Origin of the sequence: Natrinema salinisoli (assembly GCF_020405205.1) — an archaeon.
Taxonomy (GTDB): Archaea; Halobacteriota; Halobacteria; order Halobacteriales; family Natrialbaceae; genus Natrinema; species Natrinema salinisoli.
In genome coordinates this window covers 1,129,020-1,184,766 of sequence record NZ_CP084469.1, presented here as the reverse complement: position 1 = coordinate 1,184,766, position 55,747 = coordinate 1,129,020, and the positions used below count along the sequence as shown (strand labels likewise).

The following is a 55,747-nucleotide window of genomic DNA, read 5'->3' as shown; positions in this document are numbered from 1 at the left end:
TCGTCTCAGTGCGAGAAACCCAAAACGGGTTTCCCGAGGGTCGGCCGGGTGCCGTAACCGGACGGCTTCACATGTACACACACTATCCGCTCACATTTTTTCATTCTGTAACAATATAGTCGATATATTCAAAAATAAATCACCACAAGTTCGATAAGAGTTTACTAATTTCAGGCAGTGATGACTGTCGTCCTATGACACAGAACAGTCCGCCGGACGACGTTGCCGGCCGTACGCACGACCGCCGATCGATCCTGACCGGTGTCGGGTCGGTCGCTCTCGGCGGGGCGATCGGCGCGTCCGGTGTCACGAGCGCAACGCCCGATCGTGACCCGGGACCGAAAGACGACGAGATCATCGTCGGCATCGCGCCGTCGGCCTCGGACGTGGCCGGCGAGGCGCGCGCCGCCGTCCCCGGGAACGCCGACGTGGTTCACACGAACGAGACGATTCGCTATGCAGTCGTTTCGTTCCCGTCGGATGCGCCCGCCGCCGCTCGCGACGAGTTCATCGATGCCATCACCAGCTCGCCCGCCGTCGAGTACGCGGAACCGAACGTCTCCGTTCAGTCGTTCCTCGAGCCCGACGACCCCTACTACGACTATCAGCACGCTCCCCAGCAGATCGACTGCGAGACCGCCTGGGAAACCACGCGCGGGAGCGAGGACGTCGTCATTGCCGTCGTCGATCAGGGCATTCAGTACGACCATCCCGCACTCGAGGGCATCGTCGACGATCGGGTCGGCGAGGATTTCGTCGACCGTGACGGCGACCCGTATCCGGCCGCCGGTGCAGATCACGGCACGCACGTCGGTGGAATCGCCGCCGGCGGGACGAACGACGGGACGGGCCACGCGGGTATCAGCGACTGCTCGCTCCTCTCGGTCCGTGCGCTCGACGAAGACGGCGTGGGATCGCTCTCCGATATCGCCGACGCGATTCAGTGGTCGGCCGACGCCGGCGCGGACATTATCAACCTCTCTCTGGGTGTCGACGGCTCCTACGAAACGCTGACCGCCGCCTGCGAGTACGCGGCCGATCGAGAAGCGTTGCTCGTCGGTGCAGCCGGCAACGACGGGAACGGCCGCGTCTACTCTCCGGCGGCCGAGGACACCGTCATCGCCGTCTCGGCCGTCGAGGACGACGACTCGATCGCCTCCTTCTCCAACACCGGACCGGAGATCGAACTCGCGGCACCGGGTGCCCGGCTCGTCTCGACCGTCACCGGAGACGACTACGCCCGAATGTCGGGGACCTCGATGGCAGCACCGGTGGTGTCCGGCGTGGCCGGGCTCGCACTCTCGGCCGATCCCGACCTCTCCCGAACCGAGCTCCGGGACCTCCTTCGAGAAACGGCGGTCGACGTCGGACTGTCGAGCGACGAACAGGGGTACGGCCGAGTCGACGCGGCTCGAGCGGTCGAGACCGGATCGTCGCCCGACGACAGCGAAAGCGGGACCGACGACGAGGAATCGACCGGCGAGTGCGGTGACGAAACGGTCACCGCGAGCGCGAGCGGGACGCTCGACGGCAGCGGCTGGTGGGGCGAGACTGATAACTACAGCTACTCGTTGAACACCGACGATCCCTGTTCGATCACGATCTCGCTCGAGGGACCGGACGGAGGCGACTTCGACCTCTACGTGACCACTGACGGCAGTTCGCCCGACCGGTGGAGCTACGACGAATCGTCGACGGGGTCCGGCACGAGCGAGTCGATCACGCTCTCGCTCGAGGGCGACGAGGAGTTCGGTCTGCAGGTACACGCCAACAGCGGGAGCGGCGAGTACACGTTGCGCCTCGAGGAACGGGGACGATAACGGAATCGAGTCGAGCACAACGGGCGTGAATCCGCCCATCGTAGGCCCCGTTCGTGATCGTCCGTGTTACTCGAAAACGAAGTAGTCCCGCTCCTCGCCCTGGACGGATATCCACTTGGGTTCGGTGAGCTCCTGAACGATCCACTCGCCGTGATACCGACCGAGGCCGGACTGCTTGACGCCGCCGAAGGGCGCGTTGTGGTCCTCGTTGATCGGCTGGTCGTTGATGTGGACCATCCCTGCCTCGATCCGATCGGCGAGGGCTCGAGCACGCTCGGCGTCCTCGCAGAAGACCGAGGCCGAGAGGCCGTACTCGGTGTCGTTGGCCAGCTCGATGGCTTCCTCGTCGTCCGCGAACGGAATTACCGGCGCGACGGGGCCGAAGTGTTCGTTACACGCCGTCGGCATGTCGTTGGTGCAGTCCGAGATGACGGTCGGGTCGACGAACAGGCCGTCGGCCTCGCCGCCCGTTTCGATCGTCGCGCCCGCCTCGCGGGTTTCCTCGATGAATTCGAGCAGATCGTCGCGCTGGGTCTCGTTCTGTACCGGGCCGAACGTCACGTCCTCGTTCTCGGAGGGATCGCCGACGACGAGCGATTCGGCGTGGTCGACCAGCAGGTCGACGTACTCGTCGTAGACGTCCTCGTGGACCAGATGCCGGTTGATCGAGATACAGACCTGGCCCTGATGGAAGAAGGAACCGAACGCACCGGCGCGGGCGGCCCGCTCGATGTCGGCCTCGTCGGTGACGACGAACGGGGCGTTCCCGCCGAGCTCGAGGGCCGGCAGCGCGAGGCTTCCGGCGGCGTTTTCGGCGACGCGCTTGCCGACGGCCGTCGAGCCGGTAAAGGAGATCACGCGCGGGATCGGATGGGTCGACATCCGGTCGCCGATGTCCGAGCCGCGGCCGGTGACGACGTTGACGACGCCGTCGGGGACGCCGGCCGCCTCGCAGAGCGTCGCGACGAGCAGCCCGCCCGTGATCGGCGTGTCCGTCGCGGGCTTCAGGACGACGGTGTTGCCCAGCGCGATCGCGGGGGCGACCGCTCGCAGCGTGAGGTGCAGCGGGAAGTTCCACGGCGAGATGACGCCGACGACGCCTACCGGCTCGTAGACGACGTGGTTGTCCTTGTCCTCGATCGAAGACGAGGGTCGGACCTCCTCCTCGGGGGGCTCGAGCTCCAGCGCCATCTCCACGTCGCCGGTCGCGGTCGCGAACTCGCCCATCGCGCGGTAGGCCGGCGCGCCGGCTTCGGTCGCGAGTAGGCCCGCGATCTCCTCGAAGCTGTCGTTGAGTTCGTCCAGCAGGTTCTCGACGATCTCGTTGCGTTCTTCGCGGGGAGTCTCCTCCCACGCCGGCTGTGCGGCCTCGGCCGCCTCGTAGGCAGCGTCGACGTCGTCTTCGGTCGCGGCCGGGACCTCCGTAAACACTTCCTGTTTCGCCGGGTTCTCCACCGGGATCGTGTCGCCGCTCGCGGCGTCGCGCCACTCGCCGTCGATGTACAATCGGTTCCAGTCGGCGTCGGGTTCGAGTTCCGGGACGCTCATCGTCTATCTCGGGTACGGCAGGTTCAGTCATATGTTTTGGTCAACCGGATACAAATAGGTTACAAGTTTGTAACCGAGATTATTTAACGCTCGAGTGGCGGCGTGGATTCGATCGCGTGCGGTCCGCCTCGAGCGAGGGTTCCACTCGACTCGATTTCGATAGATTAGAAGTAGATATAAGTGATAACACATCAAACTGAAAATCGGAAGCCGGTCTCCGACGACAGGGGGCTGTATCGAAATGCCCCGGGTGGAACCAACACCCGAGACGTGGCTTCCAAACCCGCGTAAGGATTCGGACGCCATGATTCCGTTCATTCTACCGGGATATAAACGTCCCGCACGACGACAGAATCGCACGACGAAACGAGTCTCGAGGCTACTGCGGATCGCGAGGTGTGCTCGCGATGAGCCGTGACGACCACGAAGAGGGCGGCGGAGACGGGACGGAGATGCCACGCCTCTCCTGTCCCTGTTACGGCCAGCCGATTACGGGGCTCACGTCGACCGGTCCCCACACCGGGGCCGTCGAGCCCTGCGGCTGCTCGATCGCGCCCGGACTGATCCACAGGGAGAGCGTCCACGGGGCTGAGGAAGAAGACGGCGAGTAACTGGGGTCGGCGCTCGAGCCCCGGCGAGCAGCCGATCGGTCGGCGTCGCGAGTCGGACACGACCACACCACCATCGTCGACACCACCCATTAGCACTATCGACGGAATCGGCACGATCGTCTGGCCGGCCGGCTCGGAAACGGGACTCGAGTCCGTTCGTCTCTTGCTACCGCACCAGAGTACTCTCGAAATCGTCCGTGAAACGCGCGACCAGCAACTCTGTGAGTAGACCGATCCGTTATGAGTGTGGAACTAGCGCCAGGAAGTGTTCTGCTATCGTGGCAACACGTGATTGCCACGCCCTCCCCAACCGATTCGCTCGGTCGCTGCGCTTCCTCGCTCATCCCTCGCGCAGTGTTATCGGCCGTCCTCACTCGCCGTTCGGCCGACCCGCTCACGGATCGCTACGCTCTCCGTTCGCTTCCGAGGCGCTTCCGATGGTCGCGCCTCGCGGACAGCGCGCCACAGCACGCCGACGATTAATATTGAGATCGCTGGCCGACGAAAAGACATTACTACTCCGCGAATGACGGTCTGGGTATGCCGCTTCAGACGCCGCCGTTACGTGGGATTCACGACGACCGTGGTGCGAAGTTCACGGAGTTTGGCGGCTGGGACATGCCGGTCGAGTTCGATTCGATCCAGACGGAGCACGCCGCCGTCCGCGAGGACGCCGGGATCTTCGACGTCTCGCACATGGGTCAGATCCACGTCACTGGCCCGGACGCGACGGAACTGATGCAGCGCCTGACGTCGAACGATGTCACCCGACTCGAGGTGGGCGACTCCCAGTACGCGACCATCACCGACGAGGACGGGATCATCATCGACGACACCGTCGTCTATCGGCTGCCCGACGAAGACGATCACGCGACCTACCTGTTCGTTCCCAACGCCGGCACCGACGAGGCGACCCACGAACGGTGGATCGACTACCGCAACGAGTGGGAGCTCGATGCGACCGTGGACAACCAGACCGACGAGTACGCGATGTTCGCCGTGCAGGGGCCCAACGCCGCCGATCTCCTCGAGGACGCGACCGACGACTCGGTCACCGATCTCGATCGGTTCCAGGCCCGATACGCGACGATCGAGAGCGTCGACTGCTGGACCGCCCGGACGGGCTACACCGGCGAGGACGGCTTCGAACTGATCGTCCCCTGGGACGCGGCGACCGAGATCTGGACCGAGTTCGACTGCCAGCCCTGCGGGCTCGGGGCGCGCGACACGCTCCGCATCGAGGCCGGCCTACTGCTTGCCGGCCAGGACTTCGACGCGGAGGACGACCCGCGAACCCCCTACGAGGCGGGGATCGGCTTTACGGTCGCCCTCGAGACGGAGTTCGTCGGCCGGGACGCCCTCGCGGCGGTCGCGGAGGCGGGCGTCGACGAAGCGCTCGTCGGCTTCCAGCTGATCGATCGCGGTATCCCGCGGCACGGCTACGACATCACGACCACCGAGAGTCGGGTCATCGGCACCGTCACCAGCGGCACGATGAGCCCGACCCTCGAGCAACCGATCGGGCTCGGCTACGTCCCGGTCGAGTACGCGGAGCCGGGGACCACCCTGCAGGTCATCGTCCGCGGTCAATCGAAGAAAGCAAGAGTTGAAACCACACCCTTCATCGACACAGTATAATGAGCTTCGACGTTCCCGACGATAGACGGTACGTGGAATCGCACGAGTGGGCACTCGAAACCGACGGCGTCGTCCGCGTGGGCATCTCGGACTTCGCACAGGACGAGCTCGGCGACGTGGTCTTCGTCGAACTCCCCGACGTTGGCGACGAACTCGAGGCCGAAACCGAGTTCGGCGTCGTCGAATCGATCAAGGCCGTCTCCGACCTCTACGCGCCCGTCGGCGGCGAGGTCGTCGCGATCAACGACGACCTGTTCGACGCGCCCGAACTCGTCAACGAGGACCCCTTCGGCGAGGGCTGGATGCTCGAGATCGAGGCCGACGACCTCAACGACCTCGAGGACCTCCTGACCGCTGACGAGTACGAAAACCAGATCGCCTAATCGGAGTACGCCCTTCTCTCGAGAGTGCTACCAGAGCCGGCAGCGAGCGGTCCGCGAGCCCTTAGAAAACGAACCGTTCGACGATCCGTCCGACGAGGCCCGGCTGGCGCGACTCGTGTGCGTGGACGCCGAGCGCCGGCGAGTCCGTGGCGTCGATGAGCCGGTCGGAGAGATCGTTTCCGACGAGGGTTCGGAGTCGGCCACCTTCGCGTCCGATGACGAGGAACTCCGCAGTTTGGGCCACGGCGATCAGCTCCTCGGTCGAGCCGTCCGTTTCGACGATCTCGGTCGTCACGGGGGCGGAACAGAGCTCGACGAGCTCGTCCTGATAGTCCTCGATCGTTCGCCTGAGATCCGCCGAGGCCGACGAGTCGAGGGCGTAGACGAGCCGGACCGTCGCGTCCAACTCGGTCGCGAGCGCGTCAGCGATCGTGACCTTCGACGGATCGAACGGGCTCTGATCGGTGAGCACCGTCACCTCCGAGACGGTATCGAAGTTCCGATCCTCGACCAGGACGACGTCGCAGGGGGCATGTCGCAGGATCCACTCGATCGGGCTCCCCACGAGCTGGTGTCGAAGCCCGCCGGGCTGGCGTTCCATCAGGAGCACGTCGGCGTCCTCGTGGACGGCGAAATTGACGATCGCGTGTTTCGTGTCGTGGCTGACGATCTCGCCGTAGGAGATCGGCACGTCGAACTCCCGGGAGAGCTGTCCCGTCTGTTCCTCGAACTGTAAATCGGCCGGCGACTGCGTCTCCGAGGCGAAGTCCAGCGAGACCTGATCCGGCACCTCGTCGAACTGAATGACCGTGACGCCACCGCCGCGCTTGCGGGCGACGTCCGCGGCGATCCGAATCAGTTGCCGCTCGCGCGCCTCACTGGTCCCCTCCGTCAGCGCGACGAGCACGTCCGACGTCGGCGACTCGAGGGCGTCCTCCGTCCGATCGACGGCGGAGCGACCGGTCGTTCGGCGGACCGTGTCGACCGCGATACCCGCGCGATCGATCCGCGGGCGGGCGTAGACCCAGTACCAGCCGACGCTCCCCGCGGTGATGACGGCCGCACCGACCAGGGCGACGGTTCCCATCTGCGTGAGCAAGACGAGGCCGCTCGCGACCCCGAACAGTTGCATCCCCGGATACAGCGGGGACTCGAAGCTCGGCTCGTAGTCCTCGAGATCGGCGTGTCGAAAGGCGATCACGGCGACGTTGATGAGGATGAACACGAGGATCTGGAACGCGCTGGCGAGCTTGGCGATCTGGAGGATGGGAACGAACGCGATCAGGACGAGCATGACCCCGCCGGTGAGGGTAATAGCGGTCGTCGGCGTGCCGAAGCGATCGTGGACGGTCGCGAACGTCGGCGGTGCGAGATCGTCGCGACTCATCGCGAACGGATAGCGAGACGACGAGAGGATGCCGGCGTTGGCGGTACTGACGAGCGCGAGGATCGCCGCGAGGACGACGGCGATGACGCCCGTTCGAGCGAGCGTTCCCTCGGCGGCGATCGCCATCGGCACCTCGGAGTCCGCGAGCGCATCGAGCGGCGACGTCCCGACCATCACCGCGACGATGAGGACGTAGAGGATCGTCGTGAACGTCAGCGAGCCGAGGATCCCCAGCGGAATGTTTCGACCGGGGTCTTCGATCTCCTCGGCGACGCTCGCGACCTTCGTCACGCCCGCGTAGGAGACGAAGACGAGGCCGGTCGCGGCGAGGAGGCCGCCGAGACCGTCGTCGAGCGAGCCGTCGAACTGTCCGGGATCGACCGTCGGCACCCCGCCGCCGACGAACCAGGCGAGCGCGGCGAGCATGACGACGACGATCGCGATTTGCAGTTGGCCAGTCTGTTTCGCCCCGAGGACGTTGACGGCGATGAGGACGACAGCCAGCGTCAGGGCGACAGGTTTCACGGGCAGATCGAACAGGAGGACGAGGTAGGGAACGCCGCCGACGAGGGCCAGCGCGCCTTTGAACGCGAGCGAGAACCAGGTTCCGACGCCCGCGACGGTCCCCAGTATCGGCCCCATCCCGCGCTCGATGAAGATGTACGTCCCGCCGGCTTCGGGCATCGCAGTCGCCATTTCGGACTTGCTCAACGCGGCCGGAACCACGAGCAAACCGGCGACCAAATAGGCAATAACGACGCCGGGACCGGCGATTTCGATCGCCAGTGCCGGCAGAATGAAGATGCCGCTCCCGATCATCGCTCCGATACTGATCGCCATTACCGCCGGCAGTCCGAGATCTCGTTCGAGGTCTTTTGTCATGGGAAGTAACTGGTAATCACGTCTCGAGCGGCGGCCTCCGAACGCGAGATATGCTGATCGAACGGAGCCAGACGCGGGAGCGACGCGAGATGGTATCCAGAAACCGGATACCCGCTTGTGAGAGGGTCATAACGGGAACTAAATAAATCTCACGGATTCCCTCCGCGTGTGTCATATACACACATCAATAATGCGTATAAAACTGCTATTTCTCCAGAAATTTCTCCGAATCATGCACGGTCATAAAGAAAAATCGCTCCAGGCGGTGCTGGCGGTCGAGACTACCGATCGCGCGGGCTCACTCGAGGCTGACGAGGTACTCGAGCATCTCGTCGAGCGGCGCGTTCGTGACGGCGAGCGAGTAGCCGTCGATTCTCGCGAGATCGGCCGCGTGATCCCAGAGGTCGGCCTCGTCGATTCCGTGCAGGATGACGGCGTTGGGCGTCGGATTGACGACGCGCAGCGCGACGAGCGGGGATTCGCCGCGCGTGACGCCCGTAAAGACGAGGACGCGGTTCGTGCTCTGTCCGTAGAGGCGGAAGAACTCCTCGCTCGAGAGCCGCGTGATCGCCTCGATGCTGTCGATGACCGTGTGGCCGCTGACGCTGTCGGTCCCGCTTTCGGCCACTTCGGTCGCCTCGAGATCGTCGTACAGCGTCGTGAGCGGGATCGACGTCGCGTACTCCCGGAGGTCGTAGACGACGTCGCTGTCGAACCCCGCCGAGAGGACGCGGCCGTACTGTCTGATTCGCTCGCCGCCGCGTCGCTCGTCGATCGCGAGCAGTCCCTCGACGAGTCTGCCCACGACGCCGATGCCGGGGCTCTCCCGCCGCCCACTCTCGTAATCGGAGATGACCGACGACGAAACCTCGAGTTCGGCAGCGAGATCAGTCTGCGAGACGTCGAAATCGGTGCGCCACTTGCGCAGCGTGGCACCGGGGTCGTCACTGAGCGTGATTTCCCCGGCGATCTTCTCGGCGAGTTCCCGTTTCGGTCCGCGTCCACCCATACACGACGGTTACTCGGTCGGGGCAAGTAGCTACCGGAGACGGATCGGTATCGCGGGCCGTAGATCGGCGGTATCGTCGACTCGACCGTGTATCGCATAGAACAGGTTGTTTCCCCCAACAGTCAAGCCCACGCAGTTCGAGTCGTCGGGTGATGCCGTCGACCGTCGTCCACGTCGCGTTCGCGGGACTGATCGGAGTCGCGTTGCTGGGCGAGCGGTTCGACACCCGATCGATTCTGGTCGTGATGGGGTGTAGCGCCCTCCTCGATCTGGATACGGTGATCGGAATCGTCGTTCCCGGGACCCACCGCGCGGCGTTACACAACGTCTGGATCGTCCTCCTCCCGGCCGGGTTCCTCCTGTGGGACGCGGTGATCCGCGAGGAGTCGATCGTTCGCGCGCGGTGGGGAGACGCCGCCCCGCGCGTCGCGTGGGCTACCCTTGCGGGACTCCTGTTCGCACACGTGCTGTTCGACGCCTTCTTCAACGGCGTCAACCTCTTCTGGCCGCTTCACGACCGGTTTTACGACCTCTCGGGAACCCTACTCGTAACCGATCAGCGCGGCCTCGTCCAGACGTTCGTCGAACTTGACGGCGGAACCGTCGCCGACTCGACGACGCGCGGGACGACCGAAAACACCCACTACAGGACGGGGTTCGATCCCACACGAGACGAACCCGCGACGGGCGTCGAGCGGATCTTCCCCATCGCTGCGACCGGCGAGCGGTTCGTGCTCACCCTCGCCGGGTATACGGTAGTCGTCGCGCGGATCGTGGAGGATCGGCGATCCGCGTGAGACGCGGGTCCGTCGATGCAGTGCCGCGATGTCGCTGCGGTCGACGTATCGAGATCCAGAGCGATAATTACAGCGGCGTCGCTGGCGCGATCCGTTTGCTACGCTCGAATATCGGCCCAGTTCGTTACTCGGCCGCGTCCGTTTCGGTCGGCGGGTCAGTCGTCTCGACGTGGTCGCGCAGCCACTCGATCGCCGCGTCGACCGTCTCCGGATCGGTACTCGAGACGCGGAGCCGGCCGGGTCGGTTCTCGCTTCGCGGATAACTCCCGACGGAGACGTCGAACCGATCGGTGACGCCCTCGAGCGCGTCGTACAGCGATCCCTCCGGGGCCGGCGTGTACAGCGTTCGGGCGACTGCCTCGCCCTGAAACTCGTCACCGACCGCCTCGAACATCGCCCGCATCTCGTCGGGGATGCCGGCGAAGACGTAGACGTTCTCGACGATACAGCCCGGGGCCCACCCCTCGTCGACGACGATCGGCGTCGCGCCTTCGGGGATCGACGCCGCGGCGTCGATGTCGAGCTGGAGGTCGTACTCCTCGACCATGTCCGGGTTTTCGTCCCGGAACGCGGCCGCCTTTTCGACCAGCCGGTCTCGAATCTCGCCGTGGACGACGAACTCGCGCTCGAGGCCGTCGGCGACGGCTTCGACGGTTACGTCGTCGGGAGTGCCCCCGATCCCGCCGGTGACGATCACGGCGTCGAACTCGTCGCTCCAGCGGGCGACGTAGTCGGCGATGAGCTCGCGCTCGTCGGGAATCGTCAGAATGCGAGCGACGGTACTGCCGCGTTCGGTGATCCGCTGGGCGAGCCACGACGCGTTGGTGTTGGTCGTCGACCCTGCGAGAATTTCGTCGCCGACGGTGACGATCGCGACGTTCATAGCCCGCCTTGGGGGGCCGGGCAGTTATTCGCTCCGGGATCCTGTCGGCAATCGACGGCGGACGGACCCGTTCGAGCGAGCGCCAGCGCCACGGTTTTGTGAGCCGTGTGCGAACTACTCGTATGGTCGTTGACACAGGCGATGGCGACATCGCAGTCGTCCCGTCGCCGAGCGATACGGGCCGTCCCATCGATTCGGACGCGGTGGACGATCGAATCCACCGTGGAACAGTGAGTGAGTCCTCCCGAGAACCACCGCTATCGGATTGCCCACACCAGTCACGGAGGCAACGATGGTAGCGGTTGATCTCGCCTTTTCGTTCGGGCGGCTCCTTTTCGCCTTCTTCCTGGTCTTCCTGAACGGGTTCTTCGTCGCCGCGGAGTTCGCGTACGTTCGGATCCGACCGACGCAGATTCAGACGCTCGTCGACGAAGGCCGGTCGTCGGCGAAACTCGTCCAGGAGGCCGAGGAGAACTTGGACGACTACCTCGCGACGACCCAGCTGGGTATCACGATCGCATCGCTGGGGCTGGGGTGGGTCGGCGAACCGGCTATCGCCTCGCTACTCGAGCCCGTGCTCGGGCCAGTGCTTCCAGCAGGAACGCTTCATCTGGTATCCATCGCGATCGGGTTCAGTATCATCACCTTCCTGCACGTCGTCTTCGGGGAGCTCGCGCCGAAGACCCTCGCCATCGCGGACGCCGAGCGGATCGCGCTGCTCGTCGCCGCGCCGATGAAGTTCTTCTACTACATCTTCCTCCCAGGGATCATCGTCTTCAACGGGACGGCGAACTTTTTCACTCGGCTCATCGGCGTCGCACCGCCATCCGAGCGCGACGAGAGCCACAGTCAAGAGGAGATTCTGCGTATCGTCTCACAGTCGGGCCAACAGGGCGCGGTCGACATGGACGAAGTCGAGATGATCGAGGCGATTTTCGATCTCGGCGACACGGTCGCTCGCGAAGTCATGATCCCGCGCCCGGACGTCATCACCGTCAGAGCGGGAATGCCCCTCTCCGAACTCCGCGGCGTTGCTGCCAACGGGAACTACACGCGATTCCCCGTCGTCGACGAGGAGTCCGACGACCCCGTCGTCGGCTTCGTTCACGCGAAGGACATCCTCCAGGCGATCGAAGCTGCAGACGGTGACGACACGACCGACGAGGAACGAGCGGCCGAACCGACCGCACGCGACCTCGCTCGAGACGTCCTCATCGTTCCCGAGACGCGCCGGATCGACGAGATCCTCGCCGAGTTCCGGCGACAAAACGTCCAGATGGCGGTCGTCATCGACGAGTGGGGGGCCTTCGAAGGGATCCTGACGATCGAGGACGTCATCGAGGTGGTCGTCGGCGAGATTCAAGACGAGTTCGACGTCGCCGACATGGAGCCGACCGTCGACGAACTCCCCGACGGTCGGTACGGCGTAGACGGCGGCGTCCCGCTGGCGGACGTCAACGACGCCCTCGGGACGACGTTCGAAGCCGACGCGTACGACACAATCGCGGGTCTCGTGTTGAGCCGCCTCGGCCGTGCGCCCGAAGTCGGCGACTCGATCGAGGCCGACGGCTACGAGCTCACCGTCGACGACGTGGACGGAACGCGCATCTCGAGCGTGATCGTCAGCGAGAGCGTTACGGAGGCCGAGGAGTCGTCCGGTTGAAAACTGAGACCAGCCATATTCGGTTCCTCTCGAGCCGAGACAGTGACTATTACGTGCGGATGTGAACGTCGAACTGCGTCGTCGTCAAGGTCCCTTCCGGCCTGGTCTGCAGAAACAGTCGATACCGTCCCGGGGTCGGAAACGTCGCCCCGAATTCGACACGTCCGCTGTCGGGTGCAGTCGCCTCGGGATGGACGTGGAGATACGCGAGGTCCCCCTCACGGACCGCGACGAGGTGGCCGAGCGCTCCGAGATACTGTCCCAATTCCGAAACGGGATCGTCGTCACGGCGGACTTCGAAGATCAATCGGCTTCCTTCCCGAGCGACAATCTCGTTCGTGAGCAGTTCGATTTCGTACTCGCCTGCCGTCGCTCGGCGCGACGAGTTCGGCCGCGCTTCGATCGTTCCGGGTTCCGAAGCGAACAGATCGAACCCGAGCGTCGTCGAGTGTCCATCGAGGACGACATCCACGAACGCCCGATATACGCCCGGATCCGGTAACGTCAGCCCCTCGACGGACCACGTCCCGTCTGACGCCAGTTCCGGGTGGAGATGCCGGAATCGAGTGAGGTCCCGCCGAACGACGATGAGGTGACCGCGCTGCCCGTGCGCTTCCTCGAAATCGGTCACCGCTTTCCCGTCCTCGTCGACGATTCGGAACGTCCAGTCGGTGGCCACCTCGGGTTCGAATCGCGTCTCCGAGGGCTCGAGCCGGACTCCGTTCGCGGCCAGTGCCAATCCCCCAGGCGCAGCGTGTCCCACGGGTGCATATCCCCGCGTCGTCTCGTCTGCTCCGTCACCGTGGCTCGATTGATCCTCCATACCGGCCATCTCGCTGTCGAACGGCTTACTGTTTGGCACCGCCTGTGCCGGTGTCCGATCGGGCCACTGGAGACACGCCCGCCCCGTTCGACGAGCGGTCGCCGATCGGTGGTCGCCGAGTTCAGGACCACCGCGTGATCGGCTCCTCGCTCGTCGCTCGAGCGATGTACTCGCTTTGCATCTCGCGGACGGCTTCGTCAAACTCTTTGCCAGCGTCGAGGTGATCGGTGACGCGAGCGAGTTTCCACCGACTCGGTGTCGTCCGGTCGGTCCAGCGCGCCTCGAGCGGTCCGAGGAACTCCTCGATAGTGTCCGACGAAACGCCTTGCCCGCGGAGCCCCCGTCGTGCGTACTCGAAGAGTTCCTCGTAGATCACGCTCGAGTCGGTCGTCCGGTCACCGTCGGCCGTGATCCACGCGAGGTCGGCGTCGAGCCCGTCTTCGACCGCGCTGTAGAAGCTCCGTTCGGCGGCGTCTCGGTCGAGGGTCTCGAGCGGATGATCGGCGACACACAGTCCGCGGACGAGCCCGGCGACCAGACACTGGAGTCCGATGTTTTCCCGGATAGTCGGTTGCGTGGGGAGCGGCCGGTATTCGATGCGAATCGACCAGCGGTCGCCCCGATCGACCGGCTGGCCGCCGATGACGGCACGAAGCCACCGCCAGTAGGTCCCCCGCTTGTGATCGAGTTCCCAGAACTGCTCCGCGAAGGTCTCACGCTCATCGTCTCGCAGCCACTCGCGGAGGAACGGCGCACACGTCGGATCGGCGACCAGACGGTCGATGGTATCAGCCGCGCTCCCGATCTCGTCGGGAAACCGGACTTTCTCCCAGGCCCGATTGATGGACTGCTCGAACACCGGAATTCGGAGTTCGTGGGAAGTCTCCTCGAGCACGTCGTACGGATCGTCGGTCGCGTACAGGTCGGGCGGGAGCAACGGCGAGTTCGTCGCCAGCGCGAGGACTGGGCCGAGCGTTCCCAAGGCGGTGTTGTAGTAGCGCGGAAACGCCTCGGCGTCGGGGACCTGGAGGTGTGGCTGTATCGAACTCGCGAGGGATTCGAACAGGAGCGACGGAAACTGCTGGTCGACGCCCGGAACCGAGAGGGGAATCGAACCCCCAGTCCGCCCCAATACGTCGTTGTCGATCGCACAGTAGCGCGGTGACGACGTCATGTTCTCGGCGATCGACAGCCCCTCACACTCGCGAACGGCTCCCAGGTAGTCGCCACTGCCCTCCCGCGGCGGAATCGTCCACATCGAATCGAGAACGATCTCGAGTCCGTTCTGCGCTGCCGCTCGCTGTGCGGTCCGATAATCCTGACGGAGCGATGCCGCCTGTGCGGCGATCCCCTCGTCGTCGAACGGCGTCGGATCGGTGTGGAGCTCGACGTTATGTTCCCCCAGCTCCCTGTCACAGTGCTCGTCGAACACGCTGTCGGGCACTCGAGCAAGCCGGTTCTCCTCGTCGACCGCGTAGGCCTCGAGTTCGATGCCGAGCCCGAATCCGGGGTTGTCGAGTCGTCCAGTCCGGAGAGCGTCGGTGAGACGGGCGGCTTGCTCGTCGACGCGGCGGTCGAACTCGCTGCGCGTCTCCTCGCGGAGCGAGCGCGCGACGAGGTCGATGAACTCCGCCATTAGTGAACCAAGGCGATCCAGCCGCTTAGAAGTGCGGTGCAACAGTGTCGTCCAGAGGTATCGTTCCTGAGTAGCCAGTCAACCCGACGGCAGTGAGTGGATGACTGATCGAACATGGGGTACGTTCGTATCCGTGGCCATCGTACCGTCGCGCATGCCGGATACGACACTGGACGATCGTGGTCGCCTGACGCTTCCGAAAGGGCTCCGAGAGCGATACGGCGATCACTACCATATCGTCGATCTTCACGATGGCATCAAGCTGATTCCAGTCGCAGACGACCCCCTCGAGGCGCTCAGAGAAGAGTTCGCGGACGGCGAGGAAAGGACAGCCGAACTCCGTGCGGAGGCGCGTGAAGCGGCGTCCGACGAAGCCGGACGCTAAACGTACGCGGAAACGGGTTTTCTCCTCGTGCTCATCGAAACAGTTACCGAGGAGTGATGCTCCGCAACCACTAAACGCGACTCGCACCAACCAGTGTCCAATGACCGACTGGACGGAGACGTACCGCCCGACGACGCTGTCGGAGGTACGCGGCAACAACAAGGCCCGCGACCAACTCGAGGAGTGGGCCCAGAGCTGGGACGACCACCGGAAGTCGGTGATCGTCCACGGCAGCCCGGGCGTCGGGAAGACTTCCGCCGCCCACGCGCTGGCGAACGACATGGGATGGCCGGTGATGGAACTCAACGCCAGCGACAGCCGGGGGGCCGACGTCATCGAGAAGATCGCCGGCGAAGCGGCGAAGAGCGGAACGCTCACCGCCGGCGAAGCGGGTCGCCGGCTCGTCATCCTCGACGAAGCGGACAACTTCCACGGCAACGCAGACTACGGCGGCTCGCGGGAGGTCACGCGCGTCGTCAAGGACGCGAACCAGCCGATCGTCCTCGTGGCAAACGAGTTCTACGACATGAGCCAGTCGCTTCGCAACGCCTGCGAGACCATCGAATTCCGGGACGTCTCGAAGCGGTCGATCGTTCCCGTGCTGCGCGATATCTGCCGACGCGAGGGAATCGAGTTCGAGGACGAGGCGCTCGAGAAGATCGCCGAGTCGACGAGCGGCGACCTGCGCTCGGCGGTCAACGACCTGCAGGCGGTCGCGGAGGAAGCCGAGCGATTGACCGTCGACGACGTCGTGACGAGCGAGCGCGACACCACCGAGGGGATCTTCGACTTCCTCGACGCGCTCATCAAGGAGGAAGACGCCGAGGGCGCGTTGCGAGCCTCCTACGACGTCGACGAGACGCCGGACGACCTGCTCAACTGGATCGAGGACAACGTTCCGAAGGATTACGAGGGTGCGGAGCTGGCCGACGCGTACGAGTTCCTCTCGAACGCCGATCGCTGGCTGGGCCGCGTCCGGGCCACGCAGGACTACTCCTACTGGCGGTACGCGACGGACAACATGACCGCCGGGGTCGCCGCCTCGCGGCGGGGCGACAAGGGCGGGTGGACGCGATACGGCCCGCCGAGCTACTGGTCGAAACTCGGCCGGACCAAGGGGACGCGAAATACCCGTGATTCGATCGCCGAGCGCATCGCCGAACGGGAGGGGGCGAGCGTCGCCACGGCCCGCCGGGAGATTCTCCCCTTCCTCTCGGCGATGACCCACCACTGCAAGAATCGTGATCTCACCGTCCGCATGGCCGCGGCGTACGATCTCGACGAGTCTGAAGTCTCCTTCGTCACCGGCAGCGGGAAGGATACCAACAAGGTCCAGTCCATCGTCGAGGACGCCGAAGAGCGCAAAGCCGAACGAGCGGTCGAACACTCGGGTAACGCCTTCTTCGAGGCCGACCGCTCGAGCACGGACGGCGACGAAGGGAGTGCCGATACTGACGAGGGCGACGACGGCGATCGAGACTCGAGCGGTCAACGGACGCTCGCTTCCACGGACGCCGACGGCGAAAGCGCCTCGGAGGCCGAATCGGACGACGCATCGGCGGCTGACGAACCGGACGACGATCAGTCAGGGCTGAACGACTTCTTCTGAGCGGCTACTCGTCGCCGCTCGATCGGTACAGTCGCAGTCCGAACGAACAGCGAATCCGGTCGAGCGTCGATGACCTGGTTTTATTCGTCGGTGATATGTCATACATAAATTGACCGACACTATTACGTCGATGAGCGGTGAGAGTATCACACGGTGATCGGCCGAATGACAGACGCCCACAGCTGCCCGCTCTGCACGGAACCGTACGACGACCGCAACGCGCTCTGCGTCCACCTCGAGGTGGAACACCGGAAGTCGGAAGTGGTCTCTTACCTCATCGACCTCGACGCGGCGGTACCCGAACTCGATATCACGTCCGGCCGCGAGACGACGGCCGAGGACGAACGAACGGCCCCGTCGGCCTGAGTAATTACGCGGCGCTACCGAGACAGTTCCATCGGCAGCCGGTCGCGAAACGCCGGCGACAGTGCATCGACGACTCCGGCAGCGAGTTCTGGCGGATCGTTCTCCCCCTCACGATCGTCGAGCGGCGGGACCGTCTCGACCCCGTGACCCGTCATGCGCTCGAGTTCGTCGGGATTGGTCCGTTCGGCCACCGTCTCGCCCGCGTACTCGTTGACGACGATCCCGCAGACGTCGATGCCGCGAGCCGCGAGCGCGTCGACCGTCAGCGCGGTGTGGTTGAGCGTCCCCAGTCCAGCCCGCGTGACGACCACCGCCACGGCCTCGAGGTCCGCGACGAGGTCGATCACTTCGCGGTCACCGGCCAGCGGCACTCGAAGTCCGCCGATCCCCTCGACGATCGGGACCGGCGTCGACTCGATCTCGCGTTCGCAGGCCGCACGGATCGCCTCGTACTCGATTGTCTCGTCCGCGACCTCGGCCGCGACCCGCGGTGCCAGCGCCGGCTCGAGATAGCGCGGACAGGTCGCGGCGTCGGGGTCCTCGCAGGCCGCGGCGACGAATCCGGCGTCGTCGTCCGGCGGATGGCCGGTCTGCGCCGGCTTGATCGCCCGTGCATCGTGACCGGCCTCGCGGAGCAGGCGCGTGAGCCCGGCCGTGATGACCGTCTTTCCGACGCCCGTGCCGGTGCCGACGACGGCGAGCGGTCGCCGTGCGCTCACAGCAGTCCCACCTCCTCGCCGGCCGCCCTGAACGCCTCGAGACAGGTGATAATGTCGTCCCGGTCGTGCGTCGCCATCGGGGCGACGCGGATGCGGCTGGTTCCCTCCGGAACGGTCGGCGGTCGGATCGCCGGTGCGACGACGTCGCGCTCCCGGATGCCCTCGGCGAGGTCGATCGCGTCCGTTCGGTCACCCACGAGTACGGGCAAGATCTGGGACTCGCCTAACACCTCGAATCCCATCGACTCGAGCCCGTCGCGGAGGTGGGCGACGTTCTCCCAGAGGTGGTCTCGAGCACCGCTGTGGCGGGCGACGTGGAGCGCCTCGCTCGCGGCCGCGGCGGCCGGCGGCGCGAGGCCGGTCGAGAAGACGAACGAGCGCGCATCGTTGACCAGGCACTCGATCAGGTCCGCGCTCCCGGCGACGTATCCGCCCTGACTGGCCAGCGCCTTCGACAGCGTTCCCATCTGTATCTGGATCCGGTCTTCGAGCCCCTCGGCTTGTACGACGCCGCCGCCGTTCGCGTACAGTCCGGTCGCGTGGGCCTCGTCGACCATCACCCACGCGCCGAACGCCTCGGCGGCGTCACAGATCGCTTCCAGCGGTGCGACGGTGCCGTCCATACTGAACACCGAATCGGTGACGATCAACCACGATTCGTCGGCCGGATCCCGACCGTCTCGCGTAGCCGTTCGGGCGCGCTCCTCGAGTTTCGATCGCAGACTCGCGGCGTCGCAGTGGTCGTAGACGACCGTTTCGGCACCCGCGAGCCGACAGCCGTCGATGATGCTCGCGTGGTTCAGTTCGTCGGAGAAGATGACGTCCGGCTCGAGCGCTGCGATCGTCCCGACGTTCGCGGCGTAGCCCGAGGAGAACGCCAGCGCCCGCTCGGTTCCCTTGACCTCGGCGAGTACTCGTTCCAGGTCCCGATGGACCATCGTATCGCCGGTGACGAGTCGACTCGCTCCCGCACCCGTGCCGACCGTCGCAGCGGCCTGTCGGGCCGCATCCTGTACTCGCTGGTCGTCGGTCAGCCCCAGATAGTTGTTCGAGGCGAACACCAGCGCCTCGGCTGTCTCGAGAACCGGCAGATCGCCGCCCGAGGGCTCGCCGAAGTAGCCGCGCTCGGCAACCCGATCGACCGGCGACAGTGCGCGTTTCAGGTCGGTTTCCTCGAGCGTCTCGAGTCGGTCTTCGAGATCGAACCCGCGGTCGGCCATTCGGCTAAACGGACTCAACGCCACGGTTTGATTCTCACGATTCCGGTCGCTCGGCTGGTTCGGCTCGCTCGCCGCTCGAGCCGGTCGATTCGCCACGGTCTCGGGTGTGGTGGTGTTTCTCCCATCGAAAACGGATCTGGACGTACAGTGCGTAACTCAGAAGCCGGGCATCAGATCGGCCGGTCCGAAGACGCCGTATTCGCCGGCCCGGTTCCGTCGGACGCCGGCCTTCAGGTAGCCCAGTGCGGGGCCGTTGACGTTGGCTTCCATGCTGGTCTCGTCGCCGAGCCGGAAGGTGTTCGTCGCCGTCTCGCCGTCGAAGGTCCGCCCGGTCACGCGAACCGTGGTCGTCGTCGGCTTCTCGTCGTTGCGCACGTCGAGGATGCCACCCACCTCGACGTCCTCGGCGTCGCAGACGCCGGCGCGCTCGAGCAGGACGTCGTCGGCGTGTTCCATGTCCTCGAACTCGATGGCGCCGTCGTGCTCGTCGATGATCGCCTCGATCTCCGCCTCGGAGAGGTCGCGGGCGGTCTCGATGTCGTACTCCGGGAGGTGGGCGATGTCCTCCCGGACGGTCCCGCGGTTGTCCTCGTAGCCGGACTTGAGACCGACGCCCCACCAGATGTCGACGTCGGTGACCTCGACGAACGATTGGGCGGCCAGCGCCGCCGCGCCGGTGAGCAGCCCGGGCGTCGCGCCCGCCCCGCAGATGAAGGTGATACCGGCGTCCTCGAACGACTCGCTGCGATCGTCGAGCATGTCGATCACGCGCGAGCGCTTGAGCACGTCGATCATGACGCCGGAGTAGTCGCCCTCGGCGAAGCGGTCGGCGGTCCGCGGAATGAAGTCGTGCTCGTAGTTCGGTAGCGCGAGAAGCACCGCGTCGATCCGGTCGCCGTGGTCGATTATCTCCTGAATCGGATCCTCGCTGCGTCGGGCCTGGCTCGAGGCGACAACGCCTTTCGCTTCGCCGTGTTGTTTGACGCCGCCCTCGGCGGCCGCGCCACCGTCCGTGGCGACCTCGTTGTCTCGCGGCTCGTCACCGCTCGACTTATCCGAGCCGCTCCGCGGCTCGCTATCGATATTGCCTTCCGTCGCCGCGAGCAGTTCGTCGACGTCGAGGCCGTCGAAATCGACGGCGACGCCGTGGCGGTCACACGCCGCGACGGGCGTCAACGCGTCCTTGTGCTGGCTTACTTCGAGTGCTCGTCGGCCGATGCCTCCGGTTCCGAGGACCGCAAACGTGATTTCGTCCATGTGTATCGATGTGCTGAATTCGTCCGCTGGTCGTCAGTCGTCGCTCGGTTCCGCGCCCGTGGCCGCCGTTTCGGTCGACGAGTCCGATTCCGCGGCCTCGCTGTGTCGAGCCTTGACCTCCTCGGGATCGAACTCGTTGGCGTCCATGTTCGGCTCCATCCCCGCGCGCTCGACGATTTCCAGGTCGTCGCCGGGCGACTGCCCCTCGGTCGTGAGGTAGTCGCCAGTGAGGATGCCGTCCGCGCCGGCCTCGAGCGGCAGGTGCTGCTCGTCGGGCTCGAGGTTGACCTCGCGGCCGCCGGTCAGGCGGACCCGCGAGTCGGGGTGGAGCAGTTTGTACACCGCGACCGTCTTGACGATCTCCTCGGTCGTGATGTCGACGCCCGCCTCCGCCAGCGGCGTCCCCGCGACGGGGTTGAGGACGTTGACCGGCAGCGAGGAGACGCCGATGTCCTGCAGGGCGATCGCGGCCTCGACGCGGTCGGTCGGCGTCTCGCCCATGCCGAGGATGACGCCGGCACAGAGGTCCATCCCGGCTTCCTTGGCGACCTCGAGCGTCTCGACCCGGTCCGCGAAGCTGTGAGAGTTGACGATCTCGGGGAAGTAGTCCGGGGAGGTCTCGATGTTGTGATTGTAGTGATTGATCCCTTCCTCGGCGAGGATCGCGGCCTCCTCCTCGGTGAGGATACCGAGGGAGGCGTCCACCTCGAGATCGCACTCGTCGCGAACCAGTCGGATCGACTCGAGGACCTCCGCCCACTCCTCGGGACGATGTTCCTTCGAGACGCCTTTCTCGGCGACGACGATGCCGAATCGCTGGGCGCCGTCGCGTTCGGCGCGCTTCGCCGCCTCGAGGATCTTCTCAGGGCCGAGGAAGCCGTAGGTGTCGATGCCGGTATCGAAGTGGACCGACTGCGCACAGAACCCGCAGTCCTCGGCGCAGTTACCCGCCTTCGCGTTGACGATCGAGCAGGCGTCGACCGTACCGTCACCGAAGTGATCGCGCACGGTCGCGCCGGCCTCCGCGAGCGCCTCGACCGGCTGGGCCATCAGTGCCAGCCCGTGGGTCCGATCGAGCTGCTCGCCGGCCATGACCCGCTCGAGCGCGTCGTCGACCGTCTCGTTTCCAGTCTCGTAAACCACATCTCTAAAAGCAGTTAACGAGAATATAATGTTTTTGGATGGTCACGTCGATTGAAGCGTCCTCGAGGTCCGCCGGGAGCCGTCGTTCTCGTGGCCCAGCATGTGAGGGACGCATCTCGTCGGTCGCGTCCGATCGTTTTCCACGGGAAGGAAGTTCACATCGGTTCCCCAACCTTTGAATAGTGACACGCGGTATCATGCCGTATGACTGTCAGCGTTCCGGAGGATCGGTTCGAGGACGTACCGGATTTCGACTACGAGCCGCAGTACGTCGACGTCGGTGATCTGCGGATGGCGTACGTGGAAACCGGCGGCGACGGGAGTACCACCGAGGACGAGGAGACGTTCCTCTGTCTGCACGGCGAACCGACCTGGTCGTTCCTCTACCGGAAGATGATGCCAACGCTGGCCGAACGGGGCCGCGTGGTCGTACCGGACCTGATCGGCTGCGGGCGCTCAGACAGGTACGAAGACCGGGACGAGTACACCGTCGACATGCACTACGACGCCCTTCGGACGTTCGTCGAGGAACTCGAGCTGACGAACATCACCCTCGTCTGCCAGGATTGGGGTGGCCTGCTCGGACTGTCGCTCGCGGCCAACCAGCCCGAGCGGTTCGCCCGGCTCGTCCCGATGAACACCGGCCTCCCCGACGGGACTCAGGAGATGAGCGACACCTGGCACGCGTTCGCCGAGATGGTGGCGACCGCCGAGGACCTCGACATCGGCGAGCTAGTCGCGAACGGCTGTTACCGGGACCTCTCCGAGGACGTGATCGACGCTTACCGCGCGCCGTTTCCGGACGAACGGTACATGGCCGGTGCCCGTACCTTCCCGGGGCTGGTGCCGCAATCGCCCGACGACCCCGGGGCCGAGTTGTTCGCGGACGCACAGGATCGGCTCGCCGAGTGGGAGAAACCCGCGTTCGTCCTGTTCGCGAAGAACGATCCGATCACGGCCGACAACCGCGATCCGCTGCGGGGCCTCATCCCGACCGCGAGCGACCAACCCGACGTCTGGATCGACGAGGCCGCACACTTCTTGCAGGAAGATGCCGGTGAGGAGATCGCCGAGCACATCGTCGACTTCGTCGATCGGACCTGACTCGAGGATCGACCGAACGGCGCGGCTACCGCGGCGTCTCCGCGCCCCACTTCTCGAGCGCCGTCGCGAGTTCCGGATGGTCGGTGGCGTACTCTTCGAGGCTCTCGCCGGCAATCGAGGCTTCGACTGACTGTCGAAGGGCTTTCGCCCCCGCGTGCGTCCCGTCGGGGTGGCCGTGAACGCCACCGCCGGCCTGCACGATGATGTCCGTCCCGAGGGCATCGATCAACTGATCGACGACACCGGGGTGGAGGCCGCCCGAGGCGACCGGAAGGACGGGCTTCAGGCCGTGACAGTCGCCCGTGAGCCACTCGTTGATTCCCGGCGTGTCCTCGTTCGCGAGTTTGCCCAGGCCTGCGGTCCCGGTGTGGATGTGGTCGACGCCGCAGAGCCGGGCGATCTGTGCGATGACGCGCATCGAGACGCCGTGGTGCTCAAGGCGATCGAACGCGGCGTGCATCGCGCGGTGGGCGTGGATTGCCAGGCCGTGCTTCTCACAGCGGTCTCGGACGCTCTGGACGGCGGCCCACCCACAGGTAATGACGTCGACCATGACGAACCCGCCGCCGTGTTCGGCCACGCGGTCGACTCGGTCTAGCATCTCGACGGTTTCCCCGGTCACGTTCACGAGGTAATCCTTGCGCTCGCCCGTCTCCTCCTGAGCGCGGTCGCGCGCGGCGAGGCTCTCCGCGAGCCGGTCCTCGAAGGGATTGAACGCCTGATCGGTCAGGTTCTCGTCGTCTTTCAACAGATCGATGCCGCCGCGCCAGGCCTCTTCACCGATTCTGGCGTGCGCGTCGGTCGAGAGGCCGACCTTGGGTTTCGGCACCGTCGCGAGCACCGGTCGGTCGCCGGCATCGAGTTTCTCTCGTGCGACGCTCGTGCCGAACTGGGGGCCCGGGAATTCTCCGACGATCGACTCCGGCCACTGGCAGTCCTCGAGCCGGATCGAGTCGACGGCCTTCATTCCGAGGATGTTCCCCGCGATACACGAGAGGATCTGTGGCATACTGCCGGGCTCGAACAACTCGGCGGGGTAGGCGACGGTGATCCGGTCGCCGTCGATTCCGCAGGCGACCGCACCGAGGTCCGTCAGTTCGTCCTCGTCGACGTGTAGCGCGGCCCACGTTCCGTTCGAGGACTCCGACGCGACTCGGCTCGCCGCGGCCTCCACGGACATGTCCGCCGCCGGTTCGATGGTGAATTCACAGACCAACTCCGTCGCTCCGGGTTCGTACCCGAGGTCCAGGAAGTCGTCGTACTCGATCCCAGTCATGGTACCCTTTCGCATTCATCGTATCGAGTAATAGGGCTTGTGCCGCGACCCGCCGACTGAGGGAGCGGAGCCGCGGCGTCCCATTTCCCGGCTCGAGCCGCGATTTTGCCGATTGTCTTCTCCGAGAGCCGTTCGTTCCCTACTTGTCAACTTCCGACCTCGTCGGTACCGCCTAACGGCCAATACACTAATACATCACATATCTCATCAATCGTGACTGGAAAAATTCCAAAAATTAAAGACGCGTGATTATGATCTAGACGTGAACGGGTTTATGACAGATAGCAAGATCGACAATCCGGGCGACACCGCGTTCGATGCGGGCGCGAGTGTCGACGAGTTGTTCGGGGAGCTCGAGGACGGCGATTCGGGGGAGAACCGCTGGACCGAATCGACGGACGGCGACGCCGCCGAGGCGGAAGAGACCGATCCCGTCGAGGACAGGACGGCGGCCGACGTCTTCGACCAGCTCCGCGCCGACGTAACGGACGAGGGCGGCGCCGACGACGTTCTCGCGGACGACAGTCCGGACGACATCATCGCGAGCGCGGACGAGCCCGACCCCGAGCGGGAGACGGCAGTTCACGACGATTTATTGGCCGACGACGACGAACTCGAGGACCTCCTTCTCACGGGCCGAACGAAAGACCAGCAGTTCCTGTGGATCGAAACGGACGAGTCCGACGAGAGTTCCGTCTCGGAGGAACCCCAGGAGTCCGACGCAAATCCCGCATCGGACGAACCGAACGGGACTGTCGACGAGGAACCGCCAACCGCCGAGACGGACCCGGAAACATCGTCGGACGCGACCGTTCGAAACGCCGACGACGATGCCGGAGCCGTCGACGAGATTGCCGATCGGCTCGCCGAAACCGAATCCGAACCGGACGAGCGCCCGTCGTCCGACGCCGACACGGAGGAGACGGCACCCTCGAACTCGAGTATCGCCGTTTCAGCCCAGGAAAACGGGACGGATTCGACCATCGGAACTGATTCGAACGCTACCGAACCCGACGACGCGGACGACGGCGAATCCACGACGGACGACACCGAATCCGCCGGCTTCTTCGGCCGACTCTGGGCGGCCGTCACCGGATTGTTCTGACGGATACCCCCCGGATTGCATCGACCGATCCCGCGGCACTCGAGCGCGACGGTGTATCGGTTGCGACGCACGCCCCAGCCCGGATTTCGCTGACGGTCGCTGTTCGTTTTCCGACGCGGATCCCGCTATCACGGGTCGGGATGCCACCCGAGTCCCGCCCGACGGACCGTGAACGATTTCGCACCGCAGTCGGGACAGTGTGTTCCGCCCGTTTCCGAATCGTCCGGCCGGTCCGGAATCGAATGCTCCCGCCCGCACGCATCGCACTCGATGTGGACTGGCATACGACGAAACGCGACGGCTACGGCCCTAATCGTAGTGCGAGCGACTGACGGCACCTGCGGTGTCGAGACGGGTTCAGGAAACGGTTTCCGAACAGCGACTGACCGACAGTAGCCGAAACCGCAAAACGAGCGAGCGACGGGGGCCGGTCAGGCGCGGCCCGCGAGTACGCTCGAGTGAATTACGACAGGAACTCTTCGATGTGGTCGGCGACTTCCTCGGGCGTGTCGCCGACGGGGACGCCGGCGTCGTTGAGCGCCGAGATCTTGCTCTCGGCGGTTCCGGTCCCGGAGCCGGAGACGATCGCACCGGCGTGGCCCATGCGCTTGCCCGGCGGTGCCGTGCGGCCCGCGATGAAGCCGGCAACCGGCGTGTCGACGTAGTCGTCGATGAACGCGGCAGCCTCTTCCTCGTCCTCGCCGCCGATCTCGCCGCACATGACGATGGCGTCGGTGTCGGGGTCGTCCTCGAACAGCTCGAGGGCGTCGACGAAGTCCGTGCCGATGATCGGGTCGCCGCCGATACCGATTGCCGTGGTCTGTCCGATGCCACGGTTGGTCAGGCTGTCGACGACCTGGTAGGTCAGGGTCCCGGAGCGGGAGACCAGACCGACGTTCCCCTCGGCGAAGATGTTGCCGGGGAGAATGCCGAGTTTGGCCTCGCCGGGCGTGATGAGGCCGGGACAGTTCGGACCGATGAGTCGCGTGTCGGTCTCGGAGAGGCGCTTGTTGACCCGCGCCATGTCCTGCGTCGGAATGCCCTCGGTAATCGCGACCGCGAGGTCGAGATCGGAGTCGAGCGATTCGAAGACCGCGTCGCCGGCGAACGCCGGCGGGACGAAGATCACGGACGTGTCCGCGTTCTCCTCGTCGACCGCTTCGTGGACCGTGTCGTAGACGGGGACGCCGCTGACTTCCTGGCCGCCCTTGCCGGGGACCGCGCCGGCGACGACGTTGGTGCCGTACTCCATCATCTGTTCGGCGTGGAACTTCCCTTCCCCGCCGGTGATGCCCTGTACCACGACGCGCGTGTCCTCGTCGACTAGTACGCTCATTGGTCGTTCACCTCCCCAGCGTACTCGACGGCACGCTGGACCGCGTCCTCGAGGGTCTGTTCGACCGTCACGAGGTCCTCGTTGAGAATTTCCATACCTTCCTCCCAGTTCGTGCCGGCGAGTCGGACGACGACCGGCTTGGGGATCTCGTCGAACTGCTCGAGCGCCTCGTTGATCCCGCGGGCGACCTCGTCGCCGCGCGTGATCCCGCCGAAGATGTTGAAGACGACGCTATCGACGTTGTCGTCGGAGAACACCATATCGAGCGCGTTCGCGATGCGGGCGGCCTTCGCGCCGCCACCCACGTCGAGGAAGTTGGCGGGTTCGCCGCCGTAGTAGTCGACCAGGTCGAGCGTCGTCATCACGAGCCCGGCACCGTTGCCGATGATGCCGACGTTGCCGTCCAGCCGGACGTAGTCGAAGCCGTACTCGTCGGCCTTCTGCTCGAGTTCGTCGCCGCCGGCGGCCTCCTCTTCCATCTCGGCGAGTTCGGGCTGTCGGAACAGCGCGTCCTCGTCGATGTTCATCACGGCGTCGGCCGCGATGACCTCGTCGTCTGCTGTGACCATCAGCGGGTTGATCTCGGCGTCCGCGCCGTCCTTGTCGTCCCAGAGCTGGTAGAGCGTGGTGAGGACGCTCGAGACGTCGCGCGCGACCGACTGGTCGACGCCAGCGTCGTAGACGGCCTTCCGGGCCTGATAGGGATGCATCCCGAAGGAGGGATCGATGTGTTCGCGGGCGATCGCGTCGGGGTCCTCCTCAGCGACCTCCTCGATGTTGACGCCCCCTTTGGTCGAGACCATCGCGACGGGCTTGCCCTCGCCGCGGTCCATCGTGATCCCGACGTAGAGTTCGTTCACGAAGTCGACCGCTTCCTCGACGAGGACGCGATCGACGTGATAGCCCTTCAGATCCATGCCGAGGATCGACTCGGCCGCTTCTCGGGCCTCGTCCGCGTCGTCGACGAGTTTGATTCCGCCGGCCTTCCCGCGGCCGCCGACCTGTACCTGCGCTTTCACCGCTACTGGATACCCGATCTCCTCGGCCGCGGCGACGACGCCGTCGACGTCGGACGCGAGCTCCGAATCCGGCGTCGGAATCCCGGCCTCGGCGAAGACGCTCTTCGCCTGATACTCGTGCAATTTCATTCCATTCGAACGGCCGTGCCGGCCTTGCTTAAATCCTGCCAGTTTCCACTCGCCGCGGGATTCCATCGACGCGCATTAACTACACCGGGTTCGTCACCGCCGTACCGTTTTCCTTCGCCCCTTCTTTGTGTGGGTTTTCAACTGAACGTGGGTGTGACGTACCCGCACGTCCGGAGTTAGCTCCGAAATACCGCTACGAGTTGTCGATTCTCCACTGGCAGCGGAGTTCCGGAACCGTCCCAGGAACACGAGTTCCGATCGAGGTCGTGGTTCCGGAACGACTCCTGGCCGTGGCGACCGAGCCACCGGGCAAGATACCCCCGACACAGCATTCAAACGTCGGCTGTCCTAACGTCTCACACGAGGCCCACTCGTTGTGAGAACCCCCACCGCAACGCACCGAACGCCGAGTTGGGTATCATCCCTCAAGGCCGGCCTTCGGTTTCTGGTTCACAGCAACCTCTTCATTTCGCTGGCGACCGTCAGCGTCGCCCTCACGACCGCCCTCCTCGCGAACCTCCCGCTCGATCCCCTCCCCCTCTTCATCGTCTTCGCGGCGACGATGTTCGTTTACACCGTCAACCGGTTCACCGACCTCGAGGAAGACGAGCAAAACGTCCCCCAGCGCGCGGCGTTTACGAAGCGGTACGGCCGACTCTGGCTGGCGGTCGGCGTCGGGCTCTACGTCGTTGCGGTCGCGACAGCGGTCGCGCTCGACGTCTCCGGTGCGGTGTACATGCTCCTCCCGCTCGCGGTCGTGTTCCTCTACTCCGTCGGCGGAGTCAAGCGAGTCTTCCTCGTGAAGAATCTCGTCGTCGGCTTCGCCTGGGGCGCGATTCCCCTCGGCGTCGGCTACTACTACGGCCAGCTGCGCTCGCCGGAGATCCTGTTTCTCTTCGCGTACGTCACGGTCATGCTCACCATCGCCGCGGTGGTCTTCGACGTCAAAGACATCGAGGGCGACCGCGCGGCGGGGATCCCCACGGTGCCCAACCTGTTCGGGCCGCGATGGACCCGCATCCCGTCGCTGCTGGCGACCGTCGCCGTCGCTGCGGGGGTCATCGCCCTCGTCGGCAGCGGGGCGATACCGCGCCGGTTCCTCGTCGTGCTCGCGATGAACGCCTACGTCGCCGCCTACATCCCCTTCGCAACCCCCGATCGCGGCCCGCTGTACTACGGGTTCGTCGTCGACGGCGAACACGTGTTCCTCGCCGCCGTCGTAGTGGCTCTTGAGTGGGCGATCTGGTGACTGGATCGGTACGAGCCCTGCCGTGCAATGCCAGTCGATTCGTCCGATAGGCCCACGTGGATCGGGATCGTACTGTCTGCTATGAGCGAGCGAATCCCGGTTACCGTCATCGACGGGAATACTGAAACGACTATCGAGGTCGAACCCGGGACGGTCCTTCGGGACGCGCTGCTCGAGCACGACTTCCCGGTCTACGGAGCGGTGTCGCGCCACGCCAACTGTGGCGGTCGAGGGCTGTGTTCGACCTGCACCGTCGAGGTCGATCCCGCGCCAGAGCCGACCCACTGGCACGACGCCGCTGCCGTCCGGTTCGGTTACCCGCGGCTCTCCTGTTGCATCGAGGTCGAGGACCCGATGACGGTCCGGCTTCTGGACAAGTACGTCTGGGGACAGGTGCTTCCGGACCAGTTGTCTCCGGACTGACTGTCGAGCGGCGATAGGCTCGCCAGCCGCGTCAATAGATCGCTCGTGGTTCGAATCGGTGCGTTCTCCGTACTCCGTTCGCGGAATACGTCTCCACGCGATTCCCACGCTGCCGGTGCAGCCAGAGAGGGGACGCAATCGAACCGTCCGTACCCGTCCCGATTACCGCTCCGTTCCGGAAGATACCGGGGGGCATAGCTATACCGTTGGCGTGTGTACATTTATCATGATCTCGAGAGCCAACGGTTCGCCGCTCGAGGACATCGGGTTCCTCGCGCGGTCGGACCACCGCGTGGCTGCGCTCGATGCACTCACCGAGCGCCCCTGTAGCCGAACCGATCTCCAGGAGTTGACCGGCGTTTCCCAGTCGACGATTCGACGGACGCTACGTACGTTCGAAGACCGCCACTGGGTTCGGAAGGACGGCCACCAGTACGAGGCGACGCAATTAGGCGCGTTCGTTGCTGCAGGAATGCGAGACGTGATCGACCGGTTCGAAACGGAACGGAAGCTCCGCGACGTCTGGCAGTGGCTCCCGATCGAGGCGAGCGGATTTCCGATCGAGATCGGTTCCGATGCGGTCGTCACGGTCGCCGAGATCGACGATCCGTACCGCCCGGTGAATCGGTTCGTGTCGCTGCTCCGTGAGACGAACCGATTTCGATTCGTCGGATTCGATCTGGGGCTCCTCGAGCCGTGCAGGGACGAACTCTCCCGTCGAATCGTCGACGGGATGGAGACGGAGATCATCGATCCACCGCGTATTGCCAGCTACATCCTCTCGACCTACCCCGAGCACTGTTCCGGGCCTCGCGAGAGCGACAATCTCACCGTCCGATTGCACGACGATTTGCCGCCGTACGGCGTCGCCATCTTCGATCGACGCATCGCGATCAGCGGACACGATCCCGAGAGCGGGACGGTTCGAGTGGTGATCGATACCGGCGCACCGGAGGCACGCGAGTGGGCGGAATCGATGTACGAGAGCTACCGGCGCGACTCTCGGCCGCTCGTTCCCGAACTGGTCGCCGAATGACTGCGCGACGCGGTGAGCTCGGAGACGGTCGCTGACTCCGGTCACCACCCGCTTCGATGGCCACTCTCTTGGAGTACGCCGATCGCCGCGGACGCGATGATCCCATGAGCGACCGTTCGTTCGCCGCCAGCCGGAGACCGTCGCTCAGCGGCTGCACGGGCGTCAGCGAGTGCACGGACGTCACCGGCTGCCCGGACTCCACTAGATGCCTACACGATCCCCCGACTCGTACCCACTTTTGCCGGGAGGCGAAACCATGACAGACGATCTGCAATCACGAGACAGTACGACGGGCCTACAGGTAGCGTGTGACACGGCAGTTTCCGGGTGCGTGTTCCGCATGCGGACCGAGGAAGACGACAGGGAACGACTGCTCGAGATGACGCGCGAACACGTCAAAGAACGGCACGGGAAGGAGTTCACCCTCGACGAAATCGAAGCCCAACACGTGGAAACGGTCGAGGTCCCACTCGAGGAGCAGGACCGATGAGTACGAACCGAGCAACGGCCGGCGGGTACGAGACCGATCACGAACTCGAGCGGGGAACCCGAATCGGTTCGCTTTTGATGGCGTTCGCGGGCGTCGCCTTCGTCGGCTACGGGATCGTCTTCCTCGCCAGAACGTTCTTCGGTACCGGCTTCGAACTCGGCGTCGCGACGTTGAACGGGGTCACACCGGCGGACCTGGACGCGATCGATCCGGCCATCATGCACTACATCAACCACCTCCACGTCGCCACCGCGGCGTTCATCATCGCCACCGGGATCGCCATCACGGCGCTCGCGTGGTACGGCGTCCGGAGCGGACAGCTGTGGGCGTGGGCGACGGCGATCGCCGCCGCCGTTATCGGGCTCGCGATCGCGCTCCCGATGCACTACGCCGATCTCTTCGCCCACGACTGGGTGACGCACCTCGGTCCGATCTACCTCGCGACGATCGTGTTCGTGATCGGTGCCGCGCTCGCCTACAGGGGCATCCAATCCGCCCCCCAGACGGCGGAAACTGGCGAGAACGTCGAGGCGTAACCGTTCCTCTTTTCGAGAGTCGATCGAACGACCTCGTCCGTCACCCCGGAATCGCATAGCGAACCGTCGCTCGACTACCGACGGTAACCGCTCGAGAACGATGACGGGTATTTTCGGCCGACGGTACCCGTGGCGGACGCGCGATCAGTCCCGATCCGTCTCGCTCCAGTCGCACTCCTGGCACTTCCAGCCGGTGACGAGTTCGGTGACCGACGGCATGTACACCACTTTCAACACGTTTTCACCGCAGTCCGGACACGCTTCGTCTGCCTCCTCGATCGAATCGACTTCCATCACGGAGTCGCCTTCGACGAGCTCCGCGAGCTTTTCGGCCGTGACCATTCGCCCCTGAACGACGCGATTCTCGCTCACACTCGGGAGTCCGAGCGCAACGCCCTAAGCGTTTCCTGAACCGACCGCCGGTGGAGCTCGACTCGATCGTCGACCGTCGTCCGTCCGCAACCGTCGCGGGACGACCACCCGACGCTTCGCCGGGATTTCGCGGGACAAAAGAGGAAGAACTCCGAGACGATCGGTAGCAGAAATCCGCGTCGCAGGGACCGGTCGGTCGCGGCCCGTCGGTTGGCACCCCTCCCCATCCGTCGGCCGTCAGCGGCGTGCGACAGCGTGGTTACCGGCGTACCACCTACCGCATCGTACGCGTCGATTCGAAGTAGTATCAGTGTATGCCTCACAGCGTGTGTACGCCGTACAGCGTGTGCATACCATGCACACCGCTGGCTGGCCCGTCTCGATCAGCAACTCGAGGTGCAATCTCCGATTGAGACGCTCATTCCGCGACCTCGATGGGTTCTGAGCGACGCTCGAGCGTGTCGAACCGGTCGACCGCCCACTCTCTGACGCGCTCGTCGGTCGACTCGAGGAGTGCAGTCGGCACGCCGTTTTCGTCGTAGACGGCGATCTGAACGGTTTCGTCCAGGATTCCCAGATAGAAGGAGATGCCGTCCTCGGCGACCGAGACGGTCATCGAATCGGTGTCGGCGATCGCCGCGAACGAATCCGAGACGAGGGGGTCAGTCCGCACCGTCTCCGCGACCCCCTCTGTAACGACCACCTCGAACACGGCGCCCGAATCGATGGCCCTCCGGGATTGTTCGAGTTGATTGGCTCCCGTCGCCGGCAGCGCCAATCTGGCGTGTTCCACCCCAGGGAGGGCCGCTACGTGACGTTCGACCGGTCCGTACGGGTTCGCTGGGGTCGATTCGACGACCGCTGCATCGGCCAGCCGGTTCGGATCGAATCCGAGCGCGTCCGCGGGGAGTCGCTCGAGCACCGGCCGTAGCCGGACGGCAGCACCGATTCGTTCCAGCGCCGTCGACAGTCCGGCCGCGGCCAGGGACCCGGCCGACGTCAGCTCGTAGCGCTGATCCCGTTCCCGGATCAACCCTCGTTCCGCCAGCCCGATCAGGTTCCGCTGTAGCGTCGTTCGAACGACGCCGGTTTCGGCCATCAGCGATTCCCTCGAGACGGCTCCCTCGGCCGAGAGCGTCTCGAGGATTCGAACTCGGTTCTGCGATCGCGACACGTACTCGAGCGTCTCGATCGCGAGTCCGTTCCGGTCGCTCATTACATCACGTCCTCTGAGCGAGCCCACTTTACCGCACCGGCCGCGACGGGACCCGGTGGCCCTCGCGATAGCGATCCCGGTGATCCACGCGAGTGATCGCCGTCCCCGACCAACGCGTCGTAACCGGCCTGTGTCTGCGGGCACAACCGTATAGGCTGTGACGCTCGAACGACGGTGTATGGAGACGCGATGGGCGACCGTCGACGGTGTTACCCTCGAGTTACCGGCCGACAGCACGGTCTGTGAACTTCGAGACGGACTCTACAAACCCGATGACGCAGTGCTGATCGCAGTAACGGGTGACCTCGTTGCTGTCGTCCACGACGAAGACCGGCCGCTTTCGGAGCTCGTCGCCGGCTGTGCGGACACCTACTACTTCCGTCGGCCGGGCGAACCCGACCGAAACGAACTGATCGCCAGGCTCGACTTCGAGGACGCACTGGAGGGGACGGAACGCGAGCAAAACGGAGCCGAAACGACGTTCCAGCGGCCGGGAATCGATCACTGAGTCTCGACGATTTCGACCGGGTCGTCAACGCGAAGGGGAGTGCCGCGATCGCGGTCGCGAACGCGGGTGATGACCATGAGCGAGTAGTAGTGATCGAAGGCGTCCGTGTCGGCCCAGTCGGGGAAGGTTTCCTCCCGCTTTCGGACGAACTGCTCCTGAAACCCTTCGATCGGCTCCCCGGTGTCGGGATCGCGCTGTGGGACCACGCAGCGACCGCAGGGGGTGACCCCCTCGAACCGAACGTCACCGATCTCGAACGCCGGTGCGTTCTCACCGACGAACCGATCCTCCCAGAACGGATCGACGCCGTCAACCTCGATATTCGCCCGCAGTCGGCGGCGTGCGCCCTCGATCGTCATCTCGTCGAACCAGGACGCGACGGTTTCGAGCGTGGCCGTGCTGACCACCGACGGCCCCATCTCGCGGCGGTCCACGAACCCGAGCGACGCGTCCCGCTCCAGCGAGAGGTCCTCGTCGAAGAAGTCGCTGAACCAGGATTCGGCGCGTTCGCGGTCCGCGTCGAGATCGAATTTCCGCGTCTCTCCGTCTGGCGCTTCGACCAGAAGCACTGACGTCTCCGGGTCGAAATCGGTATCGAGCGCGTGAACTCGATCGGTCCGTTTCCCGTTGAGCACGTCGCCCTCTTCGTCGAACAGTGCGAACTCCCTGTCGTGGGCCACCGTTCCGCCCTCGAGGACGTCGGCCCTCTCGAGATCGATGCCGTCGAGACCCTTCACCGGATAGACGGTGAGCCGCTCGAGTCGTGCCATTGGGTGGACGTTTCAGCCGATCCCCTATCAGTGTTCGTTCGAACGAAACCGCGATCGGAACGCGATCGCGGGACGGCCCACAACGGGGTGACAGTCGGCCGTCCGATAGCCGGCCGAAACTGCGGACGAACGGCGGACCGGGAGATCGAACGACGGCTCTCCGTCAATCGATCGTCACGAGGGGGACGTCACTCCCGTCGAACTCGACTGTTACCTTATGACCCACATACCTGAAGCTGATCCGGCCGGTTCGCTCACCGCCCGACACCGTCGTCGCGAAGATCGCCGTGAGCGCGTCGGGATCGACTGCGTCGAACAGGGGCGGTAATGCCGTCGGGTCGACTCCCTCGAGCGCCGCAACCCCGGTGACGATTCGTTCGTGCACCGCGTCGGTATCGACTGCGAGGGAGTGTGTCATTGTCACGTACCCCCACATCGATCTATTAATACCTTCTGAACGTTGGGTTATTTACAAAAATCAGTATACGGTATTCATACGACATTTCGAACTGGTGGTTGACGGTCCGTCCCGTTCGATCCTGGGTGTACGGCCGGTCCGTCCGTGCTGACCGGCGACTGAGTCTCCGCAACCGACTCGAGGTCGACTACGATCTCGGCCTCACCCGCACACTCGGTCAGGTCGAAACGGGTCGATATCGGACCGGTATCGCTGCTGATCGCATCGGCAGACACCGATTACCGAACCGACAGATCCTCGCTACCGCTCGGTTCCGTGAACTCGAGTTCGATCTCCAATTCTCGCTCGCTTTGCTCGGAAAACTCGATTTCGACTTCGACCGGGTCGCTGTGGTCGAAAGGAATCTCCCACTCCGAGGCGGAGATCGTAAACGAAGACCCGGCCTCGAGTTGGTCGGCGAGGTCGTGCAGGAAGGCCGCCGTCTCCTCGCGCGAGAGATACACTTCCCGTTCGAAGAAGCCGCTCGTGATCGTCCGCCGGTCGTCGGTCCGGTCGTCCGGGAACTCCACGCGGTCGTTCATAGGGGAACCTGCCACGACGAGGCGAATAAAGCCTCGTTCACATCGGTCGATACGTCGTGGCACCGACCGGCCTCGAGCCGGGATCATATAGGCCGACCGCCGAAACCCTTCTTGTGGGCAGAGAGTGTCATTTAGTGGCATGTATTTGCTCGACGCCCTGGGAAACGGGACGCGACTCGCCATTCTCAGAAAACTCTCGCGGGGACCGATGTACGTCTCGGAGCTCGCGGACGCGACCGGAATGGACGGAAAAACCGCCGTTCATCACCTTTCGACTCTCGAAGAGGCCGGGCTGATCGCCTCCTATCGGCGTGGAAACAGGAAATACTACGAACTCGTTCGCAGCGTCGAGTTGCGGATCGCACCGCCGCCCGAGCGGAGCTTCGTTTTGCAGACCGACGACGTAGACGAAGCTGACAGTCCCACGCACGGCTAGCCGGATCCGTCCTCGATCGTCCGGCTCCGTCGCCTCTCCGTCGGATCGCCCGATATTTCGGCGATTCGCCCCGCGTGTATAGATTTCCCACGGACATTCCTCTCCGGCCTGTTAGATATATGTGAACAGGTATCGTGGAAGAGGGACATGGTCGAAGAGGTCCTCGAGGGCGTCGTCGAGTCTCAGGGAACGTGGTTCGCGTATCTGGTGCTCGCCGTCGGTGCGATCACCCTGACCTATAGCGTCGAAAAACTCATCAGTTACCTCACGCGGGCGGCGATGGGGCTCGGCGTCTCGATATTCGCGCTCGCGATCGTCTTCACGGGAATCGAGTTCGACGACACCGTCGTCGCGCTCGTGTTCGGTGCCGGCGAGCTCGAGCAGGTAGCGCTCGGGACTGCACTCGGAACTGCCCTCGCGATCACCGGTATCACGCTGGCCGTCGCGGCGATCTACAAACCGTTCCCGGTCGACGTTCCCCGCGACTACCTGGCCCTCCTCGGGATCTCTCCGCTGGTTCTGGTACCGTTCGTCTTCGTCGACCCGCTCACGCTCGGCCACGGGCTCGTCCTCGTCGTGATCTTCACCCTGCTCTTCGGCTACATCGTCTACCGGGAGGTTCAGCGCGACGTTCCCGTCTTCAGGGATTCCGAGATCGCAGAGCGAATCGAGGCCGACGGTGGCGTTCCGATCGACGAACTCGCCATCGAAGACGTCGATAGCAGCACCGTCCTCGAGGAGATTCCCGAAGATCGGTACGTCGCCGAGCGATCGTACGAAGGTGTCTTCTGGCTCGGATTCGCCGCCGTCGCGCTGCTCGGCATCGTGGCCGGGGCCATGCTCCTCGAGGCGGGATCCGAGGCGATCGTCGAATCGTGGGGGATCGAAGAGACCGTCTTCGGGGCGACAGTGCTGACGCTCGTGTTGACGATCGAGAACCTCCTGTTGACGATCGAGCCGGTCCGCCGCGGGATTCCGGAGATCGGAATCGGTCACGTCATCGGCAGTGTCATCTTCTCGGTAACGGCCAACGTCGGCGTCATCACGTTCGTCGCCGACGTGACCATTCCCCGAGACGTTCTCCTCTTTCATCTCCCGGCCGTCGTCGTTCTCACCGCCGTTTCCGCCGCGTTCATCTCGAGCGGGCGACTCCGGCACCGGCACGGCTACGTTCTCCTCGGTCTCTACGTCGTCTATTGGCTGGTCTCGCTGCTCGTCCTCGGTGGTGTCCCAATCCCCGAGGCGCTTTGATCGGAATCGGTCCACTCCGGTCGGTCGCTCGTCCGAATCCGTTGGCGTCTTCGCGTCTCGTGGTACCGAGACCCGTACATAAGTACGACAACGGTGTAGACCGACGATATGGTCGTTCCGGATTCCCCGGTCGCCCTCGTCGGCCTCTTCCTCGTCGGCGTCGTGCTGGTGATCTGGTGCGTCGAGGTCTTCATCGAGGCGGTCGCACAGAGTGCCGTTTCGCTCGGGATTTCCGGGTTCTTTCTCGCGGTCGTCCTGGCCGGCGTCGATCTCGAGAACGCCGTCCTCGGCGTGACCGCGGCATTTGTCGACCTTCCGGCGCTCGCGCTCGGGACCGTGTTCGGTGAGTCGCTGTTCGTCCTCGCCGTCGCCGTCGGACTCGCGGCGATCCTCGTCCCGTTCCGGATGGACGTTCCCCGGGCCTACCTGCTCATGCTCGTTCTCGTCCCCCTCCCCGCGTTCGCGCTGTCGATCGGCGGGACGATCGACCCGCTCGAGGGCGCGGCACTCCTCGCCCTGTTCGTCCCGTTGCTCGCCTACATTTTCTGGCACGAGAGCCGGTCCGAAACGACCTACCTGCTCTCGGAGGAAGTGACGGAGGTCGTCGATATCGAGCCTCGAGCGGCCGGAGAAGCGCCGGACGGCGGCAACGAACCGGACGGGCTGGTGCGGACGGACGTCGACCTCGATATCGACGAGTTCGTCCCGTCGTTCGAGCGTCGGAGCGGGCACTTCAATCTCGGCGTGGCCGTCCTCGCGGTCGTCGGGATGACGATCGGTTCCGGAATTACGGTGGTCAGCGCCGAGGGGATCTTCGTCGCGTTCGGCATCTCGGAGCTGGCCTTCGGCGCGACGGTGTTGAGTTTCATCGCGTCGATCGAGGAGCTGGCGCTCACCGTCGAACCGGTCCGGCAGAATCGACCGGAGCTCGCCGTCGGGAACGTCGTCGGCAGCACGGTCTTCTACATGACTGCAAACGTCGGACTCATCGCCCTTCTCCACCCAGTTGGCACGGGCGGCGACGTCCTGACGGTCCACTGGCCGTTCCTCGCCGCCAGCCTGCTCATCGTGACCGCCATGCTCGCACGCGGACGAGTCACGCGCGTCGGCGGAATCGCTCTGTTCGGCCTCTACGTCGCGTACTGGCTCGCAAATTACCTCTGAGTCACACCCGCGACGGATCCGGGAACCGCAACTGACCGCAGACGTGGCACGCGGAAAATCGCCTCGAGAAGGGGATCCAACTCCGTCCTCGTGTCCGGTCGTTTCTATCGACGTCTCGAGGACGACGGCCGGTTACTCCGTATCGAGCTCGAACTGCTCGTTTTCGGAGACCGCGTTGAGGACGATGCTCGTGTTCGACTGGTTGATGTCCGGATCGGTGATCAGCGTCTTGATCTGATCGTTCATATCGTCGGTGTCTTTGAACTTGCCGATGGCGATCACGTCGTAGTCGCCGGTGACCTCGTAGACGGAGATCATTTGACGGTGGTCTTTCAGCGTTTCCGTGATCTCGGGAAGCGCGTTCCCTTCGGCTTTGAGCTGCATAACGGCCGTGACGTCGTAGCCGACCGCATCGTAGTCGACTTTCGGCGTGTATCCTTCGATCACGCCCTCCTCCTCGAGATCGGAGAGGTGGTTCGAAACGGTCGTCACGGAGACGTCGAGTTCTTCGGCGAGGCTGCGGAGACTCGCGCGGCCGTCGTCGAGTAGCTCGTTCACCAGATCGGAATCTAAGTGTTCGTACGTCATTGTGTGTTATGAAGCTCTCCTCATATTAGGGGTTTACGAATATACAGTTCTATCCGATTCCAGTGAGTCGGTGTAGTGATGGATGCGGTTAAGTCGTGGATAGGCGTAATCGGATCGGATTGCGAGCTCGTCCAGCTCTTCGTGTACGAAGGTTGCACATACCACGGACGACGGCCGATTTACGACCGACAATTCGTTCGCCGTCTCGAAAGCGACGATATCGTCGCTGAACGGGAATCGCACGGACGGCCACTTCGGGACCGGAATCACGCGATACGCCCCTGGGCTCGTTTCTCTCATTCAAATCCCAGAGCGTACGCTTCCTCTTTCCCATTTCGTTCCTCAGAAGAGTGCTCCGTCTGGGATTTGAACCCAGGTCATCGGCTCGAAAGGCCGAAATGATTGGCCGGACTACACCAACGGAGCGTTCACGCACCGAGCCTCGACGGACTTCGTCCGTCTCGCCAACGGAGCGTACTTCGCAACTGGTTGTTGCCGAGGGCTAATGAAAAGCGTTCCGTTCCGATCCAGCAGTGGCACGATATCACGCACGCTGACCCGTTATCTCTCCGACAGCAATCTCGAACTGGCACTCGAGGACGTCAACCGACCTACCCGCGCCGAAGCGACGAGCCCTCGAACGGCATCGATAACTCCCCCTCGAGCGCGAGCAGATCCGCGATCGTCGGGGCCACGTCGATCGCGTCGACCGGATCGTTCCCCTCGAGCGCGGGTGCTGCCGGCCCCCCGAGTCCGAAACACCCGTAGGCGGACTCGTCGACGCGGCCGTGGGACCCGCTCACTTTCGACGCGTCCAGCGAGACGAGTCCGTCGTCGCCGAAGAACAGCTCGCAGGGGTCGAAGCCGGGCTTCGCGTGAATGTCCATCTCGGTCGCGTACGGCGGTGCGTTCGCGCGGTCGTCCCACCAGTAGTACTGGAACCAGGCGTTCGGCGCTGCGACGAGGACGAACTCGCCGGCGTTCGGGTGATCGATCCCGCGCTCGGCCTTGCTCGCCTCCTCGAGCACGGAATCGATCCCCTCGAGCTCCTCAAGTGCGTCGCGAGCGGCCTCGATCGCCCCCTCGTCGACGTAGACGTGTGCGATCTGGTGGTCGACCATGGCGAACGCGCCCGAGGCGGCGAGGTCGACGTCGCCATCGCCGGCCGTCTCGAGCAGGCCGGCGTCGCGGAGGGCGCGGTTGGGGAACACCGGCTGATCCACGCCGTGAAAGCCGTACTCGCTGACGAGCGCGAGGACGGTCTCGTCCCAACGGTCGGTTTCGGAGAGGAACTCGAGGAACTCATCGAGGAGGCCGTCGACGACTTCGGTTTCCTCCGCGAAGGCGTCGCTTCCGGGGCCGTCGCTCTGGCCGACGTAGTCCAGGTGGGGGACGTAGACCCAGAGGAGATCGGTATCGAACCGATCGATCGCCTCGCGGGCGGCCGACAGGATCCACCGACTCCCCGCTTCGTTCGCGCCGGGACCCCAGTAGTTGTGCAGCGGGAAGTGCCCCAGCTCCGCCCGGAGATCGTCGTAGAAGCCGTCCGGGTTCGTCCAGCAGTTCATCTCGAGGATGTCGTTGTTCTCGTCCTCGATCGGCGAGGGGGTGACCGCGACGTCGGCGCTCGTCCCGATCAGGTGCTGGAAGTTCAATACGCCGGTGGTCAGTCCGGCCTCGTCGCTGGCCGTCTCCCAAAGCCGATCGCGGTCGCCGCGATCACGCTCCCAGAACTCCGCGGCGTCGCGCTCGCGGTCGTACTCGCCGCTCGAGACGTCGCCGTGCTCGCCGGGCCCCCGTCCGGTCGCGAGCGTCGTCTGGACGGGAACCGTCACGGCGGGGAAGGGCGGTCGGAGGTCGGTCATCGATTCGGCCGGAAAGAACGACTCGAGGGTCGGCGTTCGATCGGCGTCGACGTGCTGCGGTTGGAGGCCGACGACGTCGAGAACGATCACGCGTCCGGCACTGTCAGTCGCGGCGGGAATCGTCGGTTCGGTCATGGTTTCACTGTGGGCAGATGGTGGTCGCGGTCAGCGGTACCTCTCGGCGTAGTCGTACAGGCGATTGAGCTGCAGGGAGAAGTCGTGCTCTTCGACGCCGAGCGGCGCTTTGAAGAACGACGCGAGCTGGGGCTGGAGTCCGCCGTGTCCGTGTTCGTCGGCGTGGGCGATCAGGCGCACCAGATCGAGGACGAGCGGCGCGGCCAGCGCGGAGTCGGAGCCCTCCCAGGTGAACTGCATTTTCATCTCCGTCTCGAGGAACCCCTCGAAGTGGATGTAGTCCCAGGCCGTCTTCCAGTCGGCCAGCGACGGGGTATAGTCGATCCGGACCCGGTTGTGGCCGATGTCGGGCAGGATCGAGTCGAGCACGTCGCCTTTGGTCGCCAGCTTGCCCGCGGCGTTCGCCTCGTCCTCGAGAACGAGGCCGTCCTTGTTTCCGAGGATATTGTGCCCCTCCCAGCTCATGACGTGGAGGTTGCGTCCGGCGAACATGGGGGCCAGTGCGGACTTGACGAGCGTCTCGCCGGTCTTGGCGTCGCGTCCCGTGTGGGGAACCTCGTTTTCGGCCGCGAACTCGCGGACCCCGCCGAGCGCGTTGCCCGTACTCGGCGTGAAGTTGACGAACGGATGCCCGCCGGCTATCGCGGCATAGGCGTAGAGGACGCTCGCGGGCAGGTCGCGGTCGTCCTCGTCGATAGCCCGCTCGAGGGCGTCGTGGCTGTCGTATCGCGTCGGATCGGACAGTTCCGGTTCCGTCGAGGCGACGTTGACGACCACGAGCCGCTCGAGGTCGTGGCGGTCGCGGAACGACTCGTAATCGTCACCAATCTGCTCGACGACGTCTCGAATCGCCAGCTCCTCGTCTAACTGTTCGCTCTCAGCCGAGAGGGCGGCCCCGCAGTTGATCGCCGTCCCGACCTCGATCCGCTCGTCGATTTCGGCGAGGTCGTCCCGGACTGCCTCGAGCGTGTCCGCGTCAGGGACGCCGTTCCGATCGCGTTGGCGTTCGGCCTGCGCGACGAGCGATTCCGGTTCGATGTCGTGGCCGCCGAAGACCAGGCCCTCGATCGGCGGGAGCTCGAGGCTCGAGACCGGCTCGCGTTCCGTGACCATTCCGGTCGTCCCGGTACTCCCGCCGGCGATCGCGCGGGCACCGACGATCGCCATCGTCGCGACGTTCCCGCGGGCACCGACGAGCCAGACCCCAGTTCGCTCGTCGGCCGGTCTATCCGCCCCCTGACTCATCGCGAATCCTCCCCGCTCGACGGGTAACAGTTATCGAATTGCGACCGCCCGCTGCCCCCGGGATCGATCGCGCGCCACCCGTCCACTCCGATCGCTCGTTCGGTCGGGATCATTCCCACGAACGTGAGGTCCGAACCGGTTTCGTTATGGCTTCCGTAGCGGAAGTAATTCGGCTTTGATCGGCCGTAACGCCGTATTCCAGCGGAGGAGGAGTCGATTCGTCGGGATCAACGCCGGATTTGTCGAGCGAACGATCACAGCACCAAACCGTCCGTTCGTCGGACGGCGGGTATGCGGATTATCGATCCTCACATGCACATGGTATCGCGCTCGGCCGAGGACTACCGACGGGCGCGGCGAGCGGGTATCGAGTGCTGCATCGAGCCGGCGTTCTGGAGCGGCCAGGACAAACACAACGCGGGATCGTTCTTCGACTACTTCGAGCAGATCATCGAACACGAAACCGATCGCGCCGAGCGAGCCGCCAACATGGACCATTACGTGACGATCGGCCTCGAGCCGAAGGAAGCCAACTACCGCGACATGGCCGAAGACGTCCTCGACCGAATTCCGGAGTACCTCGAGCGCGACCCCGTCGTCGGCGTCGGCGAGATCGGCTTCGATCAAGTCACCGACGACGAGGAGTGGGCGTTCCGCCGCCAGCTCGAGATCGCTGAAGAGCGCGAGCTTCCGGTCATTATCCACACCCCACACACTGACAAGCCGTCGGGCACCGAGCGCATCGTCGAGATCGTCGAAGAGATGGGCGTCACGCAGGAGCGGATCATCATCGATCACAATACGGAGAACACGATCGATATCTCGACCCGTACGGACTGCTGGATAGGCTTCACGCTCTACCCTGGCAAGATCGAGACCGGGTCGGCGATCGACCTGCTCGAGGAGTACGGCACCGACAATATGATCTTCAACAGCGCCGCCGACTGGGATCCCTCGGACCCGCTCGCGGTGCCGAAGGCCCGCGACGAGATGCTCGATCGGGGCTGGGACCGCGAGGAGGTTCGGAAGGTCGTCTTCGAGAACCCCTACGAGTTCTTCGACCAGTCGCCGAACTTCGACTACGAGGCCTGAACGCATGCAGTTCGGTTTCTCCACCAACGCCTTCCGGGAGTACCAACTCGAGGACGCGATCGAAGCCATCGCCGACGCGGGATACGACGGCGGCGAGATTCTGCTCGACGAGCCACACCTGTACCCGCCCGACTGTACCGAGGAGGAAATCAAGCGCGTCGCGGACGTCCTACAGCGACACGATATCGCCGTCAGCAACGGCAACGCGTTCATGCTGACCGCGATCGAGGACTTCCATCATCCCTCGTACATCGAGCCCGACGAAGCATACCGGCAGAAACGGATCGACTACACCCTCGCGGCGCTCGAAACCGCGGCCGACCTCGAGCTGCCCTACATCTCGATCGAACCAGGCGGACCGATCCCCGACGGCAAGTCTCGCGAGTGGGCGACGGACACCTTCGTCGACAGCCTCGAGCAAGTCGTCCCGAGAGCCGAGGAGCTGGAGGTCGACCTCCTCGTCGAACCCGAGCCCGACCTGCTGATCGAAACCGGCGGCGAATTCCTCACACTACTCGATCGGGTCGGCTCCGAACGCGTGCGGTGTAACTTCGACGCCGGCCACTTCTACTGCGTCGGCGAGGATCCCGCCGACCTCGTCGAACCGCTCTGGGAGCACACGAGCCACTACCACCTCGAGGACATCCCGGCCGACCGGAGCCACGAGCACACCCAACTCGGAGACGGCGCGATGGATATCGACGCCTTCCTCGGCGAACTCGAGAACCGCGGCTACGACGGCTTCGTCACCGTCGAACTCTACCCCTACGAGGAGACGCCGATCGAGACCGCGCGGGCGGCGATGGACTACCTCGAGGAACGCGGGTGGGCGTAGGGTGGCCGGCGGCGCGTCGTCGGATCGCGACGAGCGGGCGAACGCAGTCGACGACGACGGCCGGAGCGACCTGCAGGCGATCCTCGTCGGGTACGCCGAACTGGTCCGCCTTCCGAATCTCTTCACCGCGCCGCCGGACGTGATTCTCGGCGCCGCGCTGGTGGCTCTCGCCGGTGGGACGCCGCTGCCGACGAGAGTCGCCGGACTCGCGCTCGGGTCGGTGCTTCTCTACGCCGGCGGGACGACGCTCAACGACGCCTTCGACGCCCCGGTCGACGCTCGAGAGCGACCCGAGCGGCCGATTCCGTCCGGTCGGGTATCCCGACGCACGGCGTTCGGACTCGGGTTCGCACTCCTCCTCGCCGCCGTCGCGGTCGCGTTCGCCGTCGCGGGCGGCCCGGCTGGCGTCGCCGCCGGGCTGGTCGCCGTCGCGATCGTCGCCTACGACGGCCTCCTGAAGGGATCCGCCGTCGGGTTCCTCGCGATGGGAACTGCTCGCGGGCTGAACGTCGTGCTCGGGACGACGGTGGCCGGAGCCGCGGTCCTCGAGTCGCCGCGTCGACTCCTGGCCGTGCCCGCGGTCGTCACCGCGTACATCGCCGCCGTCACGTTCATGGCCGCGCGGGAGACCGAGGGCGGGAATCGGCGAGCCGTCGCTGTCGCTTCCGCGGGTGCGGTCGCGGCGGTGCTCGCCCTCGGCTGGTTCCTCGCGGGCGTCGAGCCGACGGCGCTCGAGGCCGCCGTCGCCCTCGCCTTCGCGACCGCGTTCTGCTGGTGGGTCGGCCGACCGCTGCGGGCCGCGTTCGCCGATCCGGTGCCGAGTACCGTCGGGCCGGCGGTCGGCGCGTGCGTCCTCGGGCTCGTGTTGCTCGACGCGGCTTTCGCCGCCACCGTCGGCGTTCGCTGGGGACTCGCGGCTGGCGTTTTTCTCGTTCCGGCGGTGGGACTGTCGCGCGCGTTCGACGTGACGTGAGTTTCCACGCGCCACCGCACGGACACCCTCACAGTACGCCGGTTCGACCATCGTGCGAGTGTGACGGGCCAACGAATTAGTGGCACTTCGGTGTACGAGGCACAGATCGATGGTCGAACTCGCTTTCTCGACGAACGCGTACACGCGCCACTCCCTCCCCGAAGCCGTTCGGCGGATCGCCGACCACGGCTACGCCGGAGTCGAACTCCTCGGCGACGACCCCCACGCCTACTTCCCCGAATTCGGGGACGACGACCGCGAGACAGTCCGCGAGGCCCTCGAGGAAACCGACCTCGCCGTCTCGAATATCAACGCGAATACGGCGATGGGCTACTACGACGACGCGCCGCCGTCGTCGTTCTTCGAGCCGAGCGTGATCCGCGCCGACGACGAGGCCCGCGAGTGGCGCGTCGCGTACACGAAGCGGGCGATCGATCTCGCCGCCACCGTCGGCTCACCGGCGGTCTGTCTCGCGAGTGGTCGCCCGCTACCGGGAACGGTGCCAGAGGAGGCTCGAGAGTACCTCCACCAATCGCTCCACGAGATCCTCGACTACGCCGAGCCGCGCGGGGTCGACGTCGGTATCGAGTTCGAGCCCGAGTTGCTGATCGAGAACACCGAGGAGGTACTCGCCCTGATCGACGAGATCGGCCGGGACTCGCTGGGGGTCAACCTCGACGTCGGCCACGCGGCCGTCTACGGCGAGGACGTCGCGGAGAGCATCCGCGCCAGCGCCGGCTCCATCACCGGCGTCCACCTCGAGGACATCGTCGGCGGCCGCCGCGGGAAACACTACCATCGAATCCCCGGCGAGGGCGATCTGGACTTCCGAACGATCTTCGACGCGCTCGAGGATATCGGCTACGACGGCTTCGCGACGCTCGAGCTCTACACCTACCCCGACGAGCCCGATCGCGCGGCGCGGGAGGCCTACGCGGAACTCGAGGCGTACGCGTAGCTCGGCGATTCGCGAACCGAACCCTCGAACTGACCGGCTTCTCAATCCTTTTTACCCCCTGCGACCATTCCACCGAGCATGAAATACGTCCGCTTTCGCGACCCGGCCGGTGCAGTCCGCCGCGGCGAGTACGAGAACGGAACCGTTCACTTCGCGAACGAGAGCTACGACCTCGCGAGCGACGAGATCGACGTGTTGCCGCCGTCGGAGCCGTCGAAGGTCGTCTGTATCGGACGTAACTACGCCGATCACGCCGACGAGATGGGATCTGACCTCCCCGACCGCCCGATGCTCTTCCTGAAGCCACCGAACGCGCTCGCGGCTCACGGCGACGCGGTGACCGTTCCCGCGGGCAAAGAGCGGATCGACCACGAGGCCGAACTCGGCGTCGTCATCGGCGAGCAGTGTCGCCACGTCTCCGAAGCCGACGCGATGGACGTCGTGCAGGGCTTTACCTGCGTGAACGACGTTTCGAACCGCGACGACCAGCGCCAGGAGCAGAACTGGATCCGCGGCAAAGCGTTCGACGGGGCGGCGCCCATGGGGCCCGTCCTCGCGACCCCCGACGAAGTCCCCGGCGACGCGTTCGTCCGATCGCGCGTCAACGGCGAACTCAAACAGGATGGCTCCCGCGAGCAACTCATCTTCTCGATTCCCGAACTGATCGCCGAGATCACGACCTACCTCACGCTCGAGCCGGGCGACGTGATCGCGACCGGGACGCCCGAGGGCGTCGGCCCGCTCGAGGACGGCGACGACGTCGAAATCGAGGTCGAAGGCGTGGGCACGCTCGAGCACTCGGTCCGGATCCCCTGACTCGAGACGGACGAGTCCCGGCCGATCACGAGTCGAACACTTTTCGGCCTGCTCGAGAAAGAACCCGGCAATGACCGTCCGATTCGACGCGGTGACCGTCGACTGGTTCGGCCTCGCGACCGTCCGCCTCGAGGGACAGACCGGCGCGGTCGTCTATACGGACCCCGGCCCGGAACGGTACGGGTTCCTGGACGACTACGAGGCTCGCGACGGCGATCTGATCCTCGTCTCTCACGATCACCACTACGACCCGGACGCGATTCGGCGGGTCGCCCGCGAGGACGCGCTGATCGTGATTCACGAGTCGATCGACGCCGCCGAGGTCGATGGCGTCGACGAGCGGCCCGAACGCCTCCCGTTCGAGGTCGAGCGCGTTCGGGCGGACGAGTCGTTCGTCCTCGGGCCGCTCGATCTGTTCACGACGCCGGCGTACAACGATCCGGACGGCCCCCACACCGACGAACACGGAACGCCTTACCATCCCGAGGGACGGGGCTGTGGGTTCGGCGTTACTATCGACGGTACGACCGCGTTCTGGCCGGGCGATACCGACGCGTTCCCGTTTCACGAGGAGCTGGACGTCGACCTGTTCCTGCCGCCGATCGGCGGCACGTTCACGATGGATCGCCGCGAGGCCGCGTCGCTGGCCGACGCGATCGACCCCGACCTCGTCCTGCCGGTCCACTACGATACGTTCGACGCGATCGAAACCGACGAGGACGCGTTCGTCGTCGACGTCGCGAGACGCGGCGTTCCGGTCGTCCTCGATGGGTGAGATGGGGGCGCAAACCGTCGATTAGACCCCCTTTCGGGACCAGGCGAACACCGCGATTCCGACGAGGATCAGCGCGCCGAACGCAACCCATTGTCCGATCCCGCTGTCCGCGATCGGAGCGAAGAAATCGATGAGTCCGGACGCCTGCATCAGACCGACCCCGAGCGCGATCATGGCACCGATCGCGATGAGGCCGATCGTGACCCCCTCTTTCATCATCCACGCGGTCTCGTCGGCTTCCTGCGCGCTCGAGGTCGTGGGCTCGTCGATCGCCTCCTCGTCCGGATCGCTGTGCGTCGGCCGTTCGCTGTCTTTGTCGTCGGCCATACAAGTCTAGAGGATACCACTCTCCACAGACGGGAACCCGTTGTACCTGCAGTCACAGGGAATCGGCGATCACGACTCGAGGAGGCTATCGTCCGCTACGGACTCCTCGTATACCAATAATACTAGCAGATAGTTACCGAAAACCGGGTCGACGTCCTCTTAGAGGACGCCCATGTCGTCCAGCCGATCGGGCAGATAGGTATCCGTCACGAAGTCCAGGCCGCGAGATGCCAGCGACTGCTGTTCGGACTTCTTCCCGAGGTCGAGTTGCAGTTCGATCTGTTCTTCCCAGTAGTCGGTCTGGAAGCGCGGGTCCTCGAGTTCGCTCTCGAGGGCGTTGATATCCGAATCGGACAGCGGATCGGACGGCAGTTCGTACTCGACGATGTCGGCGGGCTGGATGCCGATGAAGTCGGCCTCGGGGGTCGCGAGGTACTCCGAAAGGTGGGCCGACTTGATCGAGCCGTAGGCGACGGAGCCGTAGATGCGATACGACCACGGGTCGCCGTCCGTAAACACCGTCACGGGAAGCCCGAGCTCGTCGTGGAGTCGCTTGGTGATTCGACGGGTCGCCCGCGCGGGCTGGCCCTTGAGGTGGACGATCAGGGCGTTGTACTCCTCGTCGAAGCCGTTCTCGACGAGCCGATCGCGCATCCCACCGGTCTCCACCGCGAGGATGAAGTCGGCGTCGTTGTCGAGGAACTCGATCGTGTCGGGGTTGTTCGGGATCTGATAGCCGCCCTCGCCGACGTCCTCCTGACAGTGAATCTCGCGCTCGCCGCGGCGGGTCTGCTCGCGGAGGAACAGCGGCCCCATGATCGTCGCCCCCGATTCCTCCGGGCGCATGTGGAAGTCCTCGCGAGTGACGCCGGAGACGATTTCTAAGTCCTCGACCATGCTGTTCGACTCGTCCTGATCGTTGAACTGGGCCTCGTCGTTGTCCCAGCTCTCCGAGAGGTAGTAGAGTTCACGCAGGGTCGAGGAGCGGTCCTCCTCGAGTTGTTCCGAGAGGAATTCGATCGTGTAGATCGCCTTCAGGAGCTTTCGCGCCCCGCGGACGGAGTTGGCCGACCGGGTCGACTCGCGGTCGCCGTACACCCAGACATCCATCTCCTCGTCGTACTCGATGTTGTTCTTCGTCCGCGTCGGCACGGACATGTGGGGAATCTCGCCCAGTTCGAACTGGTCGTAGAACTGCGCCGCGAGGTCGATCAACTGCTCTCGTGCCTGCTGGTTGTCGTCCGTGCTCATTGTTTCACCGTCAACTTCTCGCTCTCGACGCCTTTGACGTCCAGATCGAACGTCGCGTCGTCGGGTACTTCATACTCGAGTGCCGCGTCGTCGTCGCTCGATACCTCGGGTTCCCACTTGACGAACCACTCGCCGTCCATCTCGACGACGTTTGCCCCGTCGGAGAGGTTTCGCGGCTCGGCCGAGACGATGTCGGTCACTTCCAGCGACTCGTTCGTACTCGAGTTGTTCTCGACGACGACGGAGACGGCGGTTCCGTCGCCGTTCGCCTCGGTGTGGCGCTCGACGAGGACGTTGTTCATGATGCGTGCGATCGCGTCGTCGATGTCCGGCTCCTCGCGGCCGGTGACTTCGGCCACCTTCTCGGCCATCTCCGGGAGGATCTTCCCGAGGACGTTCTGCTTCTTCCGGCGCTGTTGCATCGACCGGCGCTTGTTGAGGTAGCTCTTGAGCTCGCGAGCCGCCTCTCGAACCGCGAGTTCGATCTCGTCTTCGATCTCGGGGACGTTCGCGACGGCGTCTTTCGATTCGCTCGTGAAGGGGACGTTCGTCGAGGCGACGTGGACCATGATCACGACCGGCCCGTTGGGCAGGCCGGAACCGCCGGGCTGATCGAGTCCGTAATTCCGCCAGCCGATCGACTTGACGACGTCTGTCGTCGCACAGGCGCCGCGCTGGTAGACCAGCGGGACCCGATTCGCAAAGCGCATGACTTCGCCGGTGCCCTCGGCGGGGAGGTCGCCGCCGTACGCGATCCCGGCCTCGACGATGAACGGGTCGCCGCCGGAGACGCCGGCGTCCCGCGTCGCGGACGCGTAGAAGTCGGCGTCGAACTCCTTCTCGAGGCCGGCGGTGATGAGATCTTCCGAGATGGGAGCGAGACACCGCGTCGGCGGTGCCATGATGTCGGTCCCGCGCATCGCGTCGACGAGGTTGCTGGTGGCGTCGCGGTCGCCGTCGAGCTCCCGGACGAGCGGCGGGTCGTCGGGCACGGTGGCCATCACGTCCCAGATCGCTTCGGTGACGTTCTCGCGGGCCGTCTCGCCGAAGGAGACGTCGTCGTACTCCTCGGTGAGATCGGCGGCGCGATCGACGTGCTCTCGAAGTCGCTTGTGGGTGAGCCGGTGGCGAACGTTCCCGTCGTGCTCGTCGCCGCTCTCGAGTTCGTCCTCGAACTTGGCCGCGAGCCGGTCCGCGAAGGCGTCGATGACCGCGTCGTCCTTGCGGGTGCTCGTGGCGTCGTCCGCGAGGTCGTACAGGTCGGCGACCAGTCGGGAGTCGGCGTCTCCCTCGGAGTCGTCGCTATCGTCCGCGTCGACGGCGTCGATTAGCTCGAGCCAGACGGCTTCGACGGCGTTTTCGCGGACGGTGTCGCCGAACGTCGTTCCGTGGTCGTCCTCGACTGCCGCGGCGGCCGACTCGACGGCGTCGACCAGTTCGTGATGGGCGATGCGGTCGGCGTCCGCGACCGTCTCGGCGATGGCGTCCGCGAACGCGGCCGTCGCGTCGGCGCCCTTGTTCGCCGTCGCGTCCTCGACTGCCCCGTGGAGGTCGATAGCTTCGTGACTCGCCGGCGGCCGCCAGCGCATCTCGCGACCGTAGTGGCGGTCGCGGAACTCGTCGATGATCGACTCGGCGGTCTTCTTCCCGACGCGAGTGAACTCCTCCTGGACGAACCCCGACACCGTCTGGGAGTCCGTCGCCGCCAGCATCTTCATCACGGTCCCGAGTTCGACGCCGTGGGGATGGGGCCGGATCTCCTCGGTTTCTTCGGGGAGCTGATCGGTCGCGCGCTCGAACTTGAAGTGTTCCTGGGGCTCGCGCAGCTCGAGGCGGGCGTGGGGGTTGACGACCGCCGTGTGCTTGATGTAGTCGTGAAGCTGCTGTCGCGCGCGCATGTTCGCTTCCATCTCGAGTTCGATGCGCGTCCCGTGGGGCCGATCCCAGGTGGTCGTCTCCTCGACGCTGATCTCGGGCTCGTTCTCGTCGGTATCGACGATGAGCTCGAAGTACTCGGCCTCGCTCGAACCCTGGGTTCGACTGGTGATCTTGGCGGGTTTCCCGCTGGTCAACTGGGCGTAGAGAACGGCGGCAGAGATACCGATCCCCTGCTGACCGCGGGATTGTTCGCGTGCGTGAAAGCGAGAGCCGTAGAGTAGTTTCCCGAACACTTTCGGGAGCGATTCCTTCGTCAATCCCGGTCCGTTGTCCTCGACGATCAGGCGGTAGTAGTCGCCGGCTTCCTGAATTTCGACGTAGATGTCCGGGAGAATGCCCGACTCCTCGGCGGCGTCGAGGGCGTTGTCGACGGCCTCCTTGACGGCCGTGACGAGGCCTCGAGCACCGCTGTCGAAGCCGAGCATGTGCTTGTTCTTCTCGAAGAACTCGGCGATGGAGATCGACTGCTGGCTTTCCGCCAGCTCCTCCGCGATCCCCGCATCCTCACCGAGTGTCGACTGGAACGACGTCATCGTTGCCCCATACTAACGGAGAGGCTAAAAGGTGTGTGCTACCGGAGTGAAAGTGAATCTGCAACGGGTTTTTCAGCGGTTCGAGATGAAGGCGACGGCCCGCTGTCGGCTCTGCTCCCCGCTTAGAAGGTGATGATCTCGTAGTCGTCGTCGACAAGCGAGCGGATGCTCGGGTGGCCGTCGTTCTCGTCGATGGTGACGACGCCGGCGTCGTTGATCGCCTGGTCGACGCCGAACGCGCCGGCACAGTGGTCGCAGGCGGCCGCTTCGTTGCTTACGGACTGATAGAGGTCGTGGTAGTCGTGGTCCTCGTCCTCGAGTTCCGGGATCCACTGCGTCCCAGCGCCGTCGAAGATGAGCTCGAGTTCGTCCTCGGAGTTGTCGGCGAACTCCTTGGCTGCTTCGAGGCCGTTGACGAGACGGCCGAGGTCACTGTGCGACTCGGTTCCTGCCAGAATGATAACAGCTGCTTTCGTCATTACGGTCGATAGTACAGGATGTGATACTAAAAGGGGAGTGCGGTCGTGTGCAACGAATGCACCTCCGCCGCCCGCACTGGATTATAGCGTGGTACCACCGCGTCGCGACCGTCGATTCCGAGTCCCGTTCCGATCCGTCGGTCGGGACCGTACCGATCAGTGATCGTGACTGTGGTCGTGAGAGCCGCCGCGAGTGAACTGCCCGGAGAACGCGCGCTGGACGACCTCCGAGAGGGCGGGATGGATGTGGACCGACTCACGGATGTCCTGGACCGTTCCGGAGCCGGCCGTCATCGCGACGACGACCTCCTGAATCAGATCCGAGGCTTCGGGCCCGATGATGTGACAGCCGAGGATCTCGCCGTCGAGATCGATGATCGGCTTGACGAAGCCTTCAGCCTTCATCGCGCTCCCGCGGGCCGTCTCCTCGTAGCGGTAGGTCCGCTTGGCGTACTCCCGATCGCTCGCACGGAGTTCCTGTTCGGTCAGTCCGACCCCGGCGACTTCCGGCGAGGCGAAGACGGCGAAGGGCATCGCGGAGTAATCGACCGGTTCGAGATCGTCCCGGAAGAGGTTGCGCGTGACGGCCTGCGCTTCGTGGTTGGCGTTGTGTTTTAACAGGTACTCGCCGACGATATCGCCGAGCGCCCAGACGCCGTCAGCGGTCGTCCGCAGGTACTCGTCGGTCTCGACGAATCCGGCCTCGTCGGTTTCGATGCCTGCGGCTTCCGGATTCAGCGTATCGGTGTTGGGAACGCGACCGGCCGCGACGAGCAGTTCGTCGCCGGTGACCGAGACCGGCTCCTCCGAGTTCTCGTCGCCGCCATCGCCGTACGTGTAGGGACGTGCCTCGACGGTGATCGAACCGTCCTCGCTCGAGACGCTCGTGGCCTCGTAGCCGGTGTACAGATCGAACCGGTCGGCGTAGCGATCGGTGAACGCCTCGGCCACCTCTTCGTCGGCGTCGGGGAGCAGGTTCGGTCGCCGGCCGATGATCGACACGTCGCTGCCGAACGTCCCGAAGAACTGGCCGAGTTCGGCGGCGATGTAGCCGCCGCCGACGATCACGAGGTGATCCGGCGGGGACTGTAGCTGCAGCGCCTCTTTGCTGGTGAGGTAGTCGACGGTCTCGATGCCCTCGATCGCCGGAATCGCGGGACGGGTCCCCGCCGCGACGAGGACGGTGTCCGCGCGGAGGCGCTCGCCGTCGTGTTCGCCGCCGGAGAGTTCGATCGTTCGCTCGTCGACGAATCGGCCCTCCGCGTCGTACAGGTCGTGGCGGTCGGACGACGCGAGTCCGCGCCGGATCGAATCCGAACTGTCGTGAACGTCTTCGGTGACCTCCTGAACGATGTCGGCGAACTGGACGTCGTTGACCGTTGCGTCGATCTTGAACTCGTCCGCGCGCTCGATCGTTTCCATGACGTCAGCGTGGTACAGCAACATCTTCGAGGGGATACAGCCGCGATTGAGACAGGTACCGCCGAGTCGCCCCTTCTCGACGACCGCGACCGACTGCCCCTGATTCGCCGCCGCGTTCGCTACGTCGAGCCCTGATCCGGAACCGATGACGAGAAAGTCGTACTCCTCCATGGGAAAAGGTGGGTTCGGAACGCAAAGAAACCTCCACCCCGTTTCCGCGGGAAACGACCTGAATACATCCGAGACGTCGTCGGAACCGATCGAGCGACTCGATCAGCCGGTTCACTCCTCGACGGGCGGCCACTCCCACGCGTCGGCTTTGACTACCGCAAGAAGTTGCCGCCGTCGATCGGTCACCTCGGCGAGGGCCTCGGCGAACTCCTGATCCGAGACGGTCGGGATGTCGTCGTCGCGCAAGCGGTCGAGATCCGGGGCTCGCGGAACGGACGGTGCGGGATCGATGAACGCCGTATCGAGCGTCTCGAGGTAGCTCTGCGCGCTCGAGCGGCCGGTTTCGACGACCGCGGGGTCGGGGCTGTGCTCGTCCGGAACACCGTATCGAAGGAGCATGAGCGCCTCGTCGAAGATGGGCACCGCGACGGCCGAGGCTCGATCGGCCTGCTCGCTGTGGTAGTAGTGGAGAATCGGATAGGCCTTGTGTTGTTCCGCGAGCAGGCTCAACTCCGACGCGAGCGACTCGAGGACGAGGTCCACTCCCTGAAAGTCCTCGCCGGTCCAGCCAGTTCGGACGAGGGCTTCGCTTCGCTCTCCCAGTCCCGTGACAGTGCTGGCGAAGGATCGCTTGTCCGAGACGGCTCCGAGGACGGTGAGGACGTAGGAGACGCCGAGCGTGACGAACGCCATTCCGGTCGCCGTCGTGAACGCGCTGGCGACCTCCCAGACGTCACCGCCGTAGACGGGCGTGTAGTCGCCGTTCCCGTCGGTGAACATCGTGTAGGCGACATAGTAGAACCGCCCCCACCAGTCGGCGGGACCGCCAGTACGGCTGCTGACGACGGCGAGGGGCTCGCTCGAGAAGATGATCGTCCACCCGATCCAGATGAGGCCGATCCACATCGCGAGCGTGAGGATGAGAATGAGCGGCCCGGCGATACTGAGCACCCTGTCGTGTTTACCGCCGATGATCCGAATCCCTCTCCAGACGGCGGTCGTGAGCCGACCGGAGAGCGGACCGGAGCCGCCGTCGACCCAGAGGGTCGTCCAGATGATGTCCACGATCGCAGCGACGAGGATGGCGATTCCGGCGGCGAGATAGAACGGGTTCATTCCACGACGGCCCGCTCCTCGACGACCTCGGCCAGCACCTGTGCGATTTTCGCGTTCGTCTCGGGACTGTAGTGGCCTCCTTCCCCGCGTTCGACGTACAGCGACTCGACGTCGCCGTCGTCGGGCGAGAGATGAGTGGCCATGTCGATCGTCGTCAAGTCGTCGTAACGCTCGTCCAGCCGATCCATCAGGTCGCCGTAGATGGGCCCGTGTTCGGACTCGTACGTCGCGTACCGGAGCTGCTGGACCATCACGAAGGTCGGCTCGAACCCCTGTTCGTCCGCGTACTCGACGAACTTCTCGATGAGCGCGTCGAAGAGGTATTCGTGAGTCTCGAACAGCCGCTCGTGGTATCGGACGCGAGGTTGCTCTAACCGCAGCGCGGACTGGGTTTGAGCCAGATCGAAGTCGATCCCCGGAATCGAGCGCTCGAGTCGGCGCTCGAGTTCCTTTCCGGCCGTATACGCCGCGTACCGGACGTGTTCGCCCTTCTCGAGGAAGTCAGTCGTGTACGGGCGCGACGCGAAATGCGGCTCGAACCAGTGTTCGTAATGAAAGTCGTACTTCCGGAGGTATTCGGCCTTCGACTCGAGATCGAGCAGGTCCTCCTTCTCGTCGACCGGACTCTCGACGCGCCGGAGTTCGCCGTCCTCGAGGACGTACCGGGGTTTGACGGCGAGGATGTTGCCGAACTCCTGATAGTGTTTCCAGACGCTCAGGATGCGAGCGATCGAGGAGGCGGTGACGACCACGAAGACGTGATCGGTCGGGTCGTCGGGATACTGGCGCTCGAGTCGCATGAGGGCTTGATCGAGGCCGTAGTTGCCGCCGCCGTAGTTGGCGACGTGGGTGTCGAGCTCCTGTGCGAGGTAATGCTGGAACGTCTCGTCGTTGTCGACCTCCCGGCAGAAGCAGTAGGAGTCGCCGTACGTCGAGACCGTCGGATCGGCGTCGGGGTCGCGGTCTCTGGCGGGACAGATCCGGCTCCCGTACTCGTCGGTCGAGTACGTCACGACGCTGCGTAATTCCT

At 64.9% G+C, this 55,747-nt stretch carries 55 protein-coding genes and 1 tRNA gene (1 of these 56 running past the window's edge); 26 read left to right on the top strand and 30 right to left on the bottom strand.

Going from position 1 to position 55,747, the window contains the following annotated elements; genetic code table 11:
• The first annotated feature begins 194 nt into the window (after positions 1-194).
• Positions 195-1,820, top strand: coding sequence for a S8 family serine peptidase (locus LDB05_RS05885; RefSeq protein ID WP_226006997.1), 1,626 nt, complete (start codon positions 195-197; stop codon positions 1,818-1,820).
• 66 nt (positions 1,821-1,886) lie between these two features.
• Here the strand turns inward: LDB05_RS05885 and LDB05_RS05880 are convergent, their stop codons facing one another.
• Positions 1,887-3,368: an aldehyde dehydrogenase family protein gene (locus tag LDB05_RS05880; RefSeq protein ID WP_226006996.1), complete on the bottom strand. Its 1,482-nt coding sequence runs from the start codon at positions 3,366-3,368 to the stop codon at positions 1,887-1,889.
• Positions 3,369-3,775: 407 nt separating this feature from the next.
• Here LDB05_RS05880 and LDB05_RS05875 point away from each other — a divergent pair, with 407 nt between their 5' ends.
• The 3 genes from LDB05_RS05875 (at position 3,776) to gcvH (ending at position 6,000) form a co-directional block, all read left to right on the top strand.
• Positions 3,776-3,979: a hypothetical protein gene (locus tag LDB05_RS05875; protein ID WP_226006995.1), complete on the top strand. Its 204-nt coding sequence runs from the start codon at positions 3,776-3,778 to the stop codon at positions 3,977-3,979.
• A 540-nt stretch (positions 3,980-4,519) separates the two neighbouring features.
• On the top strand, positions 4,520-5,617 hold the full coding sequence (gcvT, locus tag LDB05_RS05870; RefSeq protein ID WP_226006994.1) for a glycine cleavage system aminomethyltransferase GcvT: 1,098 nt from the start codon (positions 4,520-4,522) through the stop codon (positions 5,615-5,617).
• On the top strand, positions 5,617-6,000 hold the full coding sequence (gene gcvH, locus LDB05_RS05865; RefSeq protein ID WP_226006993.1) for a glycine cleavage system protein GcvH: 384 nt from the start codon (positions 5,617-5,619) through the stop codon (positions 5,998-6,000). Before gcvT ends, gcvH begins: the two co-directional genes overlap by 1 nt.
• A gap of 61 nt (positions 6,001-6,061) precedes the next feature.
• On the opposite strand, the gene LDB05_RS05860 is transcribed toward gcvH, so the two are convergent.
• Positions 6,062-8,269 carry an amino acid permease gene (locus LDB05_RS05860; protein ID WP_226006992.1) on the bottom strand — a complete coding sequence of 736 codons (2,208 nt, stop codon included), beginning with the start codon at positions 8,267-8,269 and terminating at the stop codon, positions 6,062-6,064.
• A gap of 298 nt (positions 8,270-8,567) precedes the next feature.
• On the bottom strand, positions 8,568-9,278 hold the full coding sequence (locus LDB05_RS05855) for a helix-turn-helix domain-containing protein (protein ID WP_226006991.1): 711 nt from the start codon (positions 9,276-9,278) through the stop codon (positions 8,568-8,570).
• 152 nt (positions 9,279-9,430) lie between these two features.
• Between LDB05_RS05855 and LDB05_RS05850 the strand changes: the two genes are divergently transcribed.
• A complete protein-coding gene (locus LDB05_RS05850) occupies positions 9,431-10,075 on the top strand; it encodes a metal-dependent hydrolase (protein ID WP_226006990.1) in 645 nt (214 codons plus the stop codon).
• Between the two features lie 124 nt (positions 10,076-10,199).
• Here LDB05_RS05850 and LDB05_RS05845 read toward each other — a convergent pair whose 3' ends face one another.
• A complete protein-coding gene (locus tag LDB05_RS05845; RefSeq protein ID WP_226006989.1) occupies positions 10,200-10,958 on the bottom strand; it encodes a competence/damage-inducible protein A in 759 nt (252 codons plus the stop codon).
• 292 nt (positions 10,959-11,250) lie between these two features.
• On the opposite strand from LDB05_RS05845, the gene LDB05_RS05840 reads away from it, so the two are divergent.
• Positions 11,251-12,621, top strand: coding sequence for a hemolysin family protein (locus LDB05_RS05840; RefSeq protein ID WP_226006988.1), 1,371 nt, complete (start codon positions 11,251-11,253; stop codon positions 12,619-12,621).
• A gap of 49 nt (positions 12,622-12,670) precedes the next feature.
• Here LDB05_RS05840 and LDB05_RS05835 read toward each other — a convergent pair whose 3' ends face one another.
• Together LDB05_RS05835 and LDB05_RS05830 are read right to left on the bottom strand one after the other, a co-directional pair.
• Positions 12,671-13,444 carry a FixH family protein gene (locus LDB05_RS05835; RefSeq protein ID WP_226006987.1) on the bottom strand — a complete coding sequence of 258 codons (774 nt, stop codon included), beginning with the start codon at positions 13,442-13,444 and terminating at the stop codon, positions 12,671-12,673.
• Positions 13,445-13,565: 121 nt separating this feature from the next.
• A complete protein-coding gene (locus LDB05_RS05830) occupies positions 13,566-15,080 on the bottom strand; it encodes a glutamate-cysteine ligase family protein (protein ID WP_226006986.1) in 1,515 nt (504 codons plus the stop codon).
• Positions 15,081-15,234: 154 nt separating this feature from the next.
• Between LDB05_RS05830 and LDB05_RS05825 the strand changes: the two genes are divergently transcribed.
• From LDB05_RS05825 to LDB05_RS05815, 3 genes are all read left to right on the top strand, one after another.
• Positions 15,235-15,465, top strand: a complete 231-nt coding sequence (locus LDB05_RS05825) for an AbrB/MazE/SpoVT family DNA-binding domain-containing protein (RefSeq protein WP_226006985.1) — start codon at positions 15,235-15,237, stop codon at positions 15,463-15,465.
• Between the two features lie 100 nt (positions 15,466-15,565).
• Positions 15,566-17,074 carry a replication factor C large subunit gene (locus tag LDB05_RS05820; protein WP_226006984.1) on the top strand — a complete coding sequence of 503 codons (1,509 nt, stop codon included), beginning with the start codon at positions 15,566-15,568 and terminating at the stop codon, positions 17,072-17,074.
• Positions 17,075-17,239: 165 nt separating this feature from the next.
• Positions 17,240-17,440, top strand: coding sequence for a hypothetical protein (locus LDB05_RS05815; RefSeq protein ID WP_226006983.1), 201 nt, complete (start codon positions 17,240-17,242; stop codon positions 17,438-17,440).
• Positions 17,441-17,454: 14 nt separating this feature from the next.
• On the opposite strand, the gene bioD is transcribed toward LDB05_RS05815, so the two are convergent.
• The 4 genes from bioD to bioB all read right to left on the bottom strand — a co-directional run bounded on the left by bioD (position 17,455) and on the right by bioB (position 21,779).
• Complete coding sequence (gene bioD / locus LDB05_RS05810) at positions 17,455-18,159, bottom strand: dethiobiotin synthase (RefSeq protein ID WP_226006982.1); 705 nt, start codon at positions 18,157-18,159, stop codon at positions 17,455-17,457.
• Positions 18,156-19,379, bottom strand: coding sequence for an aminotransferase class I/II-fold pyridoxal phosphate-dependent enzyme (locus LDB05_RS05805; RefSeq protein ID WP_226006981.1), 1,224 nt, complete (start codon positions 19,377-19,379; stop codon positions 18,156-18,158). Before LDB05_RS05805 ends, bioD begins: the two co-directional genes overlap by 4 nt.
• A gap of 156 nt (positions 19,380-19,535) precedes the next feature.
• The gene (gene bioU / locus LDB05_RS05800; RefSeq protein WP_226006980.1) at positions 19,536-20,636 is read right to left on the bottom strand and encodes a (S)-8-amino-7-oxononanoate synthase BioU; all 1,101 of its coding nucleotides are present in this window, start codon (positions 20,634-20,636) and stop codon (positions 19,536-19,538) included.
• Positions 20,637-20,669: 33 nt separating this feature from the next.
• The gene (gene bioB / locus LDB05_RS05795; protein ID WP_226006979.1) at positions 20,670-21,779 is read right to left on the bottom strand and encodes a biotin synthase BioB; all 1,110 of its coding nucleotides are present in this window, start codon (positions 21,777-21,779) and stop codon (positions 20,670-20,672) included.
• 204 nt (positions 21,780-21,983) lie between these two features.
• Here bioB and LDB05_RS05790 point away from each other — a divergent pair, with 204 nt between their 5' ends.
• A complete protein-coding gene (locus LDB05_RS05790) occupies positions 21,984-22,883 on the top strand; it encodes a haloalkane dehalogenase (RefSeq protein WP_226006978.1) in 900 nt (299 codons plus the stop codon).
• Between the two features lie 25 nt (positions 22,884-22,908).
• Here the strand turns inward: LDB05_RS05790 and rbcL are convergent, their stop codons facing one another.
• A complete protein-coding gene (gene rbcL, locus LDB05_RS05785) occupies positions 22,909-24,159 on the bottom strand; it encodes a type III ribulose-bisphosphate carboxylase (protein WP_226006977.1) in 1,251 nt (416 codons plus the stop codon).
• A gap of 274 nt (positions 24,160-24,433) precedes the next feature.
• On the opposite strand from rbcL, the gene LDB05_RS05780 reads away from it, so the two are divergent.
• The gene (locus LDB05_RS05780) at positions 24,434-25,264 is read left to right on the top strand and encodes a prolipoprotein diacylglyceryl transferase (protein WP_226006976.1); all 831 of its coding nucleotides are present in this window, start codon (positions 24,434-24,436) and stop codon (positions 25,262-25,264) included.
• Positions 25,265-25,392: 128 nt separating this feature from the next.
• Here the strand turns inward: LDB05_RS05780 and LDB05_RS05775 are convergent, their stop codons facing one another.
• From LDB05_RS05775 to sucC, 3 genes are all read right to left on the bottom strand, one after another.
• Positions 25,393-25,548 carry a hypothetical protein gene (locus LDB05_RS05775; protein WP_226006975.1) on the bottom strand — a complete coding sequence of 52 codons (156 nt, stop codon included), beginning with the start codon at positions 25,546-25,548 and terminating at the stop codon, positions 25,393-25,395.
• A gap of 179 nt (positions 25,549-25,727) precedes the next feature.
• A complete protein-coding gene (gene sucD, locus LDB05_RS05770) occupies positions 25,728-26,600 on the bottom strand; it encodes a succinate--CoA ligase subunit alpha (protein WP_226006974.1) in 873 nt (290 codons plus the stop codon).
• Positions 26,597-27,748 carry an ADP-forming succinate--CoA ligase subunit beta gene (gene sucC / locus LDB05_RS05765; protein WP_226006973.1) on the bottom strand — a complete coding sequence of 384 codons (1,152 nt, stop codon included), beginning with the start codon at positions 27,746-27,748 and terminating at the stop codon, positions 26,597-26,599. The genes sucD and sucC overlap by 4 nt, the downstream gene beginning before the upstream one ends.
• 376 nt (positions 27,749-28,124) lie before the next feature.
• Here sucC and LDB05_RS05760 point away from each other — a divergent pair, with 376 nt between their 5' ends.
• The 5 genes from LDB05_RS05760 to LDB05_RS05740 all read left to right on the top strand — a co-directional run bounded on the left by LDB05_RS05760 (position 28,125) and on the right by LDB05_RS05740 (position 31,482).
• Positions 28,125-28,997 (top strand): UbiA family prenyltransferase, encoded by an 873-nt coding sequence (locus LDB05_RS05760; protein WP_226006972.1) that lies wholly within the window; start codon positions 28,125-28,127, stop codon positions 28,995-28,997.
• An 81-nt stretch (positions 28,998-29,078) separates the two neighbouring features.
• On the top strand, positions 29,079-29,420 hold the full coding sequence (locus tag LDB05_RS05755) for a 2Fe-2S iron-sulfur cluster-binding protein (RefSeq protein ID WP_226006971.1): 342 nt from the start codon (positions 29,079-29,081) through the stop codon (positions 29,418-29,420).
• A 226-nt stretch (positions 29,421-29,646) separates the two neighbouring features.
• Positions 29,647-30,456, top strand: a complete 810-nt coding sequence (locus LDB05_RS05750) for a helix-turn-helix transcriptional regulator (protein ID WP_226006970.1) — start codon at positions 29,647-29,649, stop codon at positions 30,454-30,456.
• A gap of 256 nt (positions 30,457-30,712) precedes the next feature.
• Positions 30,713-30,946: a DUF1059 domain-containing protein gene (locus tag LDB05_RS05745; protein WP_226006969.1), complete on the top strand. Its 234-nt coding sequence runs from the start codon at positions 30,713-30,715 to the stop codon at positions 30,944-30,946.
• A complete protein-coding gene (locus LDB05_RS05740; RefSeq protein ID WP_226006968.1) occupies positions 30,943-31,482 on the top strand; it encodes a hypothetical protein in 540 nt (179 codons plus the stop codon). Before LDB05_RS05745 ends, LDB05_RS05740 begins: the two co-directional genes overlap by 4 nt.
• Before the next feature lie 144 nt (positions 31,483-31,626).
• On the opposite strand, the gene LDB05_RS05735 is transcribed toward LDB05_RS05740, so the two are convergent.
• Complete coding sequence (locus LDB05_RS05735) at positions 31,627-31,854, bottom strand: DUF5795 family protein (RefSeq protein WP_226006967.1); 228 nt, start codon at positions 31,852-31,854, stop codon at positions 31,627-31,629.
• Positions 31,855-32,272: 418 nt separating this feature from the next.
• Entirely contained in the window at positions 32,273-33,070 is a 798-nt protein-coding gene (locus tag LDB05_RS05730) for a helix-turn-helix transcriptional regulator (RefSeq protein WP_226006966.1), read from the bottom strand.
• Positions 33,071-33,248: 178 nt separating this feature from the next.
• On the opposite strand from LDB05_RS05730, the gene LDB05_RS05725 reads away from it, so the two are divergent.
• Positions 33,249-33,578 (top strand): hypothetical protein, encoded by a 330-nt coding sequence (locus LDB05_RS05725; protein ID WP_226006965.1) that lies wholly within the window; start codon positions 33,249-33,251, stop codon positions 33,576-33,578.
• Here the strand turns inward: LDB05_RS05725 and LDB05_RS05720 are convergent.
• The 3 genes from LDB05_RS05720 to LDB05_RS05710 form a co-directional block, all read right to left on the bottom strand.
• A complete protein-coding gene (locus tag LDB05_RS05720; protein ID WP_226006964.1) occupies positions 33,572-34,348 on the bottom strand; it encodes an MOSC domain-containing protein in 777 nt (258 codons plus the stop codon). The two genes, LDB05_RS05725 and LDB05_RS05720, sit on opposite strands and share 7 nt — an antisense overlap.
• A 163-nt stretch (positions 34,349-34,511) precedes the next feature.
• Positions 34,512-34,766 (bottom strand): DdfA family disk-determining factor, encoded by a 255-nt coding sequence (ddfA, locus tag LDB05_RS05715; RefSeq protein WP_226006963.1) that lies wholly within the window; start codon positions 34,764-34,766, stop codon positions 34,512-34,514.
• Positions 34,767-35,044: 278 nt separating this feature from the next.
• Complete coding sequence (locus LDB05_RS05710) at positions 35,045-35,347, bottom strand: amphi-Trp domain-containing protein (RefSeq protein WP_226006962.1); 303 nt, start codon at positions 35,345-35,347, stop codon at positions 35,045-35,047.
• Between the two features lie 139 nt (positions 35,348-35,486).
• Here LDB05_RS05710 and LDB05_RS05705 point away from each other — a divergent pair, with 139 nt between their 5' ends.
• From LDB05_RS05705 to LDB05_RS05695, 3 genes are all read left to right on the top strand, one after another.
• The gene (locus LDB05_RS05705) at positions 35,487-35,783 is read left to right on the top strand and encodes an ArsR/SmtB family transcription factor (RefSeq protein WP_226006961.1); all 297 of its coding nucleotides are present in this window, start codon (positions 35,487-35,489) and stop codon (positions 35,781-35,783) included.
• Between the two features lie 147 nt (positions 35,784-35,930).
• On the top strand, positions 35,931-37,034 hold the full coding sequence (locus tag LDB05_RS05700) for a sodium:calcium antiporter (protein ID WP_226006960.1): 1,104 nt from the start codon (positions 35,931-35,933) through the stop codon (positions 37,032-37,034).
• Between the two features lie 108 nt (positions 37,035-37,142).
• Positions 37,143-38,198 carry a sodium:calcium antiporter gene (locus LDB05_RS05695; RefSeq protein WP_226006959.1) on the top strand — a complete coding sequence of 352 codons (1,056 nt, stop codon included), beginning with the start codon at positions 37,143-37,145 and terminating at the stop codon, positions 38,196-38,198.
• Positions 38,199-38,330: 132 nt separating this feature from the next.
• Here the strand turns inward: LDB05_RS05695 and lrp are convergent, their stop codons facing one another.
• The 4 genes from lrp to LDB05_RS05675 all read right to left on the bottom strand — a co-directional run bounded on the left by lrp (position 38,331) and on the right by LDB05_RS05675 (position 42,031).
• Positions 38,331-38,786, bottom strand: a complete 456-nt coding sequence (gene lrp, locus LDB05_RS05690) for an HTH-type transcriptional regulator Lrp (protein ID WP_226006958.1) — start codon at positions 38,784-38,786, stop codon at positions 38,331-38,333.
• Between the two features lie 351 nt (positions 38,787-39,137).
• A tRNA-Glu gene (locus tag LDB05_RS05685) sits at positions 39,138-39,212 on the bottom strand.
• Between the two features lie 185 nt (positions 39,213-39,397).
• Positions 39,398-40,786 carry an alkaline phosphatase family protein gene (locus LDB05_RS05680; protein WP_226006957.1) on the bottom strand — a complete coding sequence of 463 codons (1,389 nt, stop codon included), beginning with the start codon at positions 40,784-40,786 and terminating at the stop codon, positions 39,398-39,400.
• A gap of 30 nt (positions 40,787-40,816) precedes the next feature.
• The gene (locus LDB05_RS05675) at positions 40,817-42,031 is read right to left on the bottom strand and encodes an inositol-3-phosphate synthase (RefSeq protein WP_226006956.1); all 1,215 of its coding nucleotides are present in this window, start codon (positions 42,029-42,031) and stop codon (positions 40,817-40,819) included.
• A 291-nt stretch (positions 42,032-42,322) separates the two neighbouring features.
• On the opposite strand from LDB05_RS05675, the gene LDB05_RS05670 reads away from it, so the two are divergent.
• The 6 genes from LDB05_RS05670 (at position 42,323) to LDB05_RS05645 (ending at position 47,480) form a co-directional block, all read left to right on the top strand.
• Positions 42,323-43,123, top strand: coding sequence for a TatD family hydrolase (locus LDB05_RS05670; protein WP_226006955.1), 801 nt, complete (start codon positions 42,323-42,325; stop codon positions 43,121-43,123).
• A 4-nt stretch (positions 43,124-43,127) separates the two neighbouring features.
• A complete protein-coding gene (locus tag LDB05_RS05665) occupies positions 43,128-43,958 on the top strand; it encodes a sugar phosphate isomerase/epimerase family protein (RefSeq protein ID WP_226006954.1) in 831 nt (276 codons plus the stop codon).
• A 1-nt stretch (position 43,959) separates the two neighbouring features.
• Positions 43,960-44,931, top strand: a complete 972-nt coding sequence (locus LDB05_RS05660; protein ID WP_226006953.1) for a UbiA family prenyltransferase — start codon at positions 43,960-43,962, stop codon at positions 44,929-44,931.
• 109 nt (positions 44,932-45,040) lie between these two features.
• Entirely contained in the window at positions 45,041-45,889 is an 849-nt protein-coding gene (locus tag LDB05_RS05655) for a sugar phosphate isomerase/epimerase family protein (RefSeq protein ID WP_226006952.1), read from the top strand.
• Between the two features lie 78 nt (positions 45,890-45,967).
• Positions 45,968-46,705 (top strand): fumarylacetoacetate hydrolase family protein, encoded by a 738-nt coding sequence (locus tag LDB05_RS05650; RefSeq protein WP_226006951.1) that lies wholly within the window; start codon positions 45,968-45,970, stop codon positions 46,703-46,705.
• Between the two features lie 70 nt (positions 46,706-46,775).
• Positions 46,776-47,480, top strand: a complete 705-nt coding sequence (locus LDB05_RS05645; RefSeq protein WP_226006950.1) for an MBL fold metallo-hydrolase — start codon at positions 46,776-46,778, stop codon at positions 47,478-47,480.
• 21 nt (positions 47,481-47,501) lie between these two features.
• Here the strand turns inward: LDB05_RS05645 and LDB05_RS05640 are convergent, their stop codons facing one another.
• The 7 genes from LDB05_RS05640 to LDB05_RS05610 all read right to left on the bottom strand — a co-directional run.
• Positions 47,502-47,807 (bottom strand): hypothetical protein, encoded by a 306-nt coding sequence (locus tag LDB05_RS05640; RefSeq protein ID WP_226006949.1) that lies wholly within the window; start codon positions 47,805-47,807, stop codon positions 47,502-47,504.
• A 159-nt stretch (positions 47,808-47,966) separates the two neighbouring features.
• Complete coding sequence (locus tag LDB05_RS05635) at positions 47,967-49,058, bottom strand: DNA topoisomerase IV subunit A (protein ID WP_226006948.1); 1,092 nt, start codon at positions 49,056-49,058, stop codon at positions 47,967-47,969.
• On the bottom strand, positions 49,055-51,529 hold the full coding sequence (locus LDB05_RS05630; protein WP_226006947.1) for a DNA topoisomerase VI subunit B: 2,475 nt from the start codon (positions 51,527-51,529) through the stop codon (positions 49,055-49,057). Before LDB05_RS05630 ends, LDB05_RS05635 begins: the two co-directional genes overlap by 4 nt.
• Positions 51,530-51,651: 122 nt before the next feature.
• Positions 51,652-52,008, bottom strand: a complete 357-nt coding sequence (locus tag LDB05_RS05625; protein WP_226006946.1) for a hypothetical protein — start codon at positions 52,006-52,008, stop codon at positions 51,652-51,654.
• A 156-nt stretch (positions 52,009-52,164) separates the two neighbouring features.
• On the bottom strand, positions 52,165-53,601 hold the full coding sequence (locus LDB05_RS05620) for a dihydrolipoyl dehydrogenase (protein ID WP_226006945.1): 1,437 nt from the start codon (positions 53,599-53,601) through the stop codon (positions 52,165-52,167).
• 111 nt (positions 53,602-53,712) lie between these two features.
• Complete coding sequence (locus tag LDB05_RS05615) at positions 53,713-54,717, bottom strand: potassium channel family protein (RefSeq protein WP_226006944.1); 1,005 nt, start codon at positions 54,715-54,717, stop codon at positions 53,713-53,715.
• A protein-coding gene (locus tag LDB05_RS05610; protein WP_226006943.1) for a hypothetical protein crosses the window boundary here: on the bottom strand, positions 54,714-55,747 show its 3' portion. 226 nt of this gene lie beyond the right edge of the window; 1,034 of the gene's 1,260 nt are visible here — the last part of the coding sequence; the start codon falls outside the window, past its right edge — the gene reads right to left on this strand; it ends in the stop codon at positions 54,714-54,716. Before LDB05_RS05610 ends, LDB05_RS05615 begins: the two co-directional genes overlap by 4 nt.

Excerpts from the sequence above, each read along its gene's own strand:
- LDB05_RS05845 (WP_226006989.1), bottom strand. The coding sequence starts at position 10,958 with ATGAACGTCGCGATCGTCACCGTCGGCGACGAAATTCTCGCAGGGTCG.
- LDB05_RS05825 (WP_226006985.1), top strand. The coding sequence starts at position 15,235 with ATGCCGGATACGACACTGGACGATCGTGGTCGCCTGACGCTTCCGAAA.
- LDB05_RS05815 (WP_226006983.1), top strand. The coding sequence starts at position 17,240 with ATGACAGACGCCCACAGCTGCCCGCTCTGCACGGAACCGTACGACGAC.
- bioU (WP_226006980.1), bottom strand. The coding sequence starts at position 20,636 with ATGGACGAAATCACGTTTGCGGTCCTCGGAACCGGAGGCATCGGCCGA.
- LDB05_RS05780 (WP_226006976.1), top strand. The coding sequence starts at position 24,434 with ATGACAGATAGCAAGATCGACAATCCGGGCGACACCGCGTTCGATGCG.
- sucD (WP_226006974.1), bottom strand. The coding sequence starts at position 26,600 with ATGAGCGTACTAGTCGACGAGGACACGCGCGTCGTGGTACAGGGCATC.
- gcvT (WP_226006994.1), top strand. The coding sequence starts at position 4,520 with ATGCCGCTTCAGACGCCGCCGTTACGTGGGATTCACGACGACCGTGGT.
- LDB05_RS05885 (WP_226006997.1), top strand. The coding sequence starts at position 195 with ATGACACAGAACAGTCCGCCGGACGACGTTGCCGGCCGTACGCACGAC.
- LDB05_RS05840 (WP_226006988.1), top strand. The coding sequence starts at position 11,251 with ATGGTAGCGGTTGATCTCGCCTTTTCGTTCGGGCGGCTCCTTTTCGCC.
- LDB05_RS05680 (WP_226006957.1), bottom strand. The coding sequence starts at position 40,786 with ATGACCGAACCGACGATTCCCGCCGCGACTGACAGTGCCGGACGCGTG.
- LDB05_RS05830 (WP_226006986.1), bottom strand. The coding sequence starts at position 15,080 with ATGGCGGAGTTCATCGACCTCGTCGCGCGCTCGCTCCGCGAGGAGACG.
- gcvH (WP_226006993.1), top strand. The coding sequence starts at position 5,617 with ATGAGCTTCGACGTTCCCGACGATAGACGGTACGTGGAATCGCACGAG.
- LDB05_RS05755 (WP_226006971.1), top strand. The coding sequence starts at position 29,079 with ATGAGCGAGCGAATCCCGGTTACCGTCATCGACGGGAATACTGAAACG.
- LDB05_RS05805 (WP_226006981.1), bottom strand. The coding sequence starts at position 19,379 with ATGGCCGACCGCGGGTTCGATCTCGAAGACCGACTCGAGACGCTCGAG.
- LDB05_RS05720 (WP_226006964.1), bottom strand. The coding sequence starts at position 34,348 with ATGGCACGACTCGAGCGGCTCACCGTCTATCCGGTGAAGGGTCTCGAC.
- LDB05_RS05820 (WP_226006984.1), top strand. The coding sequence starts at position 15,566 with ATGACCGACTGGACGGAGACGTACCGCCCGACGACGCTGTCGGAGGTA.
- LDB05_RS05700 (WP_226006960.1), top strand. The coding sequence starts at position 35,931 with ATGGTCGAAGAGGTCCTCGAGGGCGTCGTCGAGTCTCAGGGAACGTGG.
- LDB05_RS05745 (WP_226006969.1), top strand. The coding sequence starts at position 30,713 with ATGACAGACGATCTGCAATCACGAGACAGTACGACGGGCCTACAGGTA.
- LDB05_RS05655 (WP_226006952.1), top strand. The coding sequence starts at position 45,041 with ATGGTCGAACTCGCTTTCTCGACGAACGCGTACACGCGCCACTCCCTC.
- LDB05_RS05705 (WP_226006961.1), top strand. The coding sequence starts at position 35,487 with ATGTATTTGCTCGACGCCCTGGGAAACGGGACGCGACTCGCCATTCTC.
- lrp (WP_226006958.1), bottom strand. The coding sequence starts at position 38,786 with ATGACGTACGAACACTTAGATTCCGATCTGGTGAACGAGCTACTCGAC.
- LDB05_RS05730 (WP_226006966.1), bottom strand. The coding sequence starts at position 33,070 with ATGAGCGACCGGAACGGACTCGCGATCGAGACGCTCGAGTACGTGTCG.
- LDB05_RS05675 (WP_226006956.1), bottom strand. The coding sequence starts at position 42,031 with ATGAGTCAGGGGGCGGATAGACCGGCCGACGAGCGAACTGGGGTCTGG.
- sucC (WP_226006973.1), bottom strand. The coding sequence starts at position 27,748 with ATGAAATTGCACGAGTATCAGGCGAAGAGCGTCTTCGCCGAGGCCGGG.
- LDB05_RS05625 (WP_226006946.1), bottom strand. The coding sequence starts at position 52,008 with ATGACGAAAGCAGCTGTTATCATTCTGGCAGGAACCGAGTCGCACAGT.
- LDB05_RS05855 (WP_226006991.1), bottom strand. The coding sequence starts at position 9,278 with ATGGGTGGACGCGGACCGAAACGGGAACTCGCCGAGAAGATCGCCGGG.
- LDB05_RS05880 (WP_226006996.1), bottom strand. The coding sequence starts at position 3,368 with ATGAGCGTCCCGGAACTCGAACCCGACGCCGACTGGAACCGATTGTAC.
- LDB05_RS05650 (WP_226006951.1), top strand. The coding sequence starts at position 45,968 with ATGAAATACGTCCGCTTTCGCGACCCGGCCGGTGCAGTCCGCCGCGGC.
- LDB05_RS05645 (WP_226006950.1), top strand. The coding sequence starts at position 46,776 with ATGACCGTCCGATTCGACGCGGTGACCGTCGACTGGTTCGGCCTCGCG.
- LDB05_RS05790 (WP_226006978.1), top strand. The coding sequence starts at position 21,984 with ATGACTGTCAGCGTTCCGGAGGATCGGTTCGAGGACGTACCGGATTTC.
- LDB05_RS05725 (WP_226006965.1), top strand. The coding sequence starts at position 33,249 with ATGGAGACGCGATGGGCGACCGTCGACGGTGTTACCCTCGAGTTACCG.
- LDB05_RS05640 (WP_226006949.1), bottom strand. The coding sequence starts at position 47,807 with ATGGCCGACGACAAAGACAGCGAACGGCCGACGCACAGCGATCCGGAC.
- LDB05_RS05740 (WP_226006968.1), top strand. The coding sequence starts at position 30,943 with ATGAGTACGAACCGAGCAACGGCCGGCGGGTACGAGACCGATCACGAA.
- LDB05_RS05630 (WP_226006947.1), bottom strand. The coding sequence starts at position 51,529 with ATGACGTCGTTCCAGTCGACACTCGGTGAGGATGCGGGGATCGCGGAG.
- ddfA (WP_226006963.1), bottom strand. The coding sequence starts at position 34,766 with ATGACACACTCCCTCGCAGTCGATACCGACGCGGTGCACGAACGAATC.
- LDB05_RS05860 (WP_226006992.1), bottom strand. The coding sequence starts at position 8,269 with ATGACAAAAGACCTCGAACGAGATCTCGGACTGCCGGCGGTAATGGCG.
- LDB05_RS05615 (WP_226006944.1), bottom strand. The coding sequence starts at position 54,717 with ATGAACCCGTTCTATCTCGCCGCCGGAATCGCCATCCTCGTCGCTGCG.
- LDB05_RS05850 (WP_226006990.1), top strand. The coding sequence starts at position 9,431 with ATGCCGTCGACCGTCGTCCACGTCGCGTTCGCGGGACTGATCGGAGTC.
- LDB05_RS05710 (WP_226006962.1), bottom strand. The coding sequence starts at position 35,347 with ATGAACGACCGCGTGGAGTTCCCGGACGACCGGACCGACGACCGGCGG.
- LDB05_RS05875 (WP_226006995.1), top strand. The coding sequence starts at position 3,776 with ATGAGCCGTGACGACCACGAAGAGGGCGGCGGAGACGGGACGGAGATG.
- LDB05_RS05775 (WP_226006975.1), bottom strand. The coding sequence starts at position 25,548 with ATGCCAGTCCACATCGAGTGCGATGCGTGCGGGCGGGAGCATTCGATT.
- LDB05_RS05620 (WP_226006945.1), bottom strand. The coding sequence starts at position 53,601 with ATGGAGGAGTACGACTTTCTCGTCATCGGTTCCGGATCAGGGCTCGAC.
- LDB05_RS05750 (WP_226006970.1), top strand. The coding sequence starts at position 29,647 with ATGATCTCGAGAGCCAACGGTTCGCCGCTCGAGGACATCGGGTTCCTC.
- LDB05_RS05665 (WP_226006954.1), top strand. The coding sequence starts at position 43,128 with ATGCAGTTCGGTTTCTCCACCAACGCCTTCCGGGAGTACCAACTCGAG.
- LDB05_RS05635 (WP_226006948.1), bottom strand. The coding sequence starts at position 49,058 with ATGAGCACGGACGACAACCAGCAGGCACGAGAGCAGTTGATCGACCTC.
- LDB05_RS05835 (WP_226006987.1), bottom strand. The coding sequence starts at position 13,444 with ATGGAGGATCAATCGAGCCACGGTGACGGAGCAGACGAGACGACGCGG.
- rbcL (WP_226006977.1), bottom strand. The coding sequence starts at position 24,159 with ATGACTGGGATCGAGTACGACGACTTCCTGGACCTCGGGTACGAACCC.
- LDB05_RS05670 (WP_226006955.1), top strand. The coding sequence starts at position 42,323 with ATGCGGATTATCGATCCTCACATGCACATGGTATCGCGCTCGGCCGAG.
- LDB05_RS05695 (WP_226006959.1), top strand. The coding sequence starts at position 37,143 with ATGGTCGTTCCGGATTCCCCGGTCGCCCTCGTCGGCCTCTTCCTCGTC.